This window comes from Rhodovulum imhoffii (assembly GCF_003046545.1).
GTDB classification, from domain to species: domain Bacteria; phylum Pseudomonadota; class Alphaproteobacteria; order Rhodobacterales; family Rhodobacteraceae; genus Rhodovulum; species Rhodovulum imhoffii.
Genome location: NZ_QAAA01000005.1, coordinates 1 through 54,974 on the forward strand (window position 1 = coordinate 1; position 54,974 = coordinate 54,974).

The 54,974-nt window shown below is 63.2% G+C and carries 56 protein-coding genes and 1 pseudogene (1 of these 57 running past the window's edge); 36 read left to right on the forward strand and 21 right to left on the reverse strand.

Features of this window, described 5'->3' with window-relative positions; all coding sequences use genetic code 11:
• The 9 genes and pseudogenes from C8N32_RS15280 to C8N32_RS05400 form a co-directional block, all read left to right on the forward strand.
• Window positions 1-147: pseudogene (locus tag C8N32_RS15280) on the forward strand (IS481 family transposase); the annotation flags it as partial.
• 64 nt (window positions 148-211) lie between these two features.
• A complete protein-coding gene (locus tag C8N32_RS05365; RefSeq protein ID WP_107891458.1) occupies window positions 212-1,036 on the forward strand; it encodes a DUF2059 domain-containing protein in 825 nt (274 codons plus the stop codon).
• 167 nt (window positions 1,037-1,203) lie between these two features.
• Window positions 1,204-1,803, forward strand: a complete 600-nt coding sequence (locus tag C8N32_RS05370) for a 50S ribosomal protein L21 (protein WP_107891459.1) — start codon at window positions 1,204-1,206, stop codon at window positions 1,801-1,803.
• An 18-nt stretch (window positions 1,804-1,821) separates the two neighbouring features.
• A complete protein-coding gene (gene rpmA / locus C8N32_RS05375; protein ID WP_107891460.1) occupies window positions 1,822-2,091 on the forward strand; it encodes a 50S ribosomal protein L27 in 270 nt (89 codons plus the stop codon).
• A gap of 227 nt (window positions 2,092-2,318) precedes the next feature.
• On the forward strand, window positions 2,319-2,858 hold the full coding sequence (locus C8N32_RS05380) for a GNAT family N-acetyltransferase (RefSeq protein ID WP_107891461.1): 540 nt from the start codon (window positions 2,319-2,321) through the stop codon (window positions 2,856-2,858).
• A 3-nt stretch (window positions 2,859-2,861) separates the two neighbouring features.
• The gene (locus C8N32_RS05385; protein WP_107891462.1) at window positions 2,862-3,410 is read left to right on the forward strand and encodes a GNAT family N-acetyltransferase; all 549 of its coding nucleotides are present in this window, start codon (window positions 2,862-2,864) and stop codon (window positions 3,408-3,410) included.
• The gene (gene obgE / locus C8N32_RS05390) at window positions 3,397-4,434 is read left to right on the forward strand and encodes a GTPase ObgE (protein WP_107891463.1); all 1,038 of its coding nucleotides are present in this window, start codon (window positions 3,397-3,399) and stop codon (window positions 4,432-4,434) included. The genes C8N32_RS05385 and obgE overlap by 14 nt, the downstream gene beginning before the upstream one ends.
• Window positions 4,422-5,528 carry a glutamate 5-kinase gene (gene proB, locus C8N32_RS05395; protein ID WP_107891464.1) on the forward strand — a complete coding sequence of 369 codons (1,107 nt, stop codon included), beginning with the start codon at window positions 4,422-4,424 and terminating at the stop codon, window positions 5,526-5,528. Before obgE ends, proB begins: the two co-directional genes overlap by 13 nt.
• Window positions 5,525-6,790: a glutamate-5-semialdehyde dehydrogenase gene (locus C8N32_RS05400; protein WP_107891465.1), complete on the forward strand. Its 1,266-nt coding sequence runs from the start codon at window positions 5,525-5,527 to the stop codon at window positions 6,788-6,790. The genes proB and C8N32_RS05400 overlap by 4 nt, the downstream gene beginning before the upstream one ends.
• Here C8N32_RS05400 and C8N32_RS05405 read toward each other — a convergent pair.
• A complete protein-coding gene (locus C8N32_RS05405; protein WP_107891466.1) occupies window positions 6,787-7,389 on the reverse strand; it encodes a histidine phosphotransferase family protein in 603 nt (200 codons plus the stop codon). The two genes, C8N32_RS05400 and C8N32_RS05405, sit on opposite strands and share 4 nt — an antisense overlap.
• Before the next feature lie 39 nt (window positions 7,390-7,428).
• Between C8N32_RS05405 and C8N32_RS05410 the strand changes: the two genes are divergently transcribed.
• From C8N32_RS05410 to olsA, 3 genes are all read left to right on the forward strand, one after another.
• On the forward strand, window positions 7,429-7,602 hold the full coding sequence (locus C8N32_RS05410) for a DUF3553 domain-containing protein (RefSeq protein WP_107891633.1): 174 nt from the start codon (window positions 7,429-7,431) through the stop codon (window positions 7,600-7,602).
• A 130-nt stretch (window positions 7,603-7,732) separates the two neighbouring features.
• Window positions 7,733-8,512, forward strand: a complete 780-nt coding sequence (gene olsB / locus C8N32_RS05415; RefSeq protein WP_107891467.1) for an L-ornithine N(alpha)-acyltransferase — start codon at window positions 7,733-7,735, stop codon at window positions 8,510-8,512.
• Window positions 8,509-9,321: a lyso-ornithine lipid O-acyltransferase gene (gene olsA, locus C8N32_RS05420; protein WP_107891468.1), complete on the forward strand. Its 813-nt coding sequence runs from the start codon at window positions 8,509-8,511 to the stop codon at window positions 9,319-9,321. The genes olsB and olsA overlap by 4 nt, the downstream gene beginning before the upstream one ends.
• Here the strand turns inward: olsA and C8N32_RS05425 are convergent.
• A complete protein-coding gene (locus C8N32_RS05425) occupies window positions 9,314-9,931 on the reverse strand; it encodes a thiamine phosphate synthase (RefSeq protein ID WP_107891469.1) in 618 nt (205 codons plus the stop codon). The genes olsA and C8N32_RS05425 overlap by 8 nt on opposite strands.
• Before the next feature lie 107 nt (window positions 9,932-10,038).
• Between C8N32_RS05425 and C8N32_RS05430 the strand changes: the two genes are divergently transcribed.
• The 5 genes from C8N32_RS05430 to C8N32_RS14935 all read left to right on the forward strand — a co-directional run bounded on the left by C8N32_RS05430 (window position 10,039) and on the right by C8N32_RS14935 (window position 14,039).
• A complete protein-coding gene (locus tag C8N32_RS05430) occupies window positions 10,039-10,788 on the forward strand; it encodes an RNA methyltransferase (protein ID WP_107891470.1) in 750 nt (249 codons plus the stop codon).
• 55 nt (window positions 10,789-10,843) lie between these two features.
• The gene (locus C8N32_RS05435) at window positions 10,844-11,950 is read left to right on the forward strand and encodes a COX15/CtaA family protein (protein WP_107891471.1); all 1,107 of its coding nucleotides are present in this window, start codon (window positions 10,844-10,846) and stop codon (window positions 11,948-11,950) included.
• Complete coding sequence (locus tag C8N32_RS05440) at window positions 11,947-13,419, forward strand: carboxypeptidase M32 (protein WP_107891472.1); 1,473 nt, start codon at window positions 11,947-11,949, stop codon at window positions 13,417-13,419. The genes C8N32_RS05435 and C8N32_RS05440 overlap by 4 nt, the downstream gene beginning before the upstream one ends.
• A gap of 42 nt (window positions 13,420-13,461) precedes the next feature.
• Window positions 13,462-13,713 (forward strand): hypothetical protein, encoded by a 252-nt coding sequence (locus C8N32_RS05445; protein ID WP_107891473.1) that lies wholly within the window; start codon window positions 13,462-13,464, stop codon window positions 13,711-13,713.
• Window positions 13,714-13,895: 182 nt separating this feature from the next.
• Window positions 13,896-14,039 (forward strand): hypothetical protein, encoded by a 144-nt coding sequence (locus C8N32_RS14935; protein WP_170106740.1) that lies wholly within the window; start codon window positions 13,896-13,898, stop codon window positions 14,037-14,039.
• Between the two features lie 190 nt (window positions 14,040-14,229).
• Here C8N32_RS14935 and guaA read toward each other — a convergent pair whose 3' ends face one another.
• A complete protein-coding gene (gene guaA, locus C8N32_RS05450; RefSeq protein ID WP_107891474.1) occupies window positions 14,230-15,792 on the reverse strand; it encodes a glutamine-hydrolyzing GMP synthase in 1,563 nt (520 codons plus the stop codon).
• Between the two features lie 138 nt (window positions 15,793-15,930).
• Here guaA and C8N32_RS05455 point away from each other — a divergent pair, with 138 nt between their 5' ends.
• Window positions 15,931-17,481 carry a trimethylamine methyltransferase family protein gene (locus C8N32_RS05455; protein ID WP_107891475.1) on the forward strand — a complete coding sequence of 517 codons (1,551 nt, stop codon included), beginning with the start codon at window positions 15,931-15,933 and terminating at the stop codon, window positions 17,479-17,481.
• On the opposite strand, the gene C8N32_RS05460 is transcribed toward C8N32_RS05455, so the two are convergent.
• Entirely contained in the window at window positions 17,439-17,771 is a 333-nt protein-coding gene (locus C8N32_RS05460) for a DUF6477 family protein (RefSeq protein ID WP_107891476.1), read from the reverse strand. The two genes, C8N32_RS05455 and C8N32_RS05460, sit on opposite strands and share 43 nt — an antisense overlap.
• 203 nt (window positions 17,772-17,974) lie before the next feature.
• Here C8N32_RS05460 and C8N32_RS05465 point away from each other — a divergent pair, with 203 nt between their 5' ends.
• Complete coding sequence (locus tag C8N32_RS05465; RefSeq protein ID WP_107891477.1) at window positions 17,975-19,075, forward strand: DUF6456 domain-containing protein; 1,101 nt, start codon at window positions 17,975-17,977, stop codon at window positions 19,073-19,075.
• Here the strand turns inward: C8N32_RS05465 and C8N32_RS05470 are convergent.
• Window positions 19,072-19,794: a VIT1/CCC1 transporter family protein gene (locus C8N32_RS05470; protein WP_107891478.1), complete on the reverse strand. Its 723-nt coding sequence runs from the start codon at window positions 19,792-19,794 to the stop codon at window positions 19,072-19,074. The genes C8N32_RS05465 and C8N32_RS05470 overlap by 4 nt on opposite strands.
• 76 nt (window positions 19,795-19,870) lie before the next feature.
• Window positions 19,871-20,419, reverse strand: coding sequence for a peroxiredoxin (locus C8N32_RS05475; protein ID WP_107891479.1), 549 nt, complete (start codon window positions 20,417-20,419; stop codon window positions 19,871-19,873).
• A gap of 167 nt (window positions 20,420-20,586) precedes the next feature.
• Between C8N32_RS05475 and lipA the strand changes: the two genes are divergently transcribed.
• On the forward strand, window positions 20,587-21,537 hold the full coding sequence (gene lipA, locus C8N32_RS05480; protein ID WP_107891480.1) for a lipoyl synthase: 951 nt from the start codon (window positions 20,587-20,589) through the stop codon (window positions 21,535-21,537).
• Here the strand turns inward: lipA and C8N32_RS14940 are convergent.
• Complete coding sequence (locus tag C8N32_RS14940) at window positions 21,534-21,710, reverse strand: hypothetical protein (RefSeq protein WP_170106741.1); 177 nt, start codon at window positions 21,708-21,710, stop codon at window positions 21,534-21,536. The genes lipA and C8N32_RS14940 overlap by 4 nt on opposite strands.
• Window positions 21,707-22,243, reverse strand: a complete 537-nt coding sequence (gene hpt, locus C8N32_RS05485; protein WP_107891481.1) for a hypoxanthine phosphoribosyltransferase — start codon at window positions 22,241-22,243, stop codon at window positions 21,707-21,709. Before hpt ends, C8N32_RS14940 begins: the two co-directional genes overlap by 4 nt.
• Before the next feature lie 70 nt (window positions 22,244-22,313).
• On the opposite strand from hpt, the gene C8N32_RS05490 reads away from it, so the two are divergent.
• The gene (locus tag C8N32_RS05490) at window positions 22,314-22,766 is read left to right on the forward strand and encodes a type II toxin-antitoxin system RatA family toxin (RefSeq protein ID WP_107891482.1); all 453 of its coding nucleotides are present in this window, start codon (window positions 22,314-22,316) and stop codon (window positions 22,764-22,766) included.
• Here the strand turns inward: C8N32_RS05490 and C8N32_RS05495 are convergent.
• The 3 genes from C8N32_RS05495 to C8N32_RS05505 are packed head-to-tail and all read right to left on the reverse strand — an operon-like array spanning window position 22,751 to window position 24,860.
• Window positions 22,751-23,233 (reverse strand): CinA family protein, encoded by a 483-nt coding sequence (locus C8N32_RS05495; protein WP_244905900.1) that lies wholly within the window; start codon window positions 23,231-23,233, stop codon window positions 22,751-22,753. The two genes, C8N32_RS05490 and C8N32_RS05495, sit on opposite strands and share 16 nt — an antisense overlap.
• A complete protein-coding gene (locus C8N32_RS05500) occupies window positions 23,230-23,718 on the reverse strand; it encodes a phosphatidylglycerophosphatase A family protein (protein WP_107891484.1) in 489 nt (162 codons plus the stop codon). Before C8N32_RS05500 ends, C8N32_RS05495 begins: the two co-directional genes overlap by 4 nt.
• Window positions 23,715-24,860, reverse strand: coding sequence for a bifunctional 2-C-methyl-D-erythritol 4-phosphate cytidylyltransferase/2-C-methyl-D-erythritol 2,4-cyclodiphosphate synthase (locus C8N32_RS05505; protein ID WP_107891485.1), 1,146 nt, complete (start codon window positions 24,858-24,860; stop codon window positions 23,715-23,717). The genes C8N32_RS05500 and C8N32_RS05505 overlap by 4 nt, the downstream gene beginning before the upstream one ends.
• Window positions 24,861-25,048: 188 nt before the next feature.
• Between C8N32_RS05505 and dusB the strand changes: the two genes are divergently transcribed.
• The 9 genes from dusB (at window position 25,049) to hflX (ending at window position 36,811) form a co-directional block, all read left to right on the forward strand.
• Window positions 25,049-26,026 carry a tRNA dihydrouridine synthase DusB gene (dusB, locus tag C8N32_RS05510; RefSeq protein ID WP_242509453.1) on the forward strand — a complete coding sequence of 326 codons (978 nt, stop codon included), beginning with the start codon at window positions 25,049-25,051 and terminating at the stop codon, window positions 26,024-26,026.
• On the forward strand, window positions 26,023-27,102 hold the full coding sequence (locus C8N32_RS05515) for a two-component system sensor histidine kinase NtrB (protein ID WP_107891487.1): 1,080 nt from the start codon (window positions 26,023-26,025) through the stop codon (window positions 27,100-27,102). The genes dusB and C8N32_RS05515 overlap by 4 nt, the downstream gene beginning before the upstream one ends.
• Window positions 27,102-28,466: a response regulator gene (locus C8N32_RS05520; protein ID WP_107891488.1), complete on the forward strand. Its 1,365-nt coding sequence runs from the start codon at window positions 27,102-27,104 to the stop codon at window positions 28,464-28,466. Before C8N32_RS05515 ends, C8N32_RS05520 begins: the two co-directional genes overlap by 1 nt.
• A gap of 61 nt (window positions 28,467-28,527) precedes the next feature.
• Complete coding sequence (locus C8N32_RS05525; protein WP_107891489.1) at window positions 28,528-30,768, forward strand: sensor histidine kinase NtrY-like; 2,241 nt, start codon at window positions 28,528-28,530, stop codon at window positions 30,766-30,768.
• Window positions 30,769-30,778: 10 nt separating this feature from the next.
• On the forward strand, window positions 30,779-32,182 hold the full coding sequence (gene ntrX / locus C8N32_RS05530; protein ID WP_107891490.1) for a nitrogen assimilation response regulator NtrX: 1,404 nt from the start codon (window positions 30,779-30,781) through the stop codon (window positions 32,180-32,182).
• A gap of 55 nt (window positions 32,183-32,237) precedes the next feature.
• Window positions 32,238-33,617, forward strand: coding sequence for a Trk system potassium transporter TrkA (trkA, locus tag C8N32_RS05535; RefSeq protein WP_107891491.1), 1,380 nt, complete (start codon window positions 32,238-32,240; stop codon window positions 33,615-33,617).
• A 4-nt stretch (window positions 33,618-33,621) separates the two neighbouring features.
• Window positions 33,622-35,145 (forward strand): TrkH family potassium uptake protein, encoded by a 1,524-nt coding sequence (locus tag C8N32_RS05540; RefSeq protein ID WP_107891492.1) that lies wholly within the window; start codon window positions 33,622-33,624, stop codon window positions 35,143-35,145.
• A gap of 125 nt (window positions 35,146-35,270) precedes the next feature.
• Window positions 35,271-35,504 (forward strand): RNA chaperone Hfq, encoded by a 234-nt coding sequence (hfq, locus tag C8N32_RS05545; protein ID WP_107891634.1) that lies wholly within the window; start codon window positions 35,271-35,273, stop codon window positions 35,502-35,504.
• Entirely contained in the window at window positions 35,501-36,811 is a 1,311-nt protein-coding gene (gene hflX, locus C8N32_RS05550) for a GTPase HflX (RefSeq protein ID WP_242509454.1), read from the forward strand. Before hfq ends, hflX begins: the two co-directional genes overlap by 4 nt.
• Window positions 36,812-37,343: 532 nt before the next feature.
• Here hflX and tyrS read toward each other — a convergent pair.
• Window positions 37,344-38,597, reverse strand: a complete 1,254-nt coding sequence (gene tyrS, locus C8N32_RS05555) for a tyrosine--tRNA ligase (protein ID WP_107891493.1) — start codon at window positions 38,595-38,597, stop codon at window positions 37,344-37,346.
• Window positions 38,598-38,662: 65 nt separating this feature from the next.
• Here tyrS and C8N32_RS05560 point away from each other — a divergent pair, with 65 nt between their 5' ends.
• Complete coding sequence (locus tag C8N32_RS05560) at window positions 38,663-39,751, forward strand: anhydro-N-acetylmuramic acid kinase (protein WP_242509455.1); 1,089 nt, start codon at window positions 38,663-38,665, stop codon at window positions 39,749-39,751.
• A gap of 198 nt (window positions 39,752-39,949) precedes the next feature.
• The gene (locus C8N32_RS05565) at window positions 39,950-40,147 is read left to right on the forward strand and encodes a hypothetical protein (RefSeq protein WP_107891494.1); all 198 of its coding nucleotides are present in this window, start codon (window positions 39,950-39,952) and stop codon (window positions 40,145-40,147) included.
• A 33-nt stretch (window positions 40,148-40,180) separates the two neighbouring features.
• On the opposite strand, the gene eno is transcribed toward C8N32_RS05565, so the two are convergent.
• The 4 genes from eno to C8N32_RS05585 all read right to left on the reverse strand — a co-directional run bounded on the left by eno (window position 40,181) and on the right by C8N32_RS05585 (window position 44,376).
• Entirely contained in the window at window positions 40,181-41,455 is a 1,275-nt protein-coding gene (gene eno, locus C8N32_RS05570; protein WP_107891495.1) for a phosphopyruvate hydratase, read from the reverse strand.
• 40 nt (window positions 41,456-41,495) lie between these two features.
• Window positions 41,496-42,371 carry a DMT family transporter gene (locus tag C8N32_RS05575; protein WP_107891496.1) on the reverse strand — a complete coding sequence of 292 codons (876 nt, stop codon included), beginning with the start codon at window positions 42,369-42,371 and terminating at the stop codon, window positions 41,496-41,498.
• A gap of 76 nt (window positions 42,372-42,447) precedes the next feature.
• The gene (locus C8N32_RS05580) at window positions 42,448-42,870 is read right to left on the reverse strand and encodes a Fur family transcriptional regulator (protein ID WP_107891497.1); all 423 of its coding nucleotides are present in this window, start codon (window positions 42,868-42,870) and stop codon (window positions 42,448-42,450) included.
• A gap of 84 nt (window positions 42,871-42,954) precedes the next feature.
• A complete protein-coding gene (locus C8N32_RS05585) occupies window positions 42,955-44,376 on the reverse strand; it encodes a protein adenylyltransferase SelO (protein ID WP_107891498.1) in 1,422 nt (473 codons plus the stop codon).
• Between the two features lie 67 nt (window positions 44,377-44,443).
• Between C8N32_RS05585 and C8N32_RS05590 the strand changes: the two genes are divergently transcribed.
• Entirely contained in the window at window positions 44,444-46,246 is a 1,803-nt protein-coding gene (locus C8N32_RS05590; RefSeq protein ID WP_107891499.1) for an ABC-F family ATP-binding cassette domain-containing protein, read from the forward strand.
• On the opposite strand, the gene C8N32_RS05595 is transcribed toward C8N32_RS05590, so the two are convergent.
• Window positions 46,243-46,998 carry an SDR family NAD(P)-dependent oxidoreductase gene (locus tag C8N32_RS05595; RefSeq protein WP_107891500.1) on the reverse strand — a complete coding sequence of 252 codons (756 nt, stop codon included), beginning with the start codon at window positions 46,996-46,998 and terminating at the stop codon, window positions 46,243-46,245. The two genes, C8N32_RS05590 and C8N32_RS05595, sit on opposite strands and share 4 nt — an antisense overlap.
• Window positions 46,999-47,247: 249 nt before the next feature.
• On the opposite strand from C8N32_RS05595, the gene cysS reads away from it, so the two are divergent.
• The 3 genes from cysS (at window position 47,248) to C8N32_RS05610 (ending at window position 51,134) form a co-directional block, all read left to right on the forward strand.
• A complete protein-coding gene (gene cysS / locus C8N32_RS05600) occupies window positions 47,248-48,645 on the forward strand; it encodes a cysteine--tRNA ligase (RefSeq protein ID WP_107891501.1) in 1,398 nt (465 codons plus the stop codon).
• A gap of 103 nt (window positions 48,646-48,748) precedes the next feature.
• Window positions 48,749-50,377, forward strand: coding sequence for a citramalate synthase (gene cimA, locus C8N32_RS05605; protein WP_107891502.1), 1,629 nt, complete (start codon window positions 48,749-48,751; stop codon window positions 50,375-50,377).
• On the forward strand, window positions 50,367-51,134 hold the full coding sequence (locus C8N32_RS05610) for a squalene/phytoene synthase family protein (RefSeq protein ID WP_107891503.1): 768 nt from the start codon (window positions 50,367-50,369) through the stop codon (window positions 51,132-51,134). Before cimA ends, C8N32_RS05610 begins: the two co-directional genes overlap by 11 nt.
• Here the strand turns inward: C8N32_RS05610 and C8N32_RS05615 are convergent, their stop codons facing one another.
• The 4 genes in view from C8N32_RS05615 to surE are tightly spaced (at most 45 nt apart) and all read right to left on the reverse strand, a layout consistent with a single transcriptional unit that may run on beyond the window.
• Window positions 51,135-52,349, reverse strand: a complete 1,215-nt coding sequence (locus tag C8N32_RS05615) for an MFS transporter (RefSeq protein ID WP_107891504.1) — start codon at window positions 52,347-52,349, stop codon at window positions 51,135-51,137.
• A 45-nt stretch (window positions 52,350-52,394) separates the two neighbouring features.
• Window positions 52,395-53,555 (reverse strand): LysM peptidoglycan-binding domain-containing M23 family metallopeptidase, encoded by a 1,161-nt coding sequence (locus tag C8N32_RS05620; protein WP_107891505.1) that lies wholly within the window; start codon window positions 53,553-53,555, stop codon window positions 52,395-52,397.
• Between the two features lie 34 nt (window positions 53,556-53,589).
• The gene (locus C8N32_RS05625; RefSeq protein WP_107891506.1) at window positions 53,590-54,231 is read right to left on the reverse strand and encodes a protein-L-isoaspartate(D-aspartate) O-methyltransferase; all 642 of its coding nucleotides are present in this window, start codon (window positions 54,229-54,231) and stop codon (window positions 53,590-53,592) included.
• Window positions 54,228-54,974, reverse strand: partial view of a 5'/3'-nucleotidase SurE gene (surE, locus tag C8N32_RS05630; RefSeq protein ID WP_107891507.1) — the 3' portion only. Its footprint extends 39 nt past the window's final position; the window shows 747 of its 786 coding nt (coding positions 40-786); the start codon falls outside the window, past its right edge; the stop codon is at window positions 54,228-54,230. The genes C8N32_RS05625 and surE overlap by 4 nt, the downstream gene beginning before the upstream one ends.

The following is a 54,974-nucleotide window of genomic DNA, read 5'->3' on the forward strand; positions in this document are numbered from 1 at the left end:
GCGGCAATACAGCGATCGCAAGCTTCGACCGCGGCGCTGAGCCGGGAACTCGGGATCAATCCGAAGACCGTCGCGAAGTGGCGCAAGCGCGAGACGGTCGAGGATTTGAAGGCTGGGCCCAAGGAGCCACGATCCTCCGTTCTCAGCGAGGCTTGTGGGGCTTCACAGGGTTCTCATTTGGCTTCTTGCGCGAAGATGGTAACCATGGGTTATGGTTTTAAGATCGGTTGTTCTTGGTTTTGCCCTGTCGTTGCTGATTGCCGTACCGGCCCGCGCCACCGATACGCTTGAGGCGCTGGTGTCCGTGCTGCACCTGCCAAAGCTGATCGGTGTCATGCGGGAAGAGGGGCTTCGCCAGGGGGAAGATATCCGGCAAGATTTGTTCGAGGGGCGCGCAGCACCGGGTTGGTCGCAGGCGGTATCGCGCGCCCATGACGCGGAGGCGATGCTGGACACCCTGAAAGGGGGGCTGGAACGGGGAATGACCCTGGAGCAAATGGACGCCTCGGTGGCGTTTTTCCGATCCACGATCGGGGCACGTATCGTGGATCTGGAAGTCTCTGCCCGGCAGGCCCGGCTCGACGAGACGGTGGAAGAGGCCAGTATCCGGTTGCTGGAGCAGATGCAGGCCGACGGCGCGCCGCGCCTCGCGCTGCTGGAAGAGTTTTCCGAAGCCAACGATCTTGTCGAGGCCAACGTGGCTGGGGCGCTCAACTCGAACTATGCCTTCCTGCGGGGTATGTCCGATGGCGGCGCCTTCGGCGAGGCGCTGACCGAGGGGTGGATGCTGCGTGAAACCTGGGTTCAGGAACCGGAAATCCGGGCCGAAACGCGGGAATGGGTGCTTTCATATCTTGCGATGGCCTATGCCTCCTTGTCCGAGGAAGACCTGCGCCGTTACCTGGAGTTTTCCGGAACGCCGGCGGGGCGGGCGCTGAACGCGGCGCTTTTCTCGGGGTATGAGGAGATGTTCGTGGCAATCTCTTACAAGCTTGGCCTGGCGGTGGCACGCGATCTGGCGGGTGATGATACCTGAGCCCTTGACTTGGCGGAAATGATCCCGGATAAGGTCGGCTCCGGCGGGCATGGCCTGTTCCGGCGAATCATTCATTTTGCCCGGCAAGGGCACGCTGTCCGAAGGCGCATCGGCAACAACGCCGCCACAGGCGGGGCCACAGGACGCGGCAGAAAAAGGAAACGGCAATGTTTGCGGTCCTCAAGACCGGCGGCAAGCAATACAAGGTCCAGAGCGGGGATATCCTGCGTGTGGAGAAGATTGCGGCTGACGCTGGTGAAAAAGTCCAGTTCAATGAAATCCTGATGGTTGGCAGCACTGTCGGCACGCCGATTGTCGCCGGCGCGGCCGTCCAGGCCGAGGTGATCGACCAGATCAAAGGCGAAAAGGTCATTCATTTCGTCAAGCGTCGCCGCAAGCACAGCTCCCAGCGGACGAAGGGCCACCGTCAGCAACTGACCCTTCTGAAGGTCACGGAGATCCTGGAAAAAGGGGCCGACAAGACCGGTGTGAAAACCGCGGTCGGGGCCGGTTCCGTCGATGCGGGAAAGCCTGCCGCGAAGGCTGTGGCGCCCAAGCCCGCCAAGGGCGGGGACGATCTCAAGAAACTGTCGGGCGTGGGTCCGGCGTTGGAGAAAAAGCTGCACGAGGCGGGGGTGACAACCTTCGCCCAGATCGCAGCCTGGACGCCCGAGCAAGTGGCCGCGATGGATCAGAAGCTGTCCTTCAAGGGCCGGATCGAGCGTGAAGGCTGGATCGAACAGGCCAAAGAACTGGCCAAAGGCTAAGGCAAAGGAGAGAGCGAGATGGCACACAAGAAAGCAGGCGGTTCCTCACGGAACGGGCGCGACTCTGCCGGTCGCCGCCTGGGCGTGAAGCTTTACGGCGGACAGGCCGCTGTTCCGGGGAACATCATCGTGCGTCAGCGTGGCACCAAGTTCTGGCCGGGCGAAGGCGTGGGTATGGGCAGGGATCATACCATCTTTGCGACTGCCGAAGGCGCCGTAACCTTCCACAAGGGCCTCAAGGGCCGCACGTTCATTTCGGTTCTCCCGGCGATGGAGGCCGCTGAATAAGCCGAAACCCGAAAAGGTAAGAAATCACGGGGGATCGGCAAAGCCGGTCCCCCGTTTCGTTTCGAAGGTTTTCAAAAAGCGGACGTGTCTGGGGGTGTCCGTTTCGGTGATCTGCAAAACCTGACGCAGATTTGCCGGGAAAACTTGCAGGTCGTTTTTGCGATGGCCATTTGTCATACCGGTCCGGGCGCATTGTCCGCACGGGCGCTTTTCTGAGGAGGGAAGGCATGAAACTGGATACCATTGTCACGCAGCCCGCGATTGAAGCCGATCGTTTCGTCTTGCGCCCGGTGCGCAAATCGGATGCCGGCCTTTTGAACATGTATGCGGGGGATTTGCGGGTATCGCGTTTTACCTCTTCCATTCCGCATCCCCTGCCGCCCGGTGCGACGGAAGCGTTCATAACACGAGTTCAGACGCCTGACCGGACTGAAGATGTCTGGGTCATGGATGGCAGTTCTGGCGGCCTTTCGGAACTTTTAGGGGTTATCAGCCTCAAGCGCATGACCGATGCCCAGTCCGAAATCGGCTACTGGGTCGCTCCGGTGATGTGGAACACGGGGATCGCCTCGGAGGCGGTGAAAGCCCTGCTGGCGGCCAATCCGCAGAATAACCGGACGGTGTTCGCGTCTGTCTTTCAGGACAATCCCGGTTCGGCCCGGGTGCTGACCAATGCCGGATTCGACTATATCGGTGATGCGGAGGCTTTCTCGGTTGCACGTAATGCGCAGGTCTCCACCTGGACCTATCTCAAGAAACTGGCCTGAACCATGGGCGCGGCGGAGTTCTGTCCCATCGAGACGCCGCGCCTGACACTCCGCCCGCTGGGTGCGTCCGATGCGCCTGTTTTGTCGCGGATTGGCGGGGATGCGCGGGTGGCGCCGATGCTTGGCACCTTGCGTAGCCCGTGGCCGGAACCGGAGGTCCGTCAGTGGATCGCCCGGGCACGGTTTCGGGGAACCCCGGCACATCGGTTGGGCGTCGTGTTGAAGGGCGGGCCGCTGATCGGCACTGTGGGCCTTGCCGGTGCGCCTCATGCCTGCGTCTATTTTCTTGCCCCCGGCCAGTGGGGCAAGGGATACGCGACGGAGGCCTTGCGGGCGTTCCTTTCCGCCTGTTTTGTTCGTTTTGGCGGGCTTGATGTCGTGACCGCCGATCACTTTGCCGACAACCCGGCCTCGGGCCGGGTATTGCGTCGGCTGGGGTTTCGCCGGGTCGGGCAGGGGGCAGGGCGTTCGCTGGCGCGGGTTGAGCCGGCGCCGAATATACACTATCGCCTGTTTCGCAGAGAGTTCGAGGCAATCCATGAAGTTTCTTGACCTGGCGAAGGTTTATATCCGCTCCGGCGCGGGGGGGGCTGGCTGCGTCAGCTTTCGCCGGGAAAAGTTCATTGAGTATGGGGGCCCCGACGGGGGGGATGGCGGTCGTGGCGGCGATGTCTGGGCCGAGGCCGTGGATGGGCTGAATACGCTCATCGATTTTCGCTACCAACAGCATTTCTTTGCCAGGAACGGGCGTCCGGGGCAGGGCAGCCAGAAAACTGGCGCGTCCGGCGAGGATATCGTTTTGCGCGTCCCTGTCGGCACCGAGATACTGGAGGAGGATCAGGAAACGGTCGTTGCGGACATGGCAGAGCTGGGCCAGCGCGTACTGCTGGCCAAGGGTGGTAATGGCGGTTTTGGGAACCTCCACTTCAAGACCGCCACCAATCAGGCGCCACGCCGGGCGAATCCGGGTCTTGCGGGGGGGGAACGCACACTCTGGCTGCGCCTGAAGCTGATTGCCGACGCCGGACTGCTTGGGTTGCCGAATGCGGGCAAGTCCACCTTTCTTGCGGCCACGTCGAATGCGCGGCCGAAGGTGGCGGATTACCCCTTTACCACGCTGCATCCCAACCTTGGGGTTGTCGGAGTCGATGGGGTGGAATTCGTGATCGCGGACATTCCCGGCCTGATCGCGGGCGCACATGAGGGGCGCGGGCTGGGGGATCAGTTCCTTGGCCATGTGGAACGGTGTGCGGTGCTGCTGCACCTTGTGGATGCGACGTCGCAGACGCCGGTGGAGGACTGGCAGACCATCGTGGAGGAACTGGCCGCCTATGGCAGCGGCCTTGCCGACAAGCCCCGTGTCACGGTTCTGAACAAGATTGACGCGCTGAATGAAGACGCGCGTGCTGAAAAACAGGCCGAACTGGCGGTTGCGGTGGGGGGGCCGGTTCTGCTGATGTCGGGGGTGTCGCGCGAAGGGGTGAGCGAAGTTCTGCGTGCCATCCGCTCCGGGATCAATGAGGACCGGCTGCGCCAGAAGGCGACCGGGCAGGAGGACACCCCATGGCATCCCTGACCTCCGCCAAAAGGCTTGTGGTCAAGATCGGCTCGGCTCTTCTGGTCGATTGTACCACCGGAACCCTGCGAGAGGACTGGCTGCGCGCACTGGCGCAGGATATCGCCATGTACAAGGCACGCGGGTGCGACGTGGTGATCGTGTCCTCGGGGTCCATCGCGCTGGGGCGGGCGGCGTTGAAGTTGCCCAAGGGCGCACTGCCACTGGAGCAGTCGCAGGCGGCCGCAGCGGTCGGCCAGATCCGGCTCGCCCGTGCTTATGAGGAGGACCTCGCCCCCCACGGGATCATGGCCGCGCAGGTGCTGGTGACGCTGGAGGACAGTGCCGACCGGCGACGGTATCTTAACAGCCGTGCTACGCTGGAAACGTTGCTGGGGCTGGGTGTTGTTCCCATCGTCAATGAAAACGATACCATTGCCACGGATGAAATCCGCTTTGGTGACAATGACCGGTTGGCTGCGCAGGTTGCGGTAACGGTGGGGGCGGATCATCTTGTGCTGCTGTCGGATGTGGATGGGTTTTACACCGCCAACCCCGCCGAGGACCCCGCAGCGCGTCGGTTCGACCTGATAGAGGAGATCACCCCTGAGATCGAGGCGATGGCCGGCGACGCGGGGTCGGGATTGTCGAAAGGTGGCATGAAGACCAAACTGATGGCTGCCAAAACAGCGACCGGTGCGGGATGCGCGCTGGCGATCACGCAGGGTGGCGTGCTGCGCCCGCTGACGGCGTTGGAAGGTGGTGCCGCCTGTACATGGTTTTGCCCCAAAGGGGACCCGCAGGCAGCGCGCAAACGCTGGATCGCGGCGATGAAGCCTCGCGGCAGGATCGGTGTGGATGCGGGGGCGGCGGCGGCACTGGCACGGGGTAAATCGTTGCTGCCCGCCGGTGTTACGGATGTGGCCGGGGATTTCGGGCGTGGCGATCCGGTGACAATCTCCGATCCGTCCGGGCGGATGCTGGCGATGGGGCTGGTGCGATACACGGCGGCTGAAGCGCAGTTGATTCGCGGGTGCCGGTCTGATGAAATCGAGACGGTTCTGGGCTATCCCGGACGGGCGGCACTGGTACACAGGGATGACATGGCGACATGAAAGACCACGCAGATATTTCCGTTGTAATGGCCGATATGGGCGCGCGGGCCCGTGCTGCAGCCTCGATCCTGGCTTGTGTCTCGGGCGACGCCAAGGAGAGGGCCCTGCTGGCCGCAGCAGAGGCCGTCCGGGCGCGCCGGGCAGAAGTTCTCGCCGCGAATGAGCAGGACCTGGCCTATGGTCGGGAAAAGGCCCTGACCCCGGCGATGATGGATCGCCTGAAGCTGGACGAAGGCCGTCTGCAAGGCATCGCGGACGGGTTGCGCGCCATCGCCGCCCAGCCCGATCCCGTCGGGCGGGTGTTGGCGGAATGGGACCAGCCCACGGGTCTGCATATTCGCCGTGTGCGTACCCCGCTGGGGGTGGTCGGTGTGATCTACGAATCCCGGCCCAATGTCACCGCCGATGCGGGGGCGTTGTGCCTGAAGGCGGGGAACGCCGTGATCCTGCGCGGGGGCTCGGAAAGCTTTCATTCCTCTCGGGCGCTGCACGGGTGCCTTCTTGAGGGGTTGCGTGCCGCAGGCTTGCCCGCGGACGCGATTCAACTTGTCCCCACGCGGGACCGGGCTGCGGTCAGCCAGATGCTGTCGATGACCGATGCGATCGACGTGATCGTGCCGCGCGGCGGAAAGGGGCTGGTCGGACTGGTCCAGCGTGAGGCGCGTGTGCCGGTCTTCGCCCATCTGGAAGGGATCGTCCACATCTATATCGACAAGGCGGCAGATCCGCGCAAAACGCTGGACGTGGTCCTGAATGCCAAGACCCGGCGCACGGGTATTTGTGGGGCTGCGGAGTGTCTTCTGATTCATGCCGATATCGCGCAGACGCTTGGGGCGGAGGTCATCGCGATGCTGGTAGAGGCCGGGGTGCGCGTTCATGCAGATAAGGACCTGGCGCATATTCCCGGAACGAGTCCCGCCACCCCGCAGGATTGGGGGCGCGAATATCTCGACATGGATATCGCTGCGCGGGTCGTCCCCGATCTTGACGCCGCGATCGCCCATATCCGTACCTATGGATCTTGTCACACGGACGCCATCATGACCGAGGACGATCCCGCCGCCGCGACGTTTTTCAGCCGACTCGACAGTGCGATCCTGATGCGCAACGTTTCGACCCAGTTCGCGGACGGGGGGGAGTTCGGCATGGGGGCGGAGATTGGCATTGCGACGGGAAAGATGCATGCGCGCGGCCCTGTGGGGGCCGAGCAACTGACCAGCTTCAAGTACCTTGTGGAGGGGGCGGGAATAACACGGGCCTAAAACCGTAGCACGGCACGATCCAGGCCGGTTTCCAGGCGAAGGGTCCGGCCTGCCTCCTCTGCGGCCCGGGGCAGCAGGGCGAACTGAACCTCTGCCGCGCGGAGGTCTTCCACCGCCCCTTGACCGCGCAGGCAAGCCCACAGGCGATCCTGGAGTTCAAGGCGGGGCCCGGTGGCCTCGACCTGCCAGCCGCCGCGCTGTGGCGTGATGCGCAAAGTACCGCCTACCGGCAGGGCGCTTTGCAGGCACATGGCGGATAGCAGAATCAGGCGTGCTTCGGCCCGGGGCAGGGTGGCGGGCAAGTCGGCACGGGTTGACAAACGCGGGCCGTTGAACGCCCCCCTCAGAACCTCCTGTACTTCCCGGCCGGGAACCTCCTGCCCCGCGGGGGCGGCGCCAAAGGCAAGCCGGAATAGCCGGATACGGGTATTGGCGTTTTCCACGCTCTGCGAGATCATTTCCAGTTCAGGTCCGTCGAGAGGCACGCATGTTCCCGCCCCCCCCATGGAGAGCAACTCCACCCCGTTGCCTATTGCGCCGAGAGGGCTGATAATGTCATGGCAAATGCGCGAGCCGACAAGGGACGTCAGGTCTGTCATGCGTGTGCCCCCGAATGCGGAGCCCCCCAGATGTTGCCGATGAACACGATCCTCGAACCCGGAACGCTGGTACGCCACCCCGCCCGCCCGGATTGGGGGGTGGGGCAGGTGCAGTCGGTTGCGCAACACCGCGTCACGGTGAATTTCCAGCATGCGGGGAAAGTGGTGATTGACGGGGCGCGGGTGGAACTCATGCCTGTTTCTGCCTCTTGATCGGGTTTTGGGCGTAACCTGAAGCAGGAACGTTAAAGGGACATTAACGCGCAAGTCACTGCGGCGATGTTGCAATACAGCCTCCGTGTGCCTAGAACGCCCCCACGCCAAGAACGGACGACATCCGCCCATGCTGCCGCGAGACCCCCATTTCCAGTTGCGACTGGCTGAAACTCCCGAAGACCTGCGCGCCGCCCAACGGCTGAGGTATAATGTCTTCGTTGCCGAACTGGGGGGCAGCGGTGCATTGGTCGATCACGACCAACGGCTTGAGAAAGACCGGTTCGACCCGTTCTATGATCATTTGATTCTGGTGGATACACGCCGGGACAGGGCTGCGCTTGACCATGTGGTCGGTGTGTATCGCCTGCTGCGCTGCGATCAGGCCCTGAAAATGGGGCGCTACTACTCAGAGGACGAATATGACCTGACGCCGCTGAAAAAGAGCGGGCGCAGGCTGCTGGAGCTTGGCCGGTCCTGCGTTCACCCGGAATACCGGGGTGGTACGGCGCTGGTGTATCTTTGGAACGGGCTGGCGGATTACGTGCTGGAGCACGGAATAGAAGTTCTGTTCGGTGTGGCGAGTTTTCACGGTACCGACATAGGTGCGTTGGCACAGCCGTTGTCTTACCTGCATCACAATCACCTTGCACCACCTTGGCTGCGGGTGCGCACACAGCCCGATCATTTCCAGACAATGGATTTGCTGCCGCCGGACCGGATCGATCGCCGCGCGGCGATGCTGGCGATGCCGTCGCTGATCAAGGGGTACCTTCGGTTGGGCGGCTTCGTGGGGGAGGGGGCTTTTGTCGACCATGACTTTAATACCATCGATATCTGCCTGCTGATGGACACCGCGCGGATGAATGCCAAGTACCGTGCCTATTACACCAGGGGGCATGCCGGATGACCGTCTGGGTCGGGGAGGCGCCGCCGCCGGATCCGCAGATCGGCGCGCGGGGGTGGTTGCGGGTTCTCTGGCGCGGCGCGGCGTTGGGGAGCGTAACCTTCGGGTGCCTTGGGGTGCTGCTACTTGTTCGACTGGTTGAACGGCCGATCTTTGGCTGGAAGCGCCCGATAACGCCGTTCATTACCCAGTTCGTCTGCCGCATGGCGTTTATCATTCTCGGTATCGCGTATCGCGTTGAGGGGACGCAGATGCGTCAGCGTGGCGCGGTGGTGGCAAACCATGCCTCATGGCTGGATATTTTTACGCTGAACGCGCGCAAGCGAATCTATTTTGTTTCCAAGGCGGAAGTCGCCAACTGGCCTGGAATCGGCTGGCTGGCGCGGGCGACAGGAACCGTGTTTATCAAGCGGAACCCAAAGGAAGCCAGGGCCCAGACGGAGCTTTTTGGAGCCCGCCTGAAGGCCGGCCACAAGCTGTTGTTCTTTCCCGAGGGCACCTCAACCGATGGATTGAGGGTTTTACCTTTCAAAACAACACTTTTTGCTGCATTCTTCACAGAAGACCTGCGCGATATCATGCATGTTCAGCCGGTTGGAATTGTCTATGCAGCACCCTGCGGGCAGGATGCCCGGTTCTATGGGTGGTGGGGGGATATGGGCTTTGGCCGGCACCTTCTGAAGGTACTGGCAGCCCATCCGCAGGGGACGGTTAAGGTGATCTATCACGCACCGCTGAAGGTTTCCGACTACCCTGACCGCAAGGCACTGGCCAAGGCGTGCGAAGATGCGGTGCGCGCCTCTTTCACATAACGGCGATCAACCTGCCCAAGGCGGCGGCGGGATTCTCCTCACGCCAGATTTCTTCGCCGACGGCAAAAAAATCCGTTACAGGAGAAAGGGTTCTGATGGCGTCCTCATCAAGCGCGCCCTCGGCCACCACGGGCAATTCAATCATTTCGGACCACCACGCGAAGAGGTCCCGTGCCGCGTGGGAACCATCGCCCAGGGCGCTTTGCCCGACCGGGCCGAAGCTGATGTAATCGGCCCCGGCTTCGCCGGCGTTCATCCCATCATGGCGGGATGTGCCGCAAAATGCGCCCACGATGGCCTCCGCCCCCAACGTCTTGCGCGTTTTGCGCAGGTTGCGGGCGCCATCGGTCAGATGCACGCCGTCCAGACCCAAACGCTCCACCAGCCCGACATGGGTCTCGATGGTAATGGCAATATCGCGGGCATGGGCAATCTCGCGCAGGGTGTCGGCGGCGCGGGCGACGCGGTCTTCGTCCTGCGTGGCAAGAGAAAGCCGCAGGCAGGCGACCTCATGCGTATCCAGGACGGCGGCAAGCCGGTCCGGGAAGGTTTCCAGCGTGAACTCGGGCGGGGTGATGAGGTAGATCTGCGGGCGCTCGATTTCGGCCATTTTGGGCTCCTGTCCTTCGTTGCGCTGCTATAGCGGGGTTTTTCGTACTTGGCTACGGCTTGAACCGCGGCGCGCGCCCGCGTATCAGGCGCCCAAGCGATCAGGGGATGCCCATGGAAGAACCGCTCCAGCCGACATTCGTGCTTGTTCGTCCGCAAATGGGCGAAAACATCGGCGCCGCCGCGCGTGCGATGCTGAATTTCGGGCTAGACCGGATGCGCCTGGTTTCCCCGCGCGACGGTTGGCCCAATCCGCGTGCCGTCGCGCTGGCCAGCGGAGCGGGGCGGTTGCTGGACGATGCCGGCGTGTTCGAGACCGCCGCCGGGGCGCTGTCCGATTGTACCTACGTGTTTGCGACCACGGCGCGGGGGCGAGGGCTGACCAAGCCCATCGTCACGCCCGAGCGCGCGATGGAACAGGCCCGCGCCTTTTGTGCCCGGGGTCAACGTGTCGCCGTTCTGTTCGGGCCGGAACGTGCGGGTCTTGAAAACGATGACATCGCGCGGGCCAATGCCATCATCTCGGTGCCTGTGAATCCGGAATTCGCCTCCCTCAACCTGGCCCAGTGCGTGTTGCTGACGGCCTATGAGTGGCGGCGGCAGACTGCCGGCGCGGTGCCTGAGCGGATGGAGATGGCCGGGGCCGATGCCGCCACCGCGCTGGAAGTCGAAAAACTGGCCGAGCATTATGAAACCCGCCTTGACGAGGCCGGGTTCTTCTTTCCCGAATCCAAGGCGCCGGGCATGAAGCTGGCCTTGCGAAACTTGTGGAGCCGGTTGCCTCTGACCCGCTCGGACGTGCAGGTTTTTCACGGCCTCTTGCGACAACTGGTGCGGCACCGGGACCGTCAGGACTAGCTTGCGGGTATTCGGGCGCGCGCCTAACCTGCCTGCGAACATGGAAAGGTGAGCCATGAGCAAAACCCGCAGCATTTTTGAAGAAGTCGGAACCGAGGCCCCCGTGGAAAAGCCGCTGGTTCAGCCCGGTGCGATCGACCGGGCCGCGCGCCGGGGGGCGCGGGGGGCGGTACGTATCTGGCTGGTGTTGCTGGCGGTGGTGGCGATGGTATTCGTCGTGACCTCCGGTGTGACGCGCGTCAGCGGTACGGCCCTTGATATCCCCGGCTGGCATCCGTTTTACGGGGGGCTGCCGCTGGACAGCGCGCGGATGCAGGACGCGCAGGAGGCCTACGCCCAGACCGGGGCGGATCCGGGCCGCTATTCCGCGCTTTACTGGTGGAACTGGGGCCAGCGCCAGTTGGACAGGCTGATCCTTGTGCTTTGGGGGCTGGGATTCCTTGGGTTTCTCATGTTTCGCAAGTTGCCCAAGGGCTGGACCCTGCGGGTGCTTGGCATCGGTCTGTTGTCCGGGCTGCTTGTGGGTGCGGGCATTTTGCGCCATGCGGGCGGGCTCGCCGACCCCTATGCCGCCGCCGTGCAGGTGGGGATGGGCTATGGGCTTGTCGGGGTGCTGTTGTGGTTGGGGTTCAGGCTGCGCCGCTCGGAGGTTGAACTGTTGCAGGCCCGTCGCGCCCGTGACACGGGCGCGTTCGGCCTGGCGACCGGGATCATGCACCTGGCCTTTGTACAGGTCCTGTTGGGCGGGGTGTTGGGGGCACTGGATGCGGGGCGTGGCTTTGCCGATTGGCCGTTGATGGCCGGAGGGATCCTGCCGCCGGAAATGTTCACCCTGACGCCCGTTTGGACAAACCTTTTTGAAAATGCGGGCAGTGTACAGTTTTTCCATCGTATACTGGGGTATTGCGTGGCAATTTTGGGTCTGGGTGCGTGGCTGAAGGCACGGCGCTCTGCCAACCGGCATACGCGGCGTGCGTTCGACTGGATGATGGTGATTCTGTTCGGGCAGGTGGTGCTGGGCGTGGGCACGGTGCTTTACGCGGCCCAGTGGCACATGGCGCTGACACACCAGATCGGTGCGGTCCTGGCTTGGGGGCTGATCTTGCGGGCCCGCTTTCTGGCGCAGTATCCGGTTGCGCAATCCATTCGGGGCAGCGCATGACCGCCTATGACGACCTGCTCGCCCATGAGCGTGAGACACAAGCCCTTTCACAGGTGATGGGCCGCCTTGGCTGGGACCAGGAAACCATGATGCCCCGTGGTGCCGCACAACAGCGGGCCGAGGAAATGGGCGCGCTGGAGACTGTCCTGCACGCCCGGCGCACGGAGCCGCGCATCGGTGAATGGCTGAACGCGATCGACGAGGCGGCACTTGATGCCGTGGGCCGGGCGCAACTGCGCCATATCCGACGCAGTTATGCCCGTGCGACGCGCCTGCCAAGGACGCTTTCGGCCGAGATCGCGCATGTTACCAGCCGATCGCAGGGGATTTGGGCCGAAGCGCGCGCAGCCGACGATGTCGGCCATTTCCTGCCCGTATTTCGGGAGGTGGTGCGCCTCAAGCGAGAGGAAGCCGCCGCCCTTGCGGAAGGGCGTGAGGCCTATGATGCCTTGCTGGACGATTACGAGCCTGGTGCGACGGCCGACAGCATCGCCGGGATGTTTGACCGGATGCGCCCGCGCCTTGTGCAGTTGCGCGAACGCATCATGGGCACAGAGCGCGGCCAGCCGGGGTTGAGCGGGCATTTCGACGGTGCGATCCAGATAGACCTGTCGCGTGAGATCGCCACGCGCTTCGGATATGACTGGCGGCACGGCCGGCTGGACAGGTCCGTGCACCCTTTTACCTCCGGGTCCGGGGCGGATGTGCGCATCACCACCCGCGTGGATGAGAAAGAGCCCCTGGGCTGCCTGTATTCGGTTCTGCATGAGGTCGGGCACGGCGCCTATGAGCAGGCAATCGATCCGGCCTATGCGTTGACGCCGCTCGGGGAGGGGGCTTCGATGGGTGTGCATGAAAGCCAGAGCCGGATCTACGAAAACCAGCTTGGCCGGTCGCGCGCTTTTACCGGCTGGCTATATGGCCGGATGGCGGACCTGTTCGGGGTTACCGGCGGGGCAGAGGCCTTTTACGCTGCGGTTAACCGTGTGCATGCGGGCTTTATCCGTACCGAGGCCGATGAAGTGCATTACAACCTGCATATCATGATGCGCTTCGATCTGGAGCGGGATCTGATCCTTGGCAAGCTGGAACCCGAAGACCTTGAAGAGGCCTGGAACGTTCGGTTCGTCACTGATTTCGGGGTGGCGGTGGACCGCCCCTCAAACGGTGTGTTGCAGGATGTGCATTGGCCAGTGGGGCTGTTCGGGTATTTTCCGACCTATACGCTTGGCAATGTCTATGCGGGATGTCTGCACCTCGCGATGCGCGCCGCGCTGCCGTCTCTGGACGCGGACCTCGCTCAAGGGGAGGTCACTGCGGTTACCTCCTGGCTGCGCGACACCGTTCAGCGGCACGGGGGGCTTTATCTTCCTGCCGATGTGATTGAACACGCCTGCGGTTTTCCCCCGACCGAAAAGCCGTTGCTGGATTACCTTGAGGCCAAGTACAGCGCGCTTTATGGGGTGTAACGCCGTCTATGCAAGGGGCCGGGGTTTTGCTACATCGCTGTCATGATCCAGGGGATGTTGCAGGCCGCCGCACGCTGGTCCCGCCGTATGGCGGCGGTGATCGTGGCTTCGCTATGGCGCCGTCTTTGTGCCGATGAGGTGGAAAGGCGCCTTGCGCGTCAGTCCTTGGCGACACAGTTCAGCGTGATTGGCGGGGTGTTTCTGGCCCTGTTTCTGGCCAGCGTCCTGTTTGCCCATGCAGGTGTTGCGGGGGTTTTGGGGTTTTTGTTGCTTGTGATCTGGCTGATCCGCTGAGAGCTCACTTTTCTTTTATCCGGGCGTGAGAGTGCCCGTTTTTCTTTTGCACGCAAGGGATTGCCTTTTGTGCACGAGTGTATGCAATTGAAAACAGTACGATTTATACGCATCAATGTGATCCGATGCCGCACCCGGCCCGTAACCCGGGTACAAAACACACAACAGGAAAGGGAACTCAAATGGATATCATCGGCCCCTTGATGCTCGGCACGATCGGTACTGTTCTGGCGCTGGCCTATATCAACCTTCGTCAGACCGAGGAGAAACTCAGGAAAACGCGCGAGGCCCGGCGGGCCAGGGTGCGGGCCCTTCCCGCGGAATAAGAAAAAAGGGCCGGTTCGCCGGCCCTTGTGGTGTCGTAACCACGGAAGATTTTACCGTCGATTCACCATGACCCCCAATTCCCGGGAAAGTCGGGCCAGACCCTGCAGACGGATACAACCCCCAAGAGTTGGGAAGCCTGGCGCATCCAAAAAGGGGCTGGCCGGTTTTTCCATATCCCGCGCGGGGAAATCATTCCCACTCGATGGTTCCGGGCGGCTTCGATGTCACGTCATAGGTGACACGGTTGATGCCCTTGACCTCATTGATGATGCGGGTCGCGGTCTCACCAAGAAAATCGTGGCTGAACGGGTAGTAATCGGCGGTCATGCCGTCCACGCTGGTGACCGCGCGCAGGGCGCAGGCGTAATCGTATGTCCGCCCGTCCCCCATGACGCCGACCGTGCGCACGGGCAAGATGGCCACGAAGGCCTGCCAGATTTCGTCATACAGCCCATGTTTGCGGATCTGGTCGATGTAGACCGCATCCGCCTTGCGCAGGATCTCAAGCTTTTCGCGGGTGATTTCTCCCGGGCAGCGGATGGCAAGGCCCGGGCCGGGGAAGGGGTGACGGGCGATGAAATGGTCGGGAAGTCCCAGTTCCCGCCCCAGTGCGCGCACTTCGTCCTTGAAAAGCTCCCGCAGGGGTTCAACCAGTTTCAGCCCCATTTTTTCAGGCAGCCCGCCGACATTGTGGTGCGACTTGATGGTGACCGAAGGGCCGCCGGAAAATGAAACGGATTCGATGACATCGGGGTAAAGCGTCCCTTGGGCGAGGAACTCCGCCCCCTCGATCCGGTTTGCGTATTTCTGGAATACGTCGATGAACAGCTTGCCGATGGTCTTTCGCTTGACCTCGGGGTCGGCGACGCCTTCCAGCGCCCCTAGGAACAGAGCCGACTCATCGGCGTGGATCAAAGGGATGTTGTAGTGATCGCGGAACATGCCCACGACCTCTTCGGCCTCTTTGAGACGCAGCAGGCCGTGATCCACGAAGACGCAGGTCAACTGATCGCCGATGGCCTCATGGATCAGCACCGCCGCAACCGAGGAATCAACTCCGCCCGACAGTCCGCAGATGACTTTCCTGTCGCCAACCTGGTCCCGGATCTGCCTGATGGCCTCCTGCCGGTAGGCCCCCATGGTCCAGTCTCCGGCAAACCCCGCGATGCGGACGAAGTTTTCCAGAAGCTTCCGGCCGCCCGGGGTGTGGTGGACCTCGGGGTGGAACTGAACCGCATAGAACTGACGTGCCGCATCGGCGGTGATGGCGTAAGGCGCGTTGGGGGAGGTGGCGTACACCTCGAACCCCGGCGCGATGTCGCTGACATGGTCGCCATGGCTCATCCAGACCTGCTCCCGTCCACCGTCGAACCAGCCCTCCAGAAGGTCCAGCCGCGCGTCGGTGGGGGCGACATAGGCGCGCCCGAACTCCGCCGTGCCGTCGCCGCGGGTCACCTTGCCGCCCAGCACCTGCATCATCACCTGTTGACCATAGCAAATGCCCAGCACCGGCACGCCCATCCCGAATACCTTGTGTGGCGGGCGCGGGCTGCCTTCGTCAGGCACACTGGCCGGCCCGCCCGACAGGATGATGGCGCGGGGCGCCATCGTGTCCAGCACCGCGTCGGTGACGTTCTGGAACGGGTGGATTTCACAATAGACGTTCAACTCGCGCAGGCGACGGGCGATAAGCTGGGTCACCTGGCTGCCGAAATCGACGATCAGAAGGGTATCGTGGGATGTGCTGGTCATGGCGTTCTGATAGGGGCGTCCGTGCCCATACGCAAGAGCCCGCGCAATGTCGCGGATTGGACGGGAAAGGGCGCAAACCGGGCTGTGGTGCGGGCGGTTCGGCTTTAAAACCCGAAACAGGAAAGCGGGAGGACCAATATGGCCGAAACGGAACCGAGCCGAAGCGCCCGCCGCGCACGCAGCGGAGGCGGCGCAGCCCGCAGGGCGGCCCGCAGCGCAACGGGGGTGGAAACTGCCCGCTTCATCACCCGCAACATACCGGATTTCGATCTTTTTTCTTCCGAGGCGCTGGAACTGATCGAGCACAACGCCGAAACCGTGCTGGAGGAAATCGGCGTCGTGTTTTCGGAAAACCCTGCGGCGCTGACCCGCTGGCGCGAGGCCGGGGCCGATGTGCGGGGTGAACGCGTGCGTCTTCCCCGCGGCCTTGCGCGAAAGCTGTGTGCCACCGCGCCCGCCAGCTTTATTCAGCATGCCCGAAACCCGGAGCGCAGCGTCGGGATCGGCGGGCGCAGCCTTGTCCTGGCGCCGGTCTATGGCCCGCCCTTCGTGCGCGATAGCGCCGGCGGTCGGCGCTATGCCACGATGGAGGATTTCCGCAAGTTCGTACGCCTTGGCTACATGTCGAAATGGTTACACCATTCCGGAGGAACCGTGTGCGAGCCCACCGATATTCCGGTGAACAAGCGGCACCTCGATATGCTGATGGCGCATATGACCCTTTCGGACAAACCGTTCATGGGCGCGGTCACGGAGCCTTCGCGGGCCCGCGATTCGGTGGCCATGTGCGAAATCCTGTTCGGTCGCGATTTCGTCGCCGGGAACGCGGTGATGACGTCGCTGATCAATATCAACTCTCCGCTGACCTTCGATTCCACGATGATGGGTGCGCTGGAGGTTTATGCACGGGCGAATCAAGCCTGTATCGTGTCGCCCTTCATCGTGGGCGGCGCGATGGCGCCGGTCTCCGTCACGGGAACGCTGACGCAGGTTCTGGCCGAGGCCCTTGCCGGAATCGCCTATTCCCAGCTTGTGCGTCCCGGAGCACCAGTGATCTTCGGAGCCTTCGTCTCTTCGATCGACATGAATTCCGGCGCGCCAACCTTCGGTACGCCAGAGGCCAGCCAGATCCTTTATGGCGCGGGCCAGTTGGCGCGGCGTCTCAGGGTGCCGTTTCGCTCCGGCGGGGGGTTGTGCGGATCGAAACTGCCCGATGCGCAGGCTGCCTATGAAACCGCGAATACCCTGAATGCGGCGCTCATGGGCGGGGTCAATTTCATGCTGCATGCCTGCGGCTGGCTGGAAGGCGGGCTGGTTGCCAGTATCGAGAAGTTCGTGATGGATGCCGACCAGCTTGGGGCGCTGCACAAGATGGCGGCGGGCGTGGCCCTGGACGAGGCTGCCCAGGCCATGGATGCCCTGCGTGAGGTCGGCCCCGGCGGCCACTTCCTTGGCTGCGCGCATACCCAGGCCCATTTCCGAGAGGCCTATTGGCGCAGTGATCTGCTCGATTACAAGGCATTCGAGACATGGGACGAGGAAGGCGCCCGCGATACGATGGTGCTGGCCCGCGACCGCGCGGCGAAGATGCTGGCACAGTACCAGCCGCCCCCGCTGGATGCGGCGATCCATGAGTCGCTGAACGATTACGCCACACGACGCAAGGCCGAACTGGACGTCTCTGCCTGAACCGGCTGACAGGGGCGGGCAAGCAACTCCCGCGCCTCGGCCATCAGGGCAATCATCACCTCCACATGATGCGCCGCGTTATAAGTGGCGCCGCCCGTACTGCGGGCGTCATTTATCTGCGTTTCGCGCGCCATCAACTCCGCCAACTGCCGCGCGGGGGTGCCTCCGGCCAGGCCGGGAATGCGCGGCAGGTCGCGTTCGCGCCGGTAATCGGACAGCCCGCAGCGGGCGGCACGGATCAGAAGGCGGGGGCGGCGCATCTCGCGCAGGGATTTCAGCAGGTCGTCCATCGTGGTCTCCGGCTTTTTCGTGACCGGCAAATGATGCCACGGGTTTGGGGGGTGTTGCGCGTTCGGCCTCTCCAGAGCACGGAGGTTTAAGAGAAGTTTATCATTTAAAAACAATGCTTAGAATTGTGCGTTTCATTAACGGAACAGTAACCGGGTTTAACGTGGATCAGGCACCGGTTCGCCGTCCGAGAAAAGAGGTCACCATGGAGAACTGTCCCGGTCTGACCCCGCGTTGGGTCCCCCGTCCCGTGTGTCACTACCTCGATCATGTGGAGGGCGGGTGTTCGCTTCAGGCCTTGGCCCGGCGTGCGGGCTGCCACGCCTCGACCATCCTGCGGCAGGTGCGGCGCTGGGAGCAGCGTCGCGATGATCCCCTGATCGATGCGGCACTGTTCCGTCTGGGCGCATTTCATCGTTTTCATCAGAACAAAACAGGAGAAACCGACATGATCGCCCCCCTGCGCCACAGCCCCGACCTGTCCGACGACACTCAGATCCAGCGTGAGGCCCGCCGTGTTCTTTCCCGCCTGACCGAACCCGGCGCGCTGCTGGTGATTGGCCGTGACATGGAAAAGGCAGTCGTGATGCGTACCATCGCCGAGGGCAAGCCGGTGCGCGTTGCGGTACTGGACCGCCCCGTCGCCGAGGCTTTCGCCCTCAAGGACTGGATCAGGTGTTTGGCTCGCGGCCGGGTGATGACCTACACGATCACGCCCGCCGGGCGCGCGGCGTTCAGGCGGATGTGCGCGGCGGATGAGGCCGCCCCGGTCGCCGGCCACGACGCGCCAAGCCCCTTTGCCGCCCAACAGCGAGAGACCGGCACCCGAAAGATCCACGCCCCTGGCGCAGACGCCCCCCGGCGTATCCGCTGTAACATGGCGGAATCGCCACTGTCATTGCTGGCCCGTCGCAAGGACCGCGAGGGACGGCCGTTCCTGTCCACCGATCTCGTCGTCGCCGGAGAGCGTCTGCGTGAGGATTTCGAGATTGCCCAGATGGGGCCGCGCGTTACCCAGAACTGGGACAGGTTCCTGACCGGGGCGGATCGGGGCGGTTTCAATAGTGGCAGCCCCCAGCGCGGCCCAGCTGCGGCGCGGGAAAGGGTTGCCGCAGCACTGCGTGACCTTGGGCCGGGTCTTGGCGATGTGGTGCTGCGCTGCTGTTGTTTTCTGGAAGGCATGGAAGAAACCGAGCGCCACATGGGCTGGTCGGCGCGGTCCGGCAAGATCGTGTTGCGCATCGCGCTTCAGCGTCTCAAGCGCCATTATGAACGTCAGGGCGAGGCGGCCTGCCTGATCGGTTAGATGGCGCCGATGACCATGCCAACACCGTAGGCAATGAAGGCACACAGAGCGCCTACCAGAACTGTTTCCACTACGGTGCGGCCCAGCCCTTCGCCGGTTGCGTGCCAGCGCAAAACTCCCAGTGCGCCCAGCGCAACCCCCGTTGCCCCGACCGACAACCGGAACGTGGTTTCGGTCGGGGGGTGGAGGAAATATGGGATCAGCGGGATCGAACCAAAAACAAGAAAGGAAAAAAACGTGAACAAACCGTTTACGACCGGGCGATCCGAGCCCGGATGGGTCAGGCCGTCTTCATATGTCATCAACATTTCCGCCAGCACGGTAGGGGAGCGGGTCACGATCGCGGCGGTGGCCTCCGCATCGCTGCGCGACAGGCCGCGCTGCCGAAGAACTCTGGCCAGACGACCGCGCGCGGCGGGCGGATCGCGGCGGATGTCTTCCCGCACGCAGGACAGGCGCGTCGTATAGAGATCCTGCCGGGCGCGGCTGGACAGGTATTCGCCAAGCCCCATCGAGGCCCCGTCCGCCAACAGATTTGCCAGCCCGAACAGCAAAACGGCCAGAACCCCGATCTGGGCGGCACCTTCGGCCTGAGCGCCGGCAAAGCCGGCAACCACGGCAAAGGTGGTGACGATACCGTCATTGCCACCGTACACGATTTGCTTGAGAAATTGCTGAACGTGCCGCAGGCCCTTCCTGGGGTGGGGGGAGGCGGCCATTTCCGTGTCCTTTGCCACAGCGTATCACCCGCGCCGCGAAAAGAAAAAGGCGCCGGAATACTCCGGCGCCCGAAAATCACGCGGCGTTCTCGCGCGCGTCGTCCTGAAGCCATTTCAGAACGGTTTCAGGCGAGGAGACACCATAAGGGTCTTCGCCGTGGTTGTCGCACAGGCCCGGCTCTTCGAACCAGGCCTCGATCACACCATCCCTGACGACTGCGGCGTAGCGCCAGGACCGCAACCCGAAGCCGAGATTGTCCTTGCGCACCAACATACCGACACGGCGGGTGAATTCGCCCGCGCCATCGGGGATGACCTTGATGTTCTTGATGCCCTGCCATTCGGCCCATTTGTTCATGACGAAGCTGTCATTGACGCTGAGGCAGTAGATGTCGTCGATCCCAAGGGCCTTGAAATCGTCGAATCCGTTCTCGTACCCCGGCAACTGATAGGTCGAGCAAGTCGGGGTAAAGGCGCCAGGCAGGGCAAACAGCACCACGCGCTTGCCGGCAAAATAGTCGGCAGTGGTCTTGTCTTCCCAGCGGAAGGGGTTCGGGCCGTCGACGCTGTCATCACGAATGCGGGTATGGAAGGTCACGTCGGGCAGGCGAAAACCTGGGGTCATTTGGGTGCTCCGGTATTGAACATGTTGGCTCGCGGCCAGTATTTTGCGATTGCAGCATTAGGACAATTCCAACCGCTCCTCAACCGCCTCTCCTCGGGAAAGATGGAATTTGGGCGTTACATTTTGGGCGCATCGGATTAAGTAGTGCGCACAAACAGAGGTACCCCATGCGCGATCTGAAGAACCCCACCCAGCGCCACCCGGAAAAAGCCCACCGTCCGGATAATGCCCAGCCGAAGAAACCGGCGTGGATTCGGGTCCGCGCACCGGGCGGGGCGGGGTATCGGGACACGCACCGGATCATGCGTCAGCACGGGCTTTCGACCGTGTGTGAGGAGGCCGGCTGCCCGAACGTGGGGGAATGCTGGTCCCACGGTCATGCGACGATGATGATCATGGGGGAGATATGTACCCGTGGCTGTACCTTCTGCAATGTCGCGACGGGCCGCCCCGAAGCTCTCGATATGTTCGAGCCGGGACGGGTGGCCGATGCGGTGGCGAAACTGGGGCTGAAGCATGTGGTCATCACGTCGGTGGATCGGGACGATCTCGAAGACGGGGGGGCAGAGCATTTCGCCCAGACGATCCGCGCGGTGCGTCGCCGCGCGCCGGAGACGACGATCGAAATTCTCACCCCCGATTTTCTGAAATGCGCCCCCTCTGCGCTGGAAACCGTGGTTGCGGAAAAGCCCGATGTGTTCAACCACAACCTTGAAACGGTGCCTGGCCTTTACCCCGAGGTGCGCCCTGGCGCGCGTTATTTCCACAGTTTGCGTCTGCTGCAACGGGTGAAGGAAATCTCCCCGGCGATGTTTACCAAGTCCGGCATCATGGTCGGGCTGGGAGAAGACAGGAGTGCCGTGCATCAGGTGATGGACGACTTGCGCGCGGCGGACGTGGATTTTCTGACCATCGGGCAGTACCTTCAACCCACCCCGAAACATCACGCGGTGGCGGAGTTCATCACTCCCGAAGCGTTCAGGGCCTATGAAAAGGCTGCTTACGGCAAGGGGTTTCTCATGGTTTCTGCCACGCCGCTCACGCGGTCAAGCTATCACGCGGGGGAGGATTTCGCCCGTCTGCGTGCCGTGCGGCTTGAAAAGCTGGGTCTGGCCTAGAACCTGCCGCGGGGCACCTGATTGGGGGTTAGCCATTGGGGCCAGCCGACCAGCCTGTCGATGGCGAAAAGCGCCGCGCACAGCAGGATGATCGCGGCGATGAATTTTACCCGGCCTTCGCTGGGCGGGTTCTGGGCCCAGCGTTTTGCCCGCAGAAGCCAGCGGTAATTCATGTGAACCTCACCTTTCCGATATAAGGCAGGTTGCGGTTGTTCTGGGCATAGTCAATCCCGTAGCCGACCACGAACTCGTCCGGGATGTCGAATCCGACCCAATCCGCAGACATGTCCACCTCGCGCCGGGCGGGTTTGTCCAGCAAGGCGCAAACCTTCAGTCTGCGGGGCTTTCGCGCACTCAGCAGGTGGCGCACATGATGCAGGGTGTAGCCGGTATCGACGATGTCTTCCACCACCAGGACGTCGCGGCCCGCGATTTCTCCGCGCAGATCCTTCAGGATGCGGACCTCGCGGGAGCTTTCCGTCATGCTGCCGTAGGAGGACGCTTCCAGGAAGTCGACCTCGACCGGCAGCGACAGTTCGCGCACAAGATCGGCAATGAAGATGAAGGAGCCTCGCAAAAGCCCCACCACGACAAGCTTATCGGTATCGGAAAAACAGGCGCTGATTTCACCTGCCAGCGCCTCGACGCGCGCGGCGATGGTCTTGGCGGAGATCATCTCGTCGATGACATATGGGTCTTGAGGCATGACTTACCCTTGATCTTGGCGCTGTGACGGGTCAAATGGCGCCCCAAAGTGAAGTAACCCCCCTTAGCGCATGCCGACCCATACCGAAAACCGCGAAATGCCCTACACCGCGCAACAGATGTACGATCTGGTGGCCGATGTCGCATCCTATCCGCAGTTTCTGCCCTGGACGGCGGCGGCACGCATCCGGTCTCTGACGCCGATAGAGGGGGGGGAGTTGATGAAGGCCGATCTGGTTGTTTCCTTCAAGGTTTTCCGGGAGCGGTTTGGCAGCCGGGTCAGACTGTGGCATGACGACCTCAGGATAGATACCGAGTATCTTGATGGTCCGTTTCGTCACATGAAATCCTACTGGAAATTCCGCGACGTTGAAGAAAACCGTTGCGCGGTGGAATTTTTCGTGGATTTCGAGTTCAAGAACCGTGTGCTTCAGGGCGTCATCGGCGCCGTATTCAATGAGGCCATGCAGCGCATCGTACGTGCCTTTGAACGCCGGGCCGAGGATCTTTACGGCAAGCGTTGATCCAGTGCAGCGATCAGCAGGCGCAAGGCATGGTCGCGCGTGGCGGCACGCACCCCGGCGCGACCAAGAGGGCCGAACTCAAGCATTTCGGTATGGACAGTGCCCTGACAGGCCAGACCAAACCATACGCGTCCTTCGGGCTTGTTGTCCGATCCTCCGGGGCCGGCGATTCCGGTCACGGATACCGCCAGTGTGGCCTTCGAACGCATCAGGGCACCTTCGGCCATCTCTGCCGCGACCCGTTCCGAGACGGCGCCATGCTCGGTCAGGGTTTGTTCCCGTACGCCCAGCATGTCCTGCTTGGCGATGTTCGAATAGGTCACGAAGCCACGATCGAAAATCGCGGAAGAGCCGGCCTCGTCGGTAATCGCGGCAGCGATCAGGCCGCCGGTACAGCTTTCGGCGGTGGCGATCGTTGCGCCACGCTCGCGGGCCAGCGGCAGGAGAATGCCGGCCAGGGACCTCACATCAGGAATTTGTGCCATAGGAACGCAAGAATAAGTACCACGGTTGCCGCCGCAATTCCGGCAAAAATATCATCCAACATGACGCCAAGGGGCGTTTTCCTGCGGTCGGCCCAGCCGATCGGGCCGGGCTTGACGATATCGAACAGGCGAAAGCACAAGAACGCCGCGATCCAGCCCGGATAAAGCGCCAGAATGTCCGCCCGGGCCAGGGTGGCGCCGATGGAGACGGGCCAGAGCGCCACCCACATCCCGGCCACCTCGTCGATCACGAACTCGCTTTTGTCCGGGTCGGCGGTGCCGTACGTGGCCTGTGCCACCGCCCACCACCCGATCACCGTGACGGCGATGGTCGCGTGGACGACCAGCGCCACTCCGCCGAGAACGTGCAGGACCCAGAACAATGGCAACGCCGCCAGCGACCCCCACGTTCCCGGCGCGGGGCGCAGGTGGCCGACACCGAACAAGGTCGCGACAAGGCGGCTCATTCCTGCACCAGAGTCACGGTGGCAAGTGCCGCGATACCTTCTTCCCGACCGGTGAAGCCCAGCCGCTCCGAGGTGGTTGCCTTCACGCTCATGCGGTCTTGCGCCACCCCCATCAGGCGGGACATCTCGGCGCGCATTCGGCTGGCATGGGGGCCGATCCTGGGGTGTTCGCAGATCAGCGTCAGGTCGGCATTCGCGATACGGTAGCCCCGCCTGCCGGCCAGTTCCACCGCGTGCTTAAGGAAAATATCGCTGGCCGCGCCCTTCCATTCTGGGTCCGAAGGCGGGAAATGCTGGCCGATATCCCCCTCGGCCAGTGCTCCGTAGATGGCGTCGGTCACGGCGTGCATGCCCACATCTGCGTCCGAGTGTCCCTTGAGCGCCTTGTCATGAGGCACGGTAACACCGCACAGGATGACCCCGTCGCCTTCGCAGAACGCGTGTACGTCGAAACCGTTGCCGATGCGAATATCCATCTTTCTCTCCTGCAAGATCCGCGTTGCGCGCGCGAAATCCCCCGGATGGGTGATTTTCAGATTGTCCTCATCCCCTTCGACGATGGCAACGTCAAGACCGGCGGCCAGCGCCACTTCGACATCGTCCGCCGCGCCGCCGGTATGTTCAGCATGGGCCCTGCGAATCGCGCGCAGGTGAAACCCCTGCGGTGTCTGTGCGCGCAACAGCCCCGCACGTGGATGCGGCGCGGCAACCTTGCCGTTTTCGCCTTTCCACAACGCGTCGGTCACCGGCAGGGCCGGGGCCGCCCCGGGATGTTCGCTCAGCGCGTCCAGCACCCGGTCGATCAGCGCCGCGCCGACCAGTGGGCGGGCCCCGTCATGGATCAGCACCGCCTGCTGCCCCTCGGACACCGCCGCCAGTCCCGCCTGGACAGAAGCATCCCGCGTTTTGCCGCCCTTGACGGTGGTCAGCGGGATTTCCAGCCCGGCCATGGCTTCGCGGAACAGGGCGTCATCTTCGGGGTGAAGGACCACGACAACCTGCGACACCCGCGGATGCGCGGCAAAAGCCATCACCGTGCGTGCCAGTACCGCGCGCCCGGCAAGCGGCTGATACTGCTTGGGTTTATCCCCTCCGGCGCGGGTCCCCCGGCCCGCGGCCACAATCAACGCGGTGGTCTGCATGCGTCCCCCGAAACTGGTTTGCGTCTGTTTAGGCGGTGGCGCGATGTAGGGCAATGGGGCATTCGGACCACGATAAAACGCCTAAAAAACAGGCGAAACAGGTTTCGGGGGCGGTTTCTCGGGCAGTTTCGTTGCGGTCGGGCCTGCCTGGGGCTAAATCTCTGAAAAACTGCACAAGGATTGGGCGCTTGGATATCCGGATTGCAACCAGGACAGTTTCTCCGCCGGTTTTTCTCGCCCCGCTGGCAGGCGTTACCGATCTTCCGTTCCGTCGGTTGGTTTCCCGGTTCGGTGCCGGGCTGGTGGTTTCGGAAATGGTTGCCAGCCAGGATGTCGTGCGGGCCAGGCCCGGTATCCGCGAACGGGCGGAACTGGGCCTTGGTGCCGATAACACCGCCGTGCAACTTGCCGGTCGTGACGCCTATTGGATGGCCGAGGCCGCACGTTTTGTGGAGGGGCAGGGCGCCCGGATCATCGATATCAACATGGGGTGCCCGGCGAAGAAGGTGGTAAATGGGTATTCCGGCTCCGCTCTGATGCGCGATCTCGATCATGCGGTGGCGCTGATCCGGGCGGTGGTGGGGGCTGTTTCGGTGCCGGTGACGCTGAAAACCCGGCTGGGTTGGGACGACACGTCAAGGAACGCTCCGGAACTGTCCCGGCGGGCGGAGGCGGAGGGTATCGCCATGGTCACGGTTCATGGCCGTACGCGCTGTCAGTTTTACAAGGGCCGTGCGGACTGGGCCTCGATCCGCGCGGTCAGGGACGCGGTCCGGATCCCCGTGATCGCCAATGGCGATATCGTGGATGCGGGGACCGCCCGGAAGGCGCTGAAGCAATCAGGGGCCGATGGCGTGATGGTGGGGCGTGGCGCACAGGGCCGCCCCTGGCTGCCGGCCCGGATCGCCGCACGGCTTTACGGAACGCCGGCGCCGAAAATCCCTGCCGGTCCCGCGTTGGCGGAGGTGGTCGCGGAGCATTACGAGGCCATGTTGTCCTTCTACGGGGCGGAGCTTGGCATCCGGGTCGCACGCAAGCACCTTGGCTGGTACATGGATACGGTCGCAACGCCCGCGCCTGTACGCAGGCAGTTGCTGACAGAGCGTGATCCGGCTGTCGTTCTGCGCCTGCTGCCAGAGGCGCTGAGCGCGGGTATCGCCGCATGAGCCCGCCCGATGAACTGATCTGGCCGTCATTACCGGTTCCGGGGCTGGTTCTGGATGGGCGGGACCGGATCGAGGCGCTCAACCCCGCGGCGGAACTGTTCTTCAACGCGACCCAAAAGGCTCTTGCGGGAGCCCCCCTGTGGGACCGGCTGGCCGTGGATGCCCCCCTGGACGAAGCGTTTTCCCGCGTGCGGGCCAATCAGGCCCCGCTGTTCATCAATGATGTGGATGTGAGTTCGGGCGAGCGTGCGCCGGTTTTGTGCAGCATCCAGATCGCGCCGCTTTCCGATCGTTCCGGGCGGATCCTGGTCCTGGTTTCGCCGCGTGAGATTGCCGGCCGTCTGGGGCGTGCGCAATCGGTGAAAACCGCAGCCAAATCGGCTATTGGCATGGCGGAGATGCTGGCCCATGAAATCAAGAACCCCCTGGCAGGCATCACCGGAGCGGCGCAGCTTCTTTCGATGACCCTTAAGGGGGAGGACCTTGAACTGACCGATCTGATCGTTGCCGAAAGCCGTCGTATCGTGAAGCTTCTGGAGCAGGTCGAGCAGTTCGGAAATGTCCGCCCGCCCGAATGCCACGCCGTGAACATTCACGATGTGCTGGACAGGGCCCGGCGATCGGCGGCGGTGGGGTTTGCCGCGAACATGGTCATCGAGGACGATTACGACCCCTCACTGCCCTGTACATGGGGGGACGGGGACCAGCTTTTGCAAGTGTTTCAAAACCTGTTGCGCAATGCCGCACAGGCCGCGGGCGCACAGGGGGGCAGGATTCGCCTGCGCACGTTCTATGAGCAATCCCTGCGGCTGCGCCATCCCGACGGCAGCGGCAAACCCATACCGCTTCAGGTGGAGATCATCGACAATGGCCCGGGCCTGCCGCCGGAAATCGCCGCCGACATATTCGACCCGTTCGTTTCCGGGCGCGAGAACGGGACCGGCCTTGGGCTGGCGCTCGTCTCCAAGATCATTTCAGAGCATGACGGCTGGATCACGGTGGATTCGGTGCCCGGGCACACCGTGTTCCGCGTTTCCCTGCCCATCGCCCCCAAGCCAACGAAGGATGAAGACTGATGGACGGAACTGTCCTTGTTGCCGACGACGACCGCACGATCCGCACGGTGCTGACACAGGCGCTGACCCGCGCGGGGTGCAAGGTACATGCAACCAGTGCGCTGACGACCCTGATGCGCTGGATCGGAGAGGGAAAGGGCGATCTGGTCATCTCCGACGTGGTGATGCCCGACGGTAACGGGCTGGAGATGCTGCCGCGCATATCCGAATTGCGGCCGGGGTTGCCAGTGATCGTGATCTCGGCCCAGAACACGATCATGACTGCCATTCAGGCCGCCGAAGCAGAGGCCTATGACTACCTGCCAAAGCCCTTCGATCTGCCTGACCTGATGAAACGTGCCGCCCGCGCCCTGGAAAGCCAGCGCCGCCGGGCCTCGAGCGAGGAAGGCCCCGTCCCCCTGACCGAGCAGGACGACCTGCCGCTGGTGGGGCGCACTCCGCAGATGCAGGCGATCTACCGCCTTGTCGCGCGGGTGCTCAATGCCGATCTGCCGGTACTTGTGTCTGGCGAGTCCGGGACCGGAAAGTCGCTTCTGGCCCGCGCGCTGCACGATCTTTCAGACCGTCGCGCGCTGCCTTTCGTCGTCGCGACGGCTGCCGATCTTGACGGGGCCGAGGGCCCTTCGACGCTTGTCGCGCGGGCGCGCGGAGGGTCGGTCCTGTTTGATGAGATCGCCGACTTCCCGATGGAGGCGCAGGGCCGCATCGTGCGAATGCTGGACAGTTTCGGGGATGGGGCGCCGCGGGTCATGGCATCCACCCAGAGCGATCTGAGTGCGCGGATGGAGGCCGGGAACTTCCGGCAAGACCTGTTCTACCGCCTGGACGGGGTTACACTGTCTCTGCCCCCCCTGCGTGAGCGGGTTGAAGACATTCCCCTGCTGGCGGCCCATTTTCTTGGCCGGGCGGAACGGGACGCACCGTCGCGGCGCCTGTCCGCTGATGCCCTGGAGCTGATTCGTGCCTACAGTTGGCCCGGAAACGTCCGCCAGTTGGAAAATACCCTGCGCAGCCTCGTTGTCACCAGTGCGGAGCCGGTCATATCCCGTGCGGAAGTCGAGGCCCTGCTTGGCCGTCAGCCCAGGCTTGAACCCCTGACCGGGGGAGAGAGCGACAAGCTGTCCGCCTCCGTCGCCAGGCATTTGCGGAGATATTTCGATCTGCACGGCGGTGCGTTGCCCTCGCCGGGGCTGTATCCGCGCATCCTGCGCGAGGTGGAGGCGCCGCTGATCGAGATTGCCCTCGATGCCACGGGGGGCAACCAGGCCCGCTGTGCCGAGTTGCTGGGGATCAACAGAAATACGCTGCGGAAAAAGATCAACGATCTGGATATCCGCGTGACACGGCGCCGCAAGTTGATGTAAATTCGCAACATCAGCGTGGCCCGGTGGACGCATCCCCCACGCAAGGCGGCGAGAGGCAGACGTGGCGCGCGCGAGAACACGACCGAATCTTGACAGGCTTCTGCGTCTGCGCCGACAGAAGCGTGTACAGACTCTGGCCACGTTCAGCCTTGTCCTGCTGGGGCCCATACTGGCGGTGGCCACCTTCCTGATGCTTGGGCCGCTGGAGCTTGGGGCGAGTTCAAACGGGTTGCGCGTCATACTTCTGGCGGATCTCGTGTACGCGCTTCTGGTCGCGGCGCTGGTTTTTGCCCGCGTCATACAAATGGTTGCGGCGCGGCGGCGGCGTTCGGCAGGGTCGCGGCTGCACCTGCGGCTGACCGGCGTTTTCGCCCTGATTGCGTTGCTGCCGACGGTATTGGTGGCCGTGTTCGCGGGGCTGACCATCAATGTCGGGCTGGAGGGGTGGTTCTCTGACCGGGTCCGGCAGGTGGTGGGCGCATCGCTTTCCGCCGCCGAGGCGTATGAGGATGAGCACCGAAAGGACCTTTCGCAGGATGCGCTGGCGCTTGCCGGGTATCTGAACATTGCCCGTCAGGCGACTTATTTCCTTTCGGACGGCGAGATCCGCCAGTTGCTGACACAAGGGCAATCACGTGTGCAGCGCGGGCTGAAGGAAGCCTATGTGATCGACGGGGCCGGTACTATCCAGGCGCGGGGGGAACGATCCTATCTTTTCGATTACGAACAGCCCGATCCCGCGCAGCTTCGGCGGGCCCGGTCCGAAGACGTGGTGATCATCGAGGATTGGGACAACAACGAATTCCGTGCCCTGGTCGCACTGGAGGAATTCGCGGATCGTTACCTTTACATTTCCAGGACGGTCGATGGCGAATTGCTGAGCCTGCTGGACGATACCCAGCAAACGGCACGGTTCTACAGGCAACTGGAAAGCGAGCGCGGGCGGTTGCTGTTCGAGTTCAGCCTGCTCTATCTCGGGTTCGCGGTGATCCTGATCCTCGCCGCGATCTGGCTGGGTCTTTGGTTTGCCGAACGTCTGTCGAGGCCTGTCGGGCGGCTGGCGGGCGCGGCGCAGCGGGTTGGCTCGGGCGATCTGGACGTGCGTGTCCTCGAGGAGGAAGGCGAGGATGAAATCGCCATGCTGGGACGGTTGTTCAACCAGATGACCGGACAGCTCAAACTTCAGCGCGAGGCCTTGCTGGACACCAACCGCCAGATCGAGGCCCGGCGCAGGTTGTTCGATTCGGTTCTGTCCTCGGTTACGGCGGGGGTTATCGGCCTGGACGCGGACGGGCGGATCGATTTCATGAACCGTTCGGCTCGCATCCTGTTGGAAATGGAGACAGATGGGGCGGAAGGGCGGCCGATTGCCGGGACGGTGCCCGAGTTCGCCCCGCTGTTCGACAGGCTGCGGGAGAGCGGGCGCGACGTCGCACAGGAAGAATTACGCCTGGCCCGCCATGGCACCCTGGAAACCCTGCTGGTCCGTATCGCGACGCGCTGTAACTCTGAAGGGGCGCCGGAAGGCTACGTGGTGGCCTTTGACGACGTAACCGATCTTGTCACCGCGCAACGTATGGCGGCGTGGGGGGATGTGGCGCGGCGTATCGCCCACGAAATCAAGAACCCGTTGACGCCGATTCAGCTCTCTGCAGAGCGCATCAAGCGCAAGTTCCGCGCCCCGCTGGGCGATCAGGCCGAGGCGCTGGACCAGTTGACCGATGTCATTGTTCGTCAGACCAATGATCTGCGCCGCATCGTGGATGAATTTTCAAAGTTCGCCCGCATGCCGGTCCCCGAACGCAAGCCGACCGATCTGGCTGTGTTGTTGCGCGACGCGGTGCTTTTGCAGGAAGCCGGGCAACCGGGTGTACGTTTCGTGACATCCTTTCCCGATGTCGCGGTGATGGCGGACGTGGACGGCACGATGATTTCGCAGGCCTTGACGAATATATTGAAGAATGCTGGAGAGGCATTTGAAAAATATGATGAAAAACATCCTGAAATTCATGTGTCCCTGCGGTTGGAGGGTGGGTGTGCCGTGATTGCAGTGGCCGATAACGGCCCCGGCCTGCCTTCGGATCGTACCCGGCTTCTGGAGCCCTACGTCACCACGCGTGACAAGGGGACCGGGCTGGGTCTGCCGATCGTGAAGAAAATTGCCGAAGAACATGGCGGTGGGCTGGCGCTTCTGGATGCGCACCCCTTTGCCGAGGGGGCGCCTGCGGGCGCGCTGATCGAAATTCGTCTGCCGGTGCAAGAGGAGGCCCTGACCCGCCCTCCGGCGCCGGTGGCTGTTTGAGGAGACCTTCATGGGCGACATTCTGATTGTCGATGACGAACGCGACATCCGGGAACTGATTTCCGAAATTCTCTGCGACGAAGGCTATACCACGCGTCTGGCCGCCAACGCGGACGAGTGTCTGAAGGAAATCAATGCCGAGCCGCCCGCGCTCATGATTCTCGATATCTGGCTCAAGGACAGCCACATGGATGGGATCGATATCCTGACCAAAACCCGGCGCGACAACCCCGACATCCCCGTGGTGATCATCTCCGGCCACGGCAACATCGAGATCGCGGTAGCCGCAATCAAACAGGGAGCCTACGATTTCATTGAAAAACCTTTCAATATCGACCAGTTGACCGTCGTCATCAGTCGTGCGATGGAAGCTGCCCGTCTGCGCCGCGAGAATCAGGAACTGCGCCGCAGGGATGTGCGCTCCGCCCAAATGGTGGGCGACAGCCCGGCGTTTCGGGCGCTCAGGAGCCAGCTTGAAAAGGTGACCAACTCCAATGGCCGGGTGATGCTGAGCGGTCCGGCGGGCAGCGGCAAGGAGGTTGCCGCCCGGTTCATACATGCCAATTCCAACCGGGCGGAGGGGCCGTTCGTTTCGGTCAACTGCGCTACCATTGCGCCCGAAAGGATGGAGGAAGTTCTGTTCGGACGCTCGGGCGCCGAACGAAGGGTGGAGCCCGGCCTGCTGGAACAGGCCCATGGCGGTGTATTGTTTTTCGACGAGGTTGCCGACATGCCGCCGGGAACCCAGTCCAAGATCCTGCGCGTTCTTGTCGATCAGCAGTTTCAACGTCTTGGCAGCAGCGATAACGTGCGTGTGGACCTGCGGGTGATTTCCTCGACCAACCGGGATCTTCAGGCGGAGATTGCCGCCGGCCGTTTCCGTGAGGAACTTTACCACCGGCTCAACGTGGTGCCGGTCGTGGTGCCCGCGCTGGAGGATCGCCGCGAAGACATTCCCCTTCTGGCGGTTCACTTCATCGAGGAACTCCACCGTGCCCAGGGGCTTGCACGGCGCCAGCTCAGCGACGAGGCGGTCGCGCTTTTGCAGACGATGGCCTGGCCGGGCAATATCCGCCAGCTCAAGAACGTTCTGGAGAGGGTGCTTATTCTCGGTGATGGAAACGGGCCGATCACGGCGCAGGAATTGCCCGAAAGCCAGCCGCCCGGAGAGGGGCGGGCGATGCTTTCGGGGGTGTTGGCCACGTTGCCCCTGCGTGAGGCCCGCGAAGTGTTCGAAAGAGAATACCTTCTGACCCAGATCAATCGATTCGGGGGGAATATCTCACGCACGGCGACCTTCGTGGGAATGGAACGCTCTGCCTTGCATCGCAAGCTGAAATCGCTTGGGGTTTCCACGACATCGCGGACCAGGGGGCGGGCGGCGCATCTGGAACCCGAAGGCCGCGAAGATTGACCGCCCTCCCGGCATCTGCAAAGGATGAATCCGGCTTCGCAAGCGGAAACCTGGCATGAAAGTCATCATCTGTGGGGCAGGGCAGGTCGGCTGGCAGATCGCCCGGCACCTGTCCGGCGAAAAGAACGACGTTACCATCGTCGATATGAGCGGCGATCTGATCCGCCGCGCCACCGAGGCGCTGGATGTACAGGGCGTCGTGGGCCACGCATCCTACCCAGACATCCTTGAACGCGCGGGCGCGCGCGATGCGGACATGATCATTGCCGCGACCTATTCGGATGAGGTGAACATGGTCACCTGTCAGGTGGCGCACTCGGTTTTTGCGGTTCCGCGGAAAATCGCCCGGTTGCGTGCGCAGTCCTACCTCACGGCGATCTATTCCGATCTTTACCGCCGGGACCACATGCCCATCGACGTGGTCATCAGCCCCGAACGCGAGGTTGCCGAGGCCGCGCTCCAACGCCTTGCCGCGCCTTCGGCTTTCGATACGGAATATTTTCTGCAAGGGCAGGCCCAGCTTTTGGGGATCACGCTGGAGGCCCACTGCCCGGTACTCAACACGCCGCTGCGTCAGTTGAGCGATCTGTTCTCCACCTTGCGGGCGATCGTGGTGGGGATACGACGCAAGGATGGCGCGCTTTTTTCTCCCGAGCCCGGCGACCAGCTGTTCGAAGGGGATCAGGCCTATGTCTTCTCCCATGTCGAGGACGTGGAGCGGACGATGGAGATATTCGGCAAGGAATCCCGCAAACAGGAGCGGGTGGTGATCATCGGGGGCGGCAATGTCGGGTTGACAGTGGCGCAGGCGTTGGAAAAAGGCCCCCAACGGGTCCGTGCCAAGGTGATCGAGCGGGACCGCGCCCGTGCCGAGGCGGCCGCCGACGCGCTGGAACGCACCATCGTTCTCAACGGTGACGGGTTGGACATGGCATTGCTCGATGAGGCCAATATCGACCGTGCGGATGCCGTTCTGGCGGTCACCGACGATGACAAGACCAATCTTCTGGTGGCGGTACGCGCAAAAATGGCCGGTTGTCCGATGGCGATCTGCCTGGTCAACGACCCATCCCTGGTGCCTCTGATGGGGCCGCTGGACGTCGATGCCTATATCAACCCTCGGGCAACGACCGTCAGTTCGATCCTGCGCCATATCCGACATGGCCGGGTGCGGGGGGTCTATTCCATTGGGGATGCCGAAGCCGAAGTGATCGAGGCGCAGGTGCTTTCCACCTCGCCCATGGCGGGCCGCAGCATCCGGGACATCGACTTTCCCGAAGGTGCGCTTGTGGGGGCGTTGACGAAAGAGGGCAAGGTGGTTCGGCCCAGCGGCTCGACCCGGATCGAGGAAGGCGACGTGGTCGCGATCTTCTCCTTGTCCGCCGATGTGCCCGAGGTGGAGCGCCTGTTGCAGGTCTCCATCGACTTCTTCTAGGCCGATGCATCGGCTGTCATCCCTGCCGCTGCTTGTGATCCTGATGGGGATCGGGGCGGCGGCCATGTATTTACCCGCATTCCTGGGCCTTGCGATGCGCGACTGGGAGGCCTGGCGGGCATTTTTCTACGGGGGGACGCTGTTTTTGTTCCTGACCGTGCTGATTGCCATGGCCACGGCCGGGCGCCGGCCCCAGCGGCGTGGCCGCAGCCATCTTCTGGCGATGCTGGCAGCCTATCTTGCGCTGCCGGTGATGCTGGCGGTCCCGTTCCAGGAGTCCGTGGGAAATACGAGTTTTCTGAACGCTTATTTCGAGATGGTGTCTTCCATCACCACGACGGGCGCCACGCTTTTCGACATTCCCGCCCGCCTGACCCCGGCAGAGCACCTGTGGCGGGCGCTGGTGGCATGGCTGGGGGGGTTTCTTTTGTGGCTGACCGCGCTTGCCATCCTCGCCCCGATGAACCTGGGAGGGTTCGAGGTCACCGCGGCGCTGGGGGGGGCTGGTGAACAACGCCGGTCAGAGCAGGAACTTGGCGCGATGAGCGGGGATCCGCAGGAACGCCTGATCAGGTTCGCGCCAAAACTTTTCCCGGTTTATGGCGGGCTGACGGCGGGTCTTTGGCTGTTGCTGCTGGTCGGGGGAGAGGGCCCCTTCGTTGCCATCTGTCACGCGATGTCGACAATGGCCAGTTCGGGCATCTCTCCGGTCGGGGGTATGGAAGGTGCAAGAAGTGGAATCGCCGGGGAGATATTTCTGTTTTTCTTTTTTCTTTTCGCGATTTCCCGGCAAACCTTCATGCTGGATTTTCGGGCCGAAGGGTGGCGTCGGCTGCGCGACGATCTCGAGTTTCGTATCGGTCTCGCGATTACGTTGATGGTTACGCTGTTTCTGTTCGCGCGTCACTGGCTGGGTGCCTATGAGGTGTCAATGCAGGAAAATCTGGGCGCTGCCTTTTCCGCGCTTTGGGGCAGCCTGTTTACGGTATTGTCGTTTCTTTCGACGACGGGGTTCGTTTCGGCGGACTGGTCGGCTTCGCGGGAGTGGTCCGGTTTGCAAACGCCGGGGATGATCCTGCTTGGTCTGGCGGTGTTCGGTGGCGGGGTTGCCACAACCGCCGGGGGGGTCAAGCTGTTGCGTATTTATGCCCTGTACAAACATGGCCTGCGGGAGATGGAAAAGCTGATCCACCCGTCTTCGGTCGGGGGGGCGGGGGCGTTTGCCCGGCGAATCCGACGGCAAGGGGCCTATATCGCATGGTTGTTTTTCATGATGTTCGCGCTATCCGTGGCGCTGGTGATGGTGCTGCTTTCTGCGGCGGGGCTGAATTTCGAGTCCTCGATGGTCCTGACCGTGGCCGCGCTGACGACCACCGGCCCCCTTGCCGGTGCGGGGGTGGACCCGGGGTTGAGCTATGCCGCGCTCGGGGACGGTGCAAAGATGATTCTGTGTGGCGCAATGGTGTTGGGCCGGTTGGAAACGCTTGTGATTGTTGCGCTCTTCAATCCGGAGTTCTGGCGAAACTGATATGACGAATGTTTCTGCGGATGCTAAAATTTCCGGTGGAGGGGCTGGAAACTCGCGCGGGGGCACTCCATAATCTCAGTGGGAAATCTTGCCCGTGGCAGGACAAACAGAAAAAGGCGAAAAGCATGGCTGCCGACAGACAAAATTTGCAAGATGCGTTTCTTAATCATGTCCGGAAGACAAAGGTTCCGGTCACGATTTTCCTGATAAACGGGGTCAAGCTCCAGGGCGTGATTACCTGGTTCGATAATTTTTGTGTCTTGTTGCGTCGGGATGGGCAGTCGCAGCTTGTTTACAAGCATGCGATCTCTACCATCATGCCCGCGCAACCGATCAATCTGTATGACGGTGAGGATTGAGCCCGAACCTGCTTGACCATAGCCCCCGGACCACACGTGCCTGGGTGCTGCACCCCGACATTACTGCGCATCGCCACCGCCGCGCCGCCGACCCCGCGCTGGAGGAGGCCGTTTCCCTCGCCGCTGCGTTGCCGGGGCTGAAGGTTTGCGGCGCCGAAATCGTACCGCTTGCGAAGACACGTCCGGGTTTTTTGTTCGGTGTCGGCAAGATCGAAGACCTTGCCGCCCGGTTTGGCGAAAACGATATTGAGCTGGTCCTGGTCGACGGCCCGCTCACGCCCGTTCAGCAGCGGAATCTGGAGCACGCCTGGAAGGTCAAGATCCTCGACCGGACCGGGCTGATCCTTGAAATTTTTGCCGATCGTGCCCGCACGCGGGAAGGCGTGTTGCAGGTAGACCTGGCGGCACTGTCGTATCAGCGTACGCGCCTGGTTCGCGCCTGGACCCATCTTGAACGCCAGCGTGGCGGACTTGGGTTCGTGGGCGGCCCCGGTGAGACCCAGATCGAGGCCGACCGCCGTGCGATCGACGAGTCGATCGCACGCCTGCGCCGCCAGCTTGCCAAGGTGGTGAAAACCCGCGATTTGCACCGTGCCGCCCGGCGCAAGATCCCGTTTCCCACTGTGGCGCTGGTCGGGTATACCAACGCGGGAAAGTCGACGCTGTTCAATCGTCTGACTGGGGCGGAGGTGATGGCAAAGGACATGCTTTTTGCCACGCTCGACCCGACGATGCGGGGGCTGACCCTGCCGTCCGGCCAGCGGGCGATCCTGAGCGATACGGTGGGGTTCATTTCCGATCTGCCGACACAGCTTGTGGCGGCGTTCCGCGCCACGCTGGAAGATGTTCTGGAGGCCGACGTGATCTTGCATGTGCGGGACATTTCCGCACCCGAAACCGATGCGCAGGCGCGGGATGTAGAGGCGATCTTGCAGGATCTGGGTGTGGCCGAACAGGTGCCTGTGATCGAGGTCTGGAACAAGCTCGACCAGGTGGGCGAGACACGCGTGGCACTGGAAACACGCGCGGAACGGCAGGAAAACGTATTTGCCCTGTCGGCGCTGACCGGAGAGGGGATTGCGCCATTGCTGAGCCGCGTTTCCGCCTTGCTGACCGCGCCCAGGGCCGAGAAAACCCTTCATCTGGGTTTCGATCAGGGCCGGGCGCGGGCCTGGCTGCATGCACAGGAGGTCGTGATTGAGGAGAGCAGCACCGAAGAGGGCTATATTCTCATCGTCCGTTGGACAGAACGACAGGAAAGCGAATACCGCGCCCTAAGGTCGGGGGATTGCACCGGAACGCGGTGATTCACGTTTCGAAATCGCAGGCGGCGATATGAGCGACCTTTTCTTGCAGCCGCGACAAGGGAGGCACTTCTGACGTCTTGCCTCCGAAGTTCCATGACTGCCCGTGGGATGACGATCGGGTGTGTTGGCGGGGGAAATTCTTCAATTCGTGGGCTGCACCGGTGCGCGGCAAAGGTGTCTGGGTGAGACATTCCTTGAGAGGCGGCTGGTGGGGTGAGGCGTCCAGGCCGGGCGCGGAGAGGTCGCATGCCGCCTTTGAAAGGAAAAGGGATCGCCTCTGCTCCCCGTCATGACAGGGCGGAAAAGGGGCGATCCCCGCGCAAGGATCTGTATATCCCGCGCCACGAGGTCGAAAACAGCGCGTTCGCTTCACAGACCGGAGACCGTAAAACGCCATGACAGATCCGGGCGGTGTTTCTTTCTGCCCGTGTCCGCGCTGTCGTCACTTCCTGATCATGTGTCCTGGGCCCTTGTGCCCGTAAAGTCCACACGAGGCAGCAAGATCGTAGCGGCTGGGTCTGAAAGGCCCATTCTACTCCACCAGCCTGACCAGGGCATGACGCTTTTTGCCGGCGCTCAGCTTGATCGGTTCCGCCAGCGCGGCGGCGTCGATCATCAGTCCGGCATCGGTCAGCGGTGCGTCGTTCAGGCGCGCACCGTTATCCGCGATCAGACGCTTGGCCTCCTTGCCCGTTCTGGCCAGTCCCGAGCGGGTAATCAGCTGCACCACGGAAATGCCATCGCCCAGGTCTTCGGTACTCAGCACCAGCGTGGGCAGATCGTCCCCAACGCCCCCCCCGGCAAAGACTTCGTGCGCGGTGGCTGCGGCGGCTTCGGCCGCCGCAGCGCCATGGCACAGGCGCGTCACCTCGTTGGCAAGGATCGCTTTTGCCGCGTTGATATCGCTGCCCTCCAGTGCGCCAAGACGGTCGCATTCTTCCACCGGCAACTCGGTGTAGAGTTTCAGGAACCGGCCCACATCGGCGTCGGTCGTGTTGCGCCAGAACTGCCAGAACTCATAGGGGCTGAGCATTCCGGCATTCAGCCAGATCGCGCCGCCGGCGGATTTGCCCATCTTGCGCCCGTCCGAGGTGGTCAGCAACGGCGAGGTCAGTCCGAATACCTCCCGGTCGATGATCCGGCGCGTCAGGTCGATCCCGTTGACAATGTTCCCCCACTGATCGGAGCCGCCCATCTGCAACGCGCAGCCATACCGGCGGTTGAGCTCCAGAAAATCGTAGGCCTGGAGGATCATGTAGTTGAATTCAAGGAACGAGAGCGACTGTTCCCGGTCGAGCCGTGACTTGACGCTTTCGAAGCTCAGCATTCGGTTGACGGAGAAATGCCGTCCGATATCGCGCAGGAAGTCGAGATAGTTCAGATCGTCCAGCCACTCGGCGTTGTTGAGCATGATCGCATCGGTCGCGCCCTCGCCATAGCTCAGGTACTTGGCGAAAACCTGTTTCATGCCCGCGATATTGGCGTCGATCTGTTCCGGGGTCAGCAGGGGGCGTTCTTCCGAGCGGAAGGAAGGGTCGCCGATCTTTGTTGTGCCGCCGCCCATCAGGGTGATGGGTTTGTGCCCGGTCTTCTGCAACCAGCGCAGCATCATGATGTTTAGCAGGTGCCCCACATGCAGGGACTGCGCCGTGGCGTCATAGCCGATATAAGTGGGAACCACCCCCGCCATCAGAGCTTCGTCCAGGCCCTGATAATCGGTGCAGTCGGCCAGGAAGCCGCGCTCGATCATCACGCGCAGGAAGTCGGATTTGGGGTGGTATGTCATTTGCCCTTTTCCTTGGTTGGATTTTCGTCTGTGATATAGCCGCACCGGCAAGGAAGGGAAAGGCCATGCGAAACACGACGATGCGCGCCCTGGGGGCGATGTCGGGCACTTCGCTGGATGGGGTGGATGCGGCGGTGGTGGAAACCGACGGCTTGCGCATCGTTGGGTTTGGTAAAACCGCCTACCGCCCTTATTCCGATGATGAACGCGCCTGCCTGAGCGCCGCCCTGGGCCAATGGCCGGGCGGGCCGGACGTGGCAAGGGCCGCCGCGGTTGTCGACACTGCCCACCGCGAGGTGCTGAGGTCTTTCAAGGATGTGGATGTCATCGGGTTTCATGGCCAGACGCTGGCCCATGATCCGGCCCGCGGGCGAACTCACCAGGCGGGGGACGGACTGGCACTGGCGCAGGGGCTTGGTGTGCCGGTGGTCTGGGATTTTCGTACCAACGACATGGCCGAAGGGGGGCAGGGCGCACCGTTCGCGCCGTTCTTTCACTTCGCCTGTGCGCAGTGGATAAAGGCCGGGGGACCGGTGGCGTTTCTGAATCTCGGCGGTGTGGGAAACCTGACCTGGGTGGACCCGAGCCGGCCTGCGCCGGAAAGTCCGGGGGCGCTTCTGGCCTTCGATACCGGCCCCGCCAATGCGCCGCTGAACGACCTGATGCAGGCCCGCCGGGCTTTGCCGTTCGATGACGGCGGGGCCCTTGCCGCGCAGGGCCGTGTTGAGGAAAATGCGATCGCAGAGTTCCTGTGCCACCCGTTTTTTACCCGCCGCCCCCCGAAATCCCTGGATCGTAACGATTTCCCGCACCTCTCCGATGCCGTTGCGGGCCTGTCGGACGCGGATGCCGCCGCCACCCTGACCGAGGCCGTTGCCGCCAGCGTTGCACGCGGGCTGAAACATTGCCCGGTTGTTCCGGCACGCCTGCTGGTGACGGGGGGCGGACGGTTGAACCCCGTGATGATGCGCGCGCTGGCCTGCCGTACCGGCATACCCGCCCTGCCGGTGGAGGCGGTCGGCCTGAATGGCGATATGCTGGAGGCCCAGGCCTTTGCCTTTCTCTCTGTGCGCGCCATGCGGGGGATGCCGCTGTCCGCGCCGGGGACAACGGGTGTGCGTATGCCGGTCAGTGGCGGAAAAATGAGCCACTAAGGCCCTGATTTCAGAATACTATTGTATGCTGCGCTGCGGCAAAAATTTCTTGCGCCCTCTTGCCGCACCGCGGCGAAGGTGCTAGTCAGGGCGCGTCGGCACCACGGTGCCGCATTTTCCGGAATTGATCAGACGCGGATTCCTCCGCGCACCCTGTCGGTGCGCGCTGCTTCGCGTTTTGCCCGAAGGAGACATGAGATGCCGATCGAAGAGATGTGCGCCAGAATCGTCGCTTTTGCCCGCCACTGCGGGCACGATGGCATGGCCCCGCACAATGCGGCCCAAAGCAGGGGATGGCTGGATGACGTTGGCCACCCCACCAAGGACGGGCGCGCCCTTTTGGATGCCCTGCGTGAACAGGACAATACCCGCGGTATTTTCCGCGCCGTGATCTGAAGCGGTGCGCCGCCCAAAGGCGGCGCAACCGTCTTATTTCAGGATTGAGCGGCCTGCGTATTCAGCCGTGTCGCCCAACATTTCCTCGATGCGGATCAACTGGTTGTATTTCGCCAGCCGGTCGGAGCGCGACAGAGATCCGGTCTTGATCTGACCGCAATTGGTCGCCACGGCAAGGTCGGCGATGGTAGTGTCTTCGGTTTCCCCGGAGCGATGGCTCATGACGTTGGTGTAGCGCGCGCGATGGGCCATCTCAACGGCAGCAAGGGTCTCTGTCAGGCTGCCGATCTGGTTCACCTTTACCAGCATGGAGTTTCCAACCCCTGCCGCGATTCCCTCGGCCAGGCGGATGGGGTTGGTCACGAACAGGTCGTCTCCCACCAGTTGGACCGAACTGCCCAGTTTTTCGGTCAGCAGCTTCCAGCCGTCCCAGTCATCCTCTGCGCAACCATCCTCGATGGAGACGATCGGGTAATCGGCGCAAAGCCCGGCAAGGTAATCCACGTTTTCCGCGGCGCCGAGGCTCAGCCCTTCGCCTTTCATCTGATACTTTCCGTCCCTGAAATACTCCGTCGAGGCACAGTCCAGCGCCAGGCAGATGTCCTCACCGGGCTTGTAGCCTGCCTTGTCGATCGAGCGCAGGATGAAATCCAGCGCCTCACGGGTGGAAGACAGGTTCGGCGCGAAGCCGCCTTCGTCCCCGATGCCGGTGTTGTGCCCGGCGGCGGAGAGTTCCTTCCTGAGCGTGTGAAACACTTCGGAACCCATGCGCACCGCATCGCGAATGTTGCCCGCACTGACCGGCATGATCATGAATTCCTGGATGTCGATCGGGTTGTCGGCGTGTTCGCCGCCGTTGATGATATTCATCATCGGCACCGGCAGAACCCGCGCCGAGGTGCCGCCGATATAGCGATAAAGTGGCTGCATGGTGAAATCCGCCGCCGCCCTGGCGCAGGCCAGCGACACGCCCAGGATAGCGTTTGCGCCCAGTCGGGCCTTGTTGTCGGTACCGTCCAGTGCTGTCATCGCCTGATCGATGGCGACCTGCTCGGTCGCGTCGAAACCGATGAGCGTTTCCGCAATCTCGCCGTTGACGGCGGCCACGGCCTCCAGAACCCCCTTTCCCATATAGCGGTTCCGGTCGCCGTCGCGTTTTTCCACCGCCTCATGTGCGCCGGTGGAGGCACCCGATGGGACTGCGGCGCGGCCCATCGTGCCATCTTCGAGAAGAACGTCGACCTCAACGGTGGGGTTGCCCCGGCTGTCGAGGATTTCGCGGCCGATAATGTCGATGATGGTACTCATGCGCCGTCCTGTATCTTGGTGTTGTGACTTCACGTGCTTTCTAGCGTCGGGCACCGCGCAAGGAAAGGGTGCGTTCGCGCCACAACGTATACAGCCCCGAGGCAATGATGATTCCGGCCCCGGTCAGGGTCATGGTGTCTGGCCGTTCGCCGAAGGCGAGAACACCGATGAACAGGGCAAAGACAAGTCGTGTATAGCGAAACGGCGTGACAACGGCGATTTCCCCGATCCGCATGGCCTCGACGATCATGTAATAGCCCAGCGCCCCGGCCAGCATCGCGCCGGCCAGTTGCGCCCACATCATCGGAGCGACCGGGCGTGCCCCTTCGCCGAAAGCCAGCATTGCAAGCCCAAGCGGGATCAGCATTGCGAAGGCGTAAGAAGACAGTTGCAGGCTGCCCACGCTGCGGGGGGTGGCACGGGTGGCAAGGTCGCGGATCGCCAGGCCGATCACCCCCAGTACAGCGAAAAGAGAGGCCGGTTCAAACCCTTCAAGGCCGGGGCGTATAATCACCAGCACACCCAGCAAGCCCACGGCGATGGCGCTCCATCGCCGCCAGCCGACCTGCGCGCCCATGAAAATTGCCGCGCCCAGCGTTACCACAAGGGGGGTGGCCTGCAAGATCGCGCTCGCGCTGGACAGCGGCGTCAGGGCCAGGGCCATCACGAAGCCGAAGGTTCCAGACAGTTCGCCGAAGTTACGCAGTATGACCGGGCCGCTCAAGAGCGCCTTCGACCACAGCCGCTGTCCGCGCGACAGGGCCATTATCCCAAAGATCAACGCCCCACCCGCGCCTAGGGTTGCCAAAATCTGGCCGACCGGCAGGTTCCCCGACAGCATCTTGATGAACATGTCTTCAACGGCGAACGCCGCCATTGCGGCGACCATCAGCACAATGCCGCGCAGGTTTTCCATTTTCGGGACTCGCAGGTTTCGTGGGAGGTTTTCCCAGCCGTAGCCTGCCCGTGTCCGGAAGGGAAGGGGGCTGCCTTCAGTTCCGGGGTTTTTTCCGGAGCGGGACCCCGTAAAGCTCCAGCCGGTGGCCCTTGAGGCGATAGCCCAGCTTTTTTGCAATCCGTTCTTGCAGGGCTTCGATCTCGGGATCGACAAATTCGATCACCGCGCCATTGCTCAGGTCGATCAGGTGATCATGGTGATCTCGCTCTGCGTCTTCGTAGCGGGAACGGCCGTCGCCGAACTCCAGCTTTTCGATGATGCCCGCTTCCTCGAACAGTTTGACAGTGCGGTAAACCGTGGCGAGAGATATCTTCGCATCCACGGCGCTGGCGCGGGCATAAAGATCCTCAACGTCGGGATGGTCGGCACTGTCTTGCAGCACCTGCGCGATGATCCGGCGCTGCTCGGTCAGGCGGAGGCCGCGGGCCTCGCATCGGTCGATGATCGTCTCCGGCATCGCGATCCTCCGAAAGGTCTTTCGCGCGGGTTTATCCGCTGTGTGGACCGGATGCTACCGTTTTCAGACGCGGTGCGGGCTGTGTCAGGTGCCGCAAAAGGTTTGGCGTACGGTTTCCCCGGCTGCCGGAGGCTTTGTGAATTCATATGAAAAATGATTTGAAGCAAACGGTTGAATGCAAGAGCTCAGAAACTTCATGAACTGTGACATGTCGCCCCTGACCGCTGCGCCGATCGCGGCCTCCATCTGATGGTTGCGGGGGATCACAACCGGGTTGGCGCGGCGCATCCGCTCGACGCCACCGGGGGTGTCGCGGCGCAACCGGGCCTGCCATTCCGCCTGCCATGATGCGAACGCCGCGCGGTTTTTCAGCGGTGCCTCTCCCTCTGCCAGTGCACGGAACGTATTGGTGAAATCGGCCCGTTCAGCGGCCATCAGGTCAAGAAGGCGGTGGATCAGCTCCGCGTCTGCGGGGTCGTCGGTGGACAGTCCGATCTTGGGTCGGAAGACATCCAGCCATGCCTGCCGGAACAGGTTGGGGAAGCCGTTCAGGGCCCTTGTGCCCAGGTTAACGGCGTTTTCGCGGTTTTCATCCAGAACCGGCAACAGCGCCGTGGCGAGTTGGGCGAGGTTCCACACGGCGATATCCGCCTGGCGGGCATAGGCATAGCGCCCCTGCGCGTCAATGGAACTGAACACCGTTTCCGGGTGATAGCCATCCATGAAGGCACAGGGGCCATAATCGATGGTTTCGCCGGAAACGGCCATGTTATCGGTGTTCATGACCCCGTGGATAAAGCCCACACCCATCCATTGCGCAACCAGCCGTGCCTGCGCCGCGATGACCGACTTTAGAAAATCCAGCGCGGTTTCCGCTTGTGGAAAATGCCGTTGGCGTGCGTGATCGGTTAGCAGGCGCAGGGCTTCGGTATCGTTGCGGGCAGCGAAATACTGGAACGTGCCCACCCGGATGTGGCTGGCGGCCACACGGGTCAGAACCGCGCCGGGCAGGCGGGTCTGGCGGTAAACGTCTTCGCCTGTGGCAACGGCGGCAAGCGCGCGGGTGGTGGGAATCCCCAGCGCGTGCATCGCCTCACTGACAAGATATTCCCGCAGGACCGGGCCCAGCCACGCGCGGCCGTCGCCCATGCGGCTGTAGGGTGTGGGGCCGGCGCCTTTCAACTGGATGTCGCGGCGCTGACCGTTGCGGTCGATCACCTCGCCAAGAAGGATCGCGCGTCCATCGCCCAGCCGGGGAACGAAACCGCCGAACTGGTGTCCGGCATAAACCTGCGCCAGCGGGGCCGCGCCATCGGGCACCAGGTTGCCCGCCAGAATCTGCACACCTTCCGGACCGCGCAGCGTATCCGGCAGGCCCAGCTCTGCGGCGAGAGGGGCGTTCAGGACAAGAAGCGCCGGCGCGCGCACGGGGGTGGGGGGCTGCCGGGTGTAAAACCGGGCGGGAAGCCGGGCGTAACTGTTATCGAACGGGATCATGAGGCGCAATCTAGGGCGCAGCGGGCGAAGGCAATGGGCGATTGACGGAATACGCGCACCCGGTTACGCCCCGGCCATGGCACGCACACCCTTGTTACAGCTTTCTGACATCTCCCTGACCTTTGGCGGCAACCCGGTGTTCGCGAGGCTGGATCTTGTCATCCAGCCGGGCGACCGTGTGGCGCTGGTGGGGCGCAACGGATCCGGCAAGTCCACACTGATGAAGGTCATCGCCGGGGTGGTGGAGCCGGACACCGGCGGGCGCGTTCTGGCCCCCGGAACGACGGTTGGTTACATGGAACAAGACCCGGATCTGGCCGGGTTCGACACGCTGGGGGCATTTGCCGCCGCGCATCTGCCCGAAAGCGACGCCTACAAGGTCGAGATGGTTGCCGAAGGGCTGAAATTCGACCCGGCGACGAAAGTCGCCGCCGCCTCGGGCGGGGAGCGCCGCCGCGCGGCCCTTGCCCGCCTGCTGGCCGGGGCGCCGTCGCTGCTGCTGTTGGATGAACCGACGAACCATCTGGATATCCAGGCCATCGGCTGGCTGGAAGGGCAGCTTTCCGAAACCCGAAATGCCTTTGTCATCATCAGCCATGACCGGGCCTTCCTGCGGGCGCTGACGCGCGCGACGCTGTGGGTCGACCGGGGCGTGGTACGCCGGCAGGAGCAGGGCTTCGCCGCGTTCGAAGACTGGCGCGACAAGGTTTGGGCCGAGGAAGACCTTGCCCGGCACAAGTTGGATCGCAAGATCAGGGCGGAGGCCCGCTGGGCGGTGGAGGGAATCTCTGCCCGGCGCAAGCGCAACCAGGGCCGGGTGCGGGCCTTGCAGAATCTGCGCGCCGAACGAGCAGCGACGATCCGGCGTCAGGGCGCGGCGGCAATGGCGCTTGAAAGCGGTCCCAAATCCGGCAAGCGGGTGATCGAGGCCCGCGGGATTTCAAAGACATTCGGGGGGCGGCAGATCCTGCATGATTTCACGCTGCGAATCCACCGGGGGGAGCGTGTCGCACTGGTTGGTCCCAACGGGGCCGGAAAGACCACGTTACTGAACCTGCTGACAGGGGCGTTGCCGCCCGATACCGGCGAGGTGACGCTTGGGGCCAATGTCGAGATGGCGCTCTTCGATCAGAATCGCGTCGCGCTCGATCCGGACATGACCCTGTGGGAAAGCCTGACCGGAGATGCGCAGATGCGGGTTTCCGGACAGGCGGACCAGGTGATGGTCCGCGGCCAGCCCCGGCATGTGGTGGGATATCTCAAGGATTTCCTGTTCGACGAGGCGCAGGCCCGTGCCCCTGTCCGGACCCTGTCCGGGGGGGAGAAGGCGCGCCTGCTTCTGGCCCGGATCATGGCCCGGCAAAGCAACCTTCTGGTGCTGGACGAACCGACCAACGATCTGGATGTGGAAACGCTCGACCTGTTGCAGGATCTGTTGGGCGAATATGACGGCACGGTGCTGCTGGTCAGCCATGACCGTGATTTTCTGGACCGTGTGGCAACGACGACAATCGCCATGGAGGGCGATGCCCGCGCGACCGTCTATGCCGGTGGGTGGTCCGACTATCGCGCCCAGCGTCAGCCCGATGCCGCGCCGGAAAAACCCAGGGCAAAGCCCACCCCGCCCAGGGCCGCCCCGCAAAGACAGCCCCGTCAGGGGCTGACCTTTACCGAACGGCATCGCCTTGCGGAGCTTCCCGGCCTGATCGGGCGGCTGGAGGCCGAGATCGCCAGGTTGGAGGCGCTTCTTTCCGATCCGGAACTGTTCACCCGTGATCCGCTGAAATTCAAGAAGGTCTCCGAGGCGCTGGCACAGCGGCAGGAAGCCCTTGCCTCAGCCGAGGAAGAGTGGCTGACGCTGGAGGACAAGGCCGGTTAGCGCATGCGCAGCGCGCCATCCAGGCGGATCACCTCACCGTTGAGGTAGCCGTTCTGGATGATATGAAGCACCAGGGCCGCATATTCGCCCGGATACCCAAGGCGTTTGGGGCCGGTGACGTCCGCGGCAAGTGCATCCATGATTTCATCGCCCAGTCCTTCCAGCATGGGGGTTCGGAACACGCCCGGCGCAATTGCCATGATGCGGATCCCCAGCCCGGCAAGATCGCGCGCGACCGGAAGGGTCATGCCCGCAATGCCGGCCTTGGAGGCTGCGTAGGCCGCTTGCCCCTTTTGCCCGTCAAAGGCCGCGATAGAGGCCGTGTTGACGATGACCCCGCGCTCCCCCTCTTCGTCAGGCGTGTTGCGGGCCATTTCCGCAGCGGCAAGACGCAACACGTTGAAACTGCCCACTAGGTTGATTTCCAAGGTTTTTCGAAAGGCCTCAAGGCTGTGCGGCCCGTCCCGGCCCACGGTACGTTCGCCCGTGGCGATGCCAGCGCAGTTGATGCAGGCGGTAATGGCGCCCATCTGCTCTACGGCTTGTCCGATGGCCTGCGCGACGGAGGTTTCGTCGGTCACGTCCACGGGCTGAAAGCCGGCGCCGATCTCGGCGGCCAGTGCCGCGCCCCGCGCCGCGTCCCGGTCGAGTATCGTCACCGCAACGTCTTCGGCGCAAAGCGCCCGCGCCGTTGCCGCCCCAAGACCGGAGGCGCCGCCCGTGATGATGGCCTTTGTTTCGGAAATCTGCATGTGTTTTCACTCCCTTGGTTTTTCGAAGTGCTAACGGCGCGGTGGAGGGCTGTCCAGCGGCGACCCGCAGGTGTGTGCTTTGGACTTGGCAAGGCCAGGGGGGGGTGCTAGGCAAGGTGTATGAACATCGGTCTGCACATTACCTGCTGCATTACCGGCTGACATTCGTCAGGCGGGCCGGTCTTCGTATTTTCATCCCTTTCCGAATGTGCCAAACCCGCCGACACGCGCGTGAAGGATTTTGGACGCATGAGTTCTATCAGGCTTTACAACACCCGGACCCGGACGAAGCAGGATTTCTCCCCGATCGACCCGGCCGATATACGCATGTATGTCTGCGGGCCGACGGTTTATGACCGGGCGCATCTGGGCAATGCCCGCCCGGTGGTGGTTTTCGACGTGCTGTTCCGCCTGCTGCGCCATGTCTACGGGGGCGGTCACGTCACCTATGTACGCAACTTCACCGACGTCGATGACAAGATCAACGCGCGCGCGGCCGCGACCGGGCGCGAAATTTCCGCAATAACCGCCGAAACGACGCGCTGGTTCTTGCAGGACATGGGGGCACTGGGCGCGCTGGAACCGACCCACATGCCGCGGGCGACGGCCTATATCGGCCAGATGATCGCGATGATCGGGGATCTGATCGGGGCTGGCCATGCCTATGAGGCCGGGGGGCATGTGCTGTTTTCCGTGGCCAGTTACCCCGACTATGGCAAACTTTCAGGGCGTGCGGTCGATGACATGATCGCCGGCGCCCGGGTCGAGGTTGCGCCATACAAGCGCGACCCGATGGATTTCGTGCTGTGGAAGCCCTCCACCCCAGACCTTCCCGGTTGGGACAGCCCGTGGGGCCGGGGGCGGCCTGGCTGGCATATCGAATGCTCCGCCATGTCCCACGACTTGCTGGGGGACAGTTTCGACATTCACGGCGGAGGCAATGACCTGATCTTCCCGCATCATGAAAACGAGGTGGCGCAAAGCTGCTGTGCGCACCCGGAGGGGGCATTCGCCAATTTCTGGCTGCATAACGAGATGTTGCAGGTCGAGGGAAAGAAAATGTCCAAGTCGCTGGGCAATTTCTTCACCGTGCGCGACCTGCTGGATCGGGGAGTGCCGGGGGAGGTGATCCGGTTTGTGTTTCTTTCCACCCATTACCGAAAACCGATGGACTGGACAGCGGAAAAAGCTCGTGAGGCCGAGGCCGTGCTGCGCAAGTGGCGGCACTTGACCGAAGGTGTGGAACCGGCCGCAGAGCTTGACCCGATGTTTCTGGACCGGTTGAAGAACGATCTCGACACGGCCGGATCCATCGCTCAGTTGCATTTCTTTGCCAGCCACGCGCACGAGGTTTCCGGTCAGATGCGATCTCAGTTGTTGGGGTGTGCGAACCTGCTGGGTCTTTTGACGCCAGAGCTTGGAACTTGGCTTGAGAGCAAGGATCTCGATCCGCTGGCGACCGAAAAGATAGAGGCGCTTATGGCTGAACGCTGGCAAGCGCGACAGGCAAAGGACTGGCCCAGAGCGGATCGTATCCGCGACGGGCTGAACGCAGCCGGGGTCAGGATTCAAGAAAACAAGGACGGCAGCTACACCTACGACCTGACCTCCGGTTTCGACCCCGCAAGGCTGAAGGGGCTGGAATGAACCGAAGCGTAACAAAGAACCATGCCCCCCGGCCCGGCGGGGTGGGTGTGAAGCCTTCGCCCCGCGATGGGTGGGCCTGCAGGGCAGAGGAGGGAGCAGGGCAATGACCCGCGAACGCCTCTTTCTGTATGACACGACCCTGCGCGATGGTCAGCAAACGCAGGGCGTGCAGTTTTCCACCGACGAAAAGCGCAAGATCGCCGGGGTTCTGGACGCTTTGGGCGTCGACTACATCGAGGGCGGCTGGCCCGGCGCGAACCCCACGGACAGTGCCTTCTTCGAGGCCGTCCCCGCGACCCGCGCCCGCATGACCGCCTTCGGCATGACCAAGCGTGCGGGGCGCAGTGCCGAAAACGATGAGGTTCTCGCCTCGGTCCTGAATGCGGGCACGGCGGCGGTGTGTCTTGTCGGCAAGACCCACGATTTCCATGTCAGCACCGCGCTGGGCATCACGCTGGAGGAAAATGTCGAAAACATTGCCCGTTCGTTGGCTCATGTGGGGGGGCAGGGGCGCGAGGCGCTGTTCGACGCGGAACATTTCTTCGATGGCTGGAAGGCCAATCCGGCTTACGCGCTGGAATGTCTGAAAGCCGCGTCCGATGCGGGCGCGCGCTGGATCGTTCTGTGCGATACCAATGGCGGGACGCTTCCCCATGAGGTGGGGCGGATCGTGGGGCAGGTCATTGCCGCGGGCATCCCCGGAGAGCGGCTTGGGATCCATACCCATGACGACACCGGCAATGCCGTGGCTGCCAGCCTTGCCGCGGTGGAAGCCGGGGTCCGGCAGGTGCAGGGCACCCTGAACGGTCTGGGCGAACGATGTGGCAATGCCAACCTGACGACGCTGATCCCCACGCTGCTGCTCAAGGCGCCTTTTGCCGGCCGGTTTGAAACCGGCGTCACCCCCGAGGCGCTGGCCGGGCTGACCCGTGCCTCGCGTCTGCTGGATGACATCCTGAACCGCGTTCCCCTCAAAAGCGCGCCTTATGTCGGTGGGTCGGCCTTTGCGCACAAGGCCGGGTTGCATGCCAGCGCAATCCTGAAAGACCCGTCGACCTATGAACATGTTCGCCCCGAAACCGTGGGCAACACCCGTATCATCCCGATGTCGAACCAGGCCGGGCAGTCGAACCTGCGCCGCCGCCTGGCCGAAGCCGGGATTGAGGTGGACAAGGACGATCCGCGCCTTTCCACGATTCTCGAGGAGGTGAAGGCGCGCGAAGCGGCCGGATATGCCTACGATACGGCGCAAGCGAGTTTTGAGCTTGCCGCCCGGAGGGTGCTGGGGCGTATCCCCCGCTTTTTCGAAGTCAAGCGTTACCGTGTGACTGTTGAGCGCCGCAAGAACAAGTATGACCGCATGGTGACGCTTTCCGAGGCCGTCGTGGTGGTCAAGGTCGCGGGGGAGAAGAAGCTCTCCGTTTCCGAAAGCCTTGATGCCGAGGGCAATGACCGGGGGCCTGTGAACGCGCTGTCGCGCGCATTGGCCAAGGATCTGGGGCCGTATCAGGCCTATATCGACGACATGCGGCTTGTGGATTTCAAAGTGCGTATCACCGATGGCGGGACCGAGGCCGTCACCCGTGTCATCATCGACAGCGCCGACCGCAGCGGGCGCCGATGGTCGACGGTCGGGGTATCGGCCAACATAGTAGATGCCAGTTTTGAGGCCCTGTTGGATGCGGTGACCTGGAAGCTCATCCGGGACGGGGCGCCCATCCATGACGCTTGAGGCTTGTGCCGACATGGTCCGGCGAGGGGACCCGGACAGGTTCCGCGCCGCGATGGCAGCCTCTCCGGTGGCACGGGCGGTTCTGTTGCCGATCTATGCCTTCAACCTGGAGGTGGCGCGTGCGCCGTGGCTTACGCAGGAGGCCCTGATCGCCGAGATGCGCCTGCAATGGTGGCGCGATGCGCTGGAGGAAATCGCATCTGGCGCACCGGTGCGCCGCCACGAGGTCACTGTCCCTTTGGCCGGCGTACTGCCGCCCGACGCCGCGCGCCTGCTGGACGGCCTGGTCGCGGCCCGCCGGTGGGATATCTACCGGGAGTCTTTTGCCGATGCGGCATCTTTCGACGCCCATATTGAGGCCACGTCCGGCCACCTGATGTGGGCTGCGGTGCGGGCGCTCGGGGTTGGGGAGGGGGAAGCCGTCGTGCGTGATTTCGCCTTTGCCACGGGCGTGGCCAACTGGCTGCGCGCGGTCCCGGAGCTGGCGTCGCGTGGATGCCTTCCGCTGGTGGATGACCGTGCAGAGGCGGTTGCGGCGCTTTCCCGCCGGGCGCTGGCGCGCCTGCACCGCGCGCGTCGGGCCCGCGCGCAGGTCCCCCCAACAGCGGCCCCGGCACTTTTGGCCGGGTGGGGTTCGGAGGCCGTGTTAAAGGCCGCCGCCGCAGATCCCGCGCGGGTTGCGAACGGGACCCTTGCCCCGGCGGAATTCATCCGGCGCGGGGGGCTGATTTTGCGCAGCCTTTCAGGGCGCTGGTGATCACTCTTCCTGCGGACGCAAAACCAGCCAGATCAAGGCCCCTCCGGCCAGTGCCAGGAAAGGCACCATCGCGAGGTTGACGGACATCCAGCCTTCCTGTGCGCTGCCGCCCGAACAGTTCATCAACCCGCCCGAGGCCAGCGAGGCCAGGGTAACGCCGCCGAAAACCAGAAGATCGTTCATCCCCTGCACGCAGCCGCGTTCCTCGGCGGCATGGGCACCGGCCAACATCGAGGTTGCGCCAATGAAGCCGAAATTCCACCCCACGCCCAGCAGCACCAGTGCAAGGAAGAAATGCTCCAGTTCGACCCCCATCAGCGCCACGCCCCCGGCAGAGCCGAGGATGGCCAGCCCCAGGGCGACAATCCGTTCCACCCCGAAGCGGGCGATCAGGTGCCCGGTGAAAAAACTGGGCAAATACATGGCCAAAACATGGGCGGTGACGATATCGGCGGCCAGGCTCGTATCGAATCCGCAGCCGACGACTGCCAGAGGCGTCGAGGTCATCACCAGGTTCATCAATGCGTAAGACACCATCGCGCAGATGATTGCCACCGCAACGTGCGGAGTTTTCAAAAGCGCCATCCGGCTGCGGCCTGAAGGCATGTCCGCCGTGGGGGCCGGAGGCTTGGGAATGTCGAGGAACAGGAACAAAAGCGCGCCGGCGAGGTTGATCGCGATCACGGACAGATACGTGCCCAGAAACGGAACCACCATTGCCTGCGCCGTCACTTTGACCAGTTGCGGCCCGATGACGGCTGCCGCCAGCCCCCCGGCGAGAACGTAGGAAATCGCCTTTGGGCGGAAAGCGTCCGAGGCCGTATCGGCGGCGGCAAAGCGATAGAACCCCTGTGCCGACATGTAGACCCCGGTCAGAAACGACCCTGCCAGGAACAGGATGAAGGAGCTTTCCATCAGGCCCAACGCCCCCACCGACGCGCCTGCCGCACCCCCGGCCGCGCCCAGGCAAAACCCCGCGCGCCGCCCAAATCTCTGCATGAAAGCCGAGAGCGGCGCGGCCGTCAGCATCGAACCCAGAACGATCAGTGAGATCGGAAGCGTTGCCCAGCACGGGTCGGGGGCCAGGGTTTGCCCCGCCAGCCCGCCGATGGTGAAGATCATCGGCATCTGTGCCCCAAGGAACGCCTGCGCGGCCACCAGAACGATGACATTGCGGTGGGCGCGATCAGGGGGCGTCAGGCTGATGTCTGTCATGTCTTGGGCATATCGCCGCAGGGCCCGGCGGGAAAGCCCAAAACGTTATTGCAGGTAGGGCATCGGGTCCACGCTGTCGATTCCCTTGCGGAGCTCGAAATGCACGAAGGCCGGGTCAGTTGCGCGTACCTTGGCAATGGTCTGGCCACGCTTGACGCTGTCGCCCTTTTGCACGGCGATGTCCTGAATATTGGCATAGACCGAAAGCAGGTTGTCCGGGTGGCGCACGACCAGGATCGGCACCTGGTCGGTGTTGCGGGTGATCGCGACCACCGCGCCGTCCGCTGCCGCGACCACCGGCCCCCCGGCAGATGCGGCGATGTCGATCCCTTCATTCTTGCCCTTCTGGTAGGCGCGAATGATCTTGCCCTTGACCGGGAAGCCCATGCGGGTGGAGGTCGTCTTTTCCGACGAAAGGCCAGGGGAGGCAACGGGCGCGGCCGGTTTTTCGGCTGTCTTGGCTTCGTCGCGGGGCAGGGGGGCGGTGGCGCTTGGCGGTGTGGGGGTCGCGGACCCGGCGCCCGGGCGGCTGGTGTTCGCCGTGCGTGGCGGCGGCGCCTCGGAGGCGACGGGAATGATCAGGTACTGCCCTTCGCGCAGGGCCATATCGGGGCCGAGGCCGTTCCACTCCCCCAGGGAGCGCACGGTGACGTTGTAAAGCCGCGCGATCGAATAGGCGGTTTCCCCACGTTCGACCTTGTGACGCACGGGCTCCGCCCTGGCGGGGGCGCGGGGTGTGGGGCTGGGTTTGGGCGAAGTGGATTCGGCGCGCTGGATAGCCTCCCCCGCGAGGGTTGTGATGTCCACCTCTTCATTCGGGCGCAGCGGCCCGGTCGACGGCGCCCCCGTGGCGGGGGAGGGTTCCGCCACCCGGCGGGGCAGAACCAGGATCTCGCCCGCGCGCAGCGGTACATCGGGGGATATCCCGTTGTGCCGGGCCAGTGTTTCGGCGTTCAGGCCAAGGCGGCGCGAAATGGCGGACACGGTATCGCCGCCGCGGGCCACGACCACCTGATAATTCGGGTAGGAGATGATACCCCGGTCGTCCGCCCGGGGACGCGGGGCCGTCTGGGTGCGCACTGCCTCGGAAGTGCCGGGCCCGCCCGGGTTGCGAAAGTCAAGGTCAAAACCGGTGGTGTTGCAGCCCGCCAGAACGGTCAGCGACAGGCCCAGAACCGGGCGAAGAGAACGGTTTGAAGCTCGCATGGCTCGAATATTCCTCATGCTCCGCGTTTCGCGGTTATTCTTTTCCAAGTCCTTCCACCAGCGGCACAAAACGCACCGGGCGCAGTTCCTCGTAATCCAGCCCGTCGGGGGTTCGGGTCACCTTGATCAGATGCTGCACGGTATCCGATTGTCCCACGGGCAGCACCATGATACCGCCTTCGCGCAGTTGCGCCAAGAGCGGCCCCGGCGGGTCCTCGGCCGCGGCGGTGACGAGGATGCGATCGAAGGGGGCCTGCTCCGGCAGACCGTGCGATCCGTCGCCGACGATGGCGGTGACGTTGCTCAGGTCGAGGCGTTCGAAAACCTGCTGTGCCTCCTGCGCGAGGCGGCGATAGCGTTCGACCGTGTAAACCCGCCGCGCAAGCTGGCTGAGAACAGCCGCCTGGTAGCCCGAGCCGGTCCCGACCTCCAGCACCTTGTCGCGGGGGCGTACATCAAGCGCCTGCGTCATCAGGGCCACCACGGAAGGCTGGCTGATGGTCTGGCCGCAGGCGATGGGCAGGGGCATGTCCTCGTAGGCGCGGCTGGCGAAAACTCCGCGCACGAAAGCGCCGCGATCAATCCGTTCCATCGCCGTCAGAACGCGTGTGTCGGTTACGCCCTTGGAGCGCAGTGCGAAAAGGAACTGCATCTTGCGCTCGGCGTCGTCGATCATTCAAGGGCCTCTCGAAGGGGGGTGAGGCTGTCATGGGCGGTCAGATCCGCGCGCATCGGGGTCACAGAGATGTAACCTTCGAGATTGAGCGCCGCGTCTGTGCCGGGCGCGGTGGGCAGGTGTTGTGCGCCGCCCTTGATCCAGAGAAACCGCCTGCCGGACGGCGCGGTATGCGGTTCCACCCCGAAAGAGGCATCGCGGCGGTAGCCCTGGGCCCCCACACGCAGGCCCCGGACCCGGCTGGCGGGCAGTGGCGGGAAGTTCACGTTATAGAAAAGCCGGTAATCCGCGCTGTCCCACTGGCCATGGTCCAGCAGGGCGCGCACGGTGGCCGCGCCGTGGACCGCGGCAGCCTCGAACGGGTCATCGGCATGGAACGTCTGCGGCCCCAGATATTGTGACAGCGCAATCGCCGGCAGTCCCTGAAGCGCGGCCTCCATAGCTCCCCCCAGCGTACCGGAATAAAGCGCGTTTTCCGCCGCGTTATTGCCCCGGTTGACGCCCGAAAGAACCAGGTCGGGGCGGGTTTCGGTCATCACGTCGTAAAGCCCGGCCAGGACGCAATCTGCGGGCGAGCCTTCGGCGGCATAGCGCCGCTCCCCCATTTTGGCGATCATCATCGGGTGGGTATAGGAAATCTTGTGGGCCACGCCGGATTGCTCGAAGGCGGGGGCGACGGTCCATACCTCACCGGTTTCGCCGGCGATTTCACTGGCGATGCCCTCCAGCACTTTCAGGCCGGG

Bases quoted from the DNA above. Each gene is read 5' to 3' on its own strand.
- rpmA (WP_107891460.1), top strand. From the start codon at position 1,822: ATGGCACACAAGAAAGCAGGCGGTTCCTCACGGAACGGGCGCGACTCT.
- C8N32_RS05520 (WP_107891488.1), top strand. From the start codon at position 27,102: ATGGACGGAACTGTCCTTGTTGCCGACGACGACCGCACGATCCGCACG.
- C8N32_RS05470 (WP_107891478.1), bottom strand. From the start codon at position 19,794: ATGGCCGCCTCCCCCCACCCCAGGAAGGGCCTGCGGCACGTTCAGCAA.
- C8N32_RS05500 (WP_107891484.1), bottom strand. From the start codon at position 23,718: ATGAGCCGCCTTGTCGCGACCTTGTTCGGTGTCGGCCACCTGCGCCCC.
- C8N32_RS05620 (WP_107891505.1), bottom strand. From the start codon at position 53,555: ATGCGAGCTTCAAACCGTTCTCTTCGCCCGGTTCTGGGCCTGTCGCTG.
- C8N32_RS05540 (WP_107891492.1), top strand. From the start codon at position 33,622: ATGCATCGGCTGTCATCCCTGCCGCTGCTTGTGATCCTGATGGGGATC.
- C8N32_RS05625 (WP_107891506.1), bottom strand. From the start codon at position 54,231: ATGATCGACGACGCCGAGCGCAAGATGCAGTTCCTTTTCGCACTGCGC.
- C8N32_RS05615 (WP_107891504.1), bottom strand. From the start codon at position 52,349: ATGACAGACATCAGCCTGACGCCCCCTGATCGCGCCCACCGCAATGTC.
- C8N32_RS05400 (WP_107891465.1), top strand. From the start codon at position 5,525: ATGAAAGACCACGCAGATATTTCCGTTGTAATGGCCGATATGGGCGCG.
- C8N32_RS05595 (WP_107891500.1), bottom strand. From the start codon at position 46,998: ATGCAGATTTCCGAAACAAAGGCCATCATCACGGGCGGCGCCTCCGGT.
- C8N32_RS05380 (WP_107891461.1), top strand. From the start codon at position 2,319: ATGAAACTGGATACCATTGTCACGCAGCCCGCGATTGAAGCCGATCGT.
- C8N32_RS05560 (WP_242509455.1), top strand. From the start codon at position 38,663: ATGCGAAACACGACGATGCGCGCCCTGGGGGCGATGTCGGGCACTTCG.
- C8N32_RS05370 (WP_107891459.1), top strand. From the start codon at position 1,204: ATGTTTGCGGTCCTCAAGACCGGCGGCAAGCAATACAAGGTCCAGAGC.
- proB (WP_107891464.1), top strand. From the start codon at position 4,422: ATGGCATCCCTGACCTCCGCCAAAAGGCTTGTGGTCAAGATCGGCTCG.
- hpt (WP_107891481.1), bottom strand. From the start codon at position 22,243: ATGCCTCAAGACCCATATGTCATCGACGAGATGATCTCCGCCAAGACC.
- C8N32_RS14940 (WP_170106741.1), bottom strand. From the start codon at position 21,710: ATGAATTACCGCTGGCTTCTGCGGGCAAAACGCTGGGCCCAGAACCCG.
- cysS (WP_107891501.1), top strand. From the start codon at position 47,248: ATGAGTTCTATCAGGCTTTACAACACCCGGACCCGGACGAAGCAGGAT.
- olsA (WP_107891468.1), top strand. From the start codon at position 8,509: ATGACCGTCTGGGTCGGGGAGGCGCCGCCGCCGGATCCGCAGATCGGC.
- ntrX (WP_107891490.1), top strand. From the start codon at position 30,779: ATGGGCGACATTCTGATTGTCGATGACGAACGCGACATCCGGGAACTG.
- C8N32_RS05405 (WP_107891466.1), bottom strand. From the start codon at position 7,389: ATGACAGACCTGACGTCCCTTGTCGGCTCGCGCATTTGCCATGACATT.
- eno (WP_107891495.1), bottom strand. From the start codon at position 41,455: ATGAGTACCATCATCGACATTATCGGCCGCGAAATCCTCGACAGCCGG.
- C8N32_RS05445 (WP_107891473.1), top strand. From the start codon at position 13,462: ATGATCCAGGGGATGTTGCAGGCCGCCGCACGCTGGTCCCGCCGTATG.
- C8N32_RS05430 (WP_107891470.1), top strand. From the start codon at position 10,039: ATGCCCATGGAAGAACCGCTCCAGCCGACATTCGTGCTTGTTCGTCCG.
- C8N32_RS05515 (WP_107891487.1), top strand. From the start codon at position 26,023: ATGAGCCCGCCCGATGAACTGATCTGGCCGTCATTACCGGTTCCGGGG.
- C8N32_RS05505 (WP_107891485.1), bottom strand. From the start codon at position 24,860: ATGCAGACCACCGCGTTGATTGTGGCCGCGGGCCGGGGGACCCGCGCC.
- C8N32_RS05435 (WP_107891471.1), top strand. From the start codon at position 10,844: ATGAGCAAAACCCGCAGCATTTTTGAAGAAGTCGGAACCGAGGCCCCC.
- hfq (WP_107891634.1), top strand. From the start codon at position 35,271: ATGGCTGCCGACAGACAAAATTTGCAAGATGCGTTTCTTAATCATGTC.
- C8N32_RS05475 (WP_107891479.1), bottom strand. From the start codon at position 20,419: ATGACCCCAGGTTTTCGCCTGCCCGACGTGACCTTCCATACCCGCATT.
- C8N32_RS05365 (WP_107891458.1), top strand. From the start codon at position 212: ATGGTTTTAAGATCGGTTGTTCTTGGTTTTGCCCTGTCGTTGCTGATT.
- C8N32_RS05460 (WP_107891476.1), bottom strand. From the start codon at position 17,771: ATGGACGACCTGCTGAAATCCCTGCGCGAGATGCGCCGCCCCCGCCTT.
- C8N32_RS05490 (WP_107891482.1), top strand. From the start codon at position 22,314: ATGCCGACCCATACCGAAAACCGCGAAATGCCCTACACCGCGCAACAG.
- C8N32_RS05465 (WP_107891477.1), top strand. From the start codon at position 17,975: ATGGAGAACTGTCCCGGTCTGACCCCGCGTTGGGTCCCCCGTCCCGTG.
- lipA (WP_107891480.1), top strand. From the start codon at position 20,587: ATGCGCGATCTGAAGAACCCCACCCAGCGCCACCCGGAAAAAGCCCAC.
- C8N32_RS14935 (WP_170106740.1), top strand. From the start codon at position 13,896: ATGGATATCATCGGCCCCTTGATGCTCGGCACGATCGGTACTGTTCTG.
- C8N32_RS05425 (WP_107891469.1), bottom strand. From the start codon at position 9,931: ATGGCCGAAATCGAGCGCCCGCAGATCTACCTCATCACCCCGCCCGAG.
- tyrS (WP_107891493.1), bottom strand. From the start codon at position 38,597: ATGACATACCACCCCAAATCCGACTTCCTGCGCGTGATGATCGAGCGC.
- C8N32_RS05565 (WP_107891494.1), top strand. From the start codon at position 39,950: ATGCCGATCGAAGAGATGTGCGCCAGAATCGTCGCTTTTGCCCGCCAC.
- C8N32_RS05610 (WP_107891503.1), top strand. From the start codon at position 50,367: ATGACGCTTGAGGCTTGTGCCGACATGGTCCGGCGAGGGGACCCGGAC.
- C8N32_RS05440 (WP_107891472.1), top strand. From the start codon at position 11,947: ATGACCGCCTATGACGACCTGCTCGCCCATGAGCGTGAGACACAAGCC.
- C8N32_RS05455 (WP_107891475.1), top strand. From the start codon at position 15,931: ATGGCCGAAACGGAACCGAGCCGAAGCGCCCGCCGCGCACGCAGCGGA.
- C8N32_RS05580 (WP_107891497.1), bottom strand. From the start codon at position 42,870: ATGCCGGAGACGATCATCGACCGATGCGAGGCCCGCGGCCTCCGCCTG.
- C8N32_RS05590 (WP_107891499.1), top strand. From the start codon at position 44,444: ATGGCACGCACACCCTTGTTACAGCTTTCTGACATCTCCCTGACCTTT.
- C8N32_RS05410 (WP_107891633.1), top strand. From the start codon at position 7,429: ATGAACACGATCCTCGAACCCGGAACGCTGGTACGCCACCCCGCCCGC.
- C8N32_RS05575 (WP_107891496.1), bottom strand. From the start codon at position 42,371: ATGGAAAACCTGCGCGGCATTGTGCTGATGGTCGCCGCAATGGCGGCG.
- trkA (WP_107891491.1), top strand. From the start codon at position 32,238: ATGAAAGTCATCATCTGTGGGGCAGGGCAGGTCGGCTGGCAGATCGCC.
- cimA (WP_107891502.1), top strand. From the start codon at position 48,749: ATGACCCGCGAACGCCTCTTTCTGTATGACACGACCCTGCGCGATGGT.
- obgE (WP_107891463.1), top strand. From the start codon at position 3,397: ATGAAGTTTCTTGACCTGGCGAAGGTTTATATCCGCTCCGGCGCGGGG.
- guaA (WP_107891474.1), bottom strand. From the start codon at position 15,792: ATGACCAGCACATCCCACGATACCCTTCTGATCGTCGATTTCGGCAGC.
- C8N32_RS05385 (WP_107891462.1), top strand. From the start codon at position 2,862: ATGGGCGCGGCGGAGTTCTGTCCCATCGAGACGCCGCGCCTGACACTC.
- olsB (WP_107891467.1), top strand. From the start codon at position 7,733: ATGCTGCCGCGAGACCCCCATTTCCAGTTGCGACTGGCTGAAACTCCC.